Here is a 45,962-nt window from a genome sequence, read left to right as displayed (position 1 = left end):
GCGCGGCTGATCCTGCTCGATCCCGCCCTGGTCATCCTCGACGAGGCGACCGCCGACGCGGGCAGCGCGGGCGCCGACGAACTCGAGGCGTCGGCCGAGCACGCGCTGCGGGGACGTTCGGCGCTGATCGTCGCGCACCGGCTCAGTCAGGCCGCGAAAGCCGACCGGATCGTGCTGATGGACGACGGGCGCATCGTCGAACAGGGCAGCCACGACGAACTCGTGCGGCGCGGTGGGCGGTACGCGCGACTGTGGGCGGCGTGGTCGTCGGGGCGGGGGCCGCGGTCAGGCCAGTAGCGCCGCGACCACACCGAGTGCGGGGATCGAGGCGAGGGTCGTGACGAGCGCGGAGTCGCGGGCGAGGACGGTGCCGCGCCCGTACGCGCTGGCGTAGACGAACACGTTCTGCGCGGTGGGAAGGGTCGCGACGACCACCACGGCGAACAGTTCCGGCCCGTCGAGGCCCAGCAGGAAGCGGCCCATGGCGTAGGCGAGCAGCGGCTGGACGACGATCTTGAGCACCGCCGCGAGCGCGACGTCGCGTCGCGGGCTGGTGCCCTTCTCGAGCACCCGCACACCCTGCAGTGACAGCCCGAACGCGAGCAGTGCGCCCGGCACCGACGCGCCGCCGAGCAGGTGGAAGGGCTGCAGCAGCGCGTCGGGCATCGTCCACCCGCTGATCGCGACGGCCAGACCGGCGGCGCCCGCGAGGACGATCGGGTTCCGGAACGGCGCGGTGAGGGTGTCGAGGCGGGAGGCGCCCGGTCGCATCGTCGACAGGTCCAGCATCGTCAGGGCGAGCGGGGAGAGCACGACGATCTGGAACAACAGCAGCGGTGCGACGAACGACGCGTCGCCGAGCACGAACACCGCGATCGGGATGCCGAGGTTGGCGGAATTGACGTAGCCGGCGCACAGCGCGCCGATCGTCAGTTCGGGAACCCGGCGTCGCAGCCACAGTTTCGCGATCACGAAGTACGCGATGGCCACGGCGAACGCGGTGGCGGCGGCGACGTAGAGGTTCGCGGAGAAGATGACCGAGAGATCGGATGTCGCGAGGACGTCGAACAGCAGCGCGGGGGTCGCGACGAAGAACACCAGGCGGCTGAGCACGAACTGCGCCTCGGTGCCGAGGGTGCCGCGGCGGCCGAGGACGAACCCGATCGCGATGATCACGAAGATGACGCTGAACCCCGCGAACACGCCCGACATGATTGCTCACTCTAACGAGCCGCCGAGTGCCTGGACCGGTGCGTCCTTCACGCTCGCACGTTTGCCGTCCGCTACGGCTGTGGTCGAAGCGCGAAGCAAGCACGGTAGCGAGGAGCCCGGAGATGACAACGTCCCTCCCGCCCGGAGGCAGAAGGGACGTCGAATGCGTTCGGCTTATCCGGTGCCGACGCCTACTTGCTGCTCACGTAGGGGAGCAGGGCCATCTCGCGGGCGTTCTTCACCGCGATGGCGACCTGACGCTGCTGCTGCGGGGTCAGGCCGGTGACGCGACGGCTGCGGATCTTGCCGCGGTCGGAGATGAACGTGCGGAGCAGGTTCACGTCCTTGTAGTCGACGTACTCGATCTTTGCCGCGAAGAGCGGATTCTTCTTGGGCTTGCGGCCCTCGACAGCACGCGACTTCTTCGACGGGGCTCTCTTGACTGCCATGGTTCGCTCCTCACCAGCTCGACTTGTGGACGCCCGGTAACTCCCCGCGGTGCGCGAGTTCGCGCACACGAATGCGCGAGAGCCCGAATTTCCGAAGGTGGCCGCGGGGGCGGCCGTCCGCAGCGTCTCGATTGCGCAATCGTACCGGACTGGCGTCGCGCGGCAGACGCTGCAGGGCGGCCGCGGCTGCGCGGCGTTCGTCGTCGGTGCTCGACGGGCGGCGGATGACCTCCTTCAGTCCGGCGCGACGCTCGGCGTAGCGGGCGACCACGAGGCGGCGCTGTTCGTTGCGGGCGATCTTCGACTTCTTGGCCACGGGTCTACTTCTCTTCGCGAAAGTCGATGTGCCGGCGCAGGATCGGGTCGTATTTGCGCAGGACGAGGCGGTCGGGGTCGTTGCGCCGGTTCTTGCGGGTGACGTACGTGTAGCCGGTACCGGCGGTGGAGCGGAGTTTGACGATCGGGCGGATCTCGTTGCGCGAGGCCATCAGAGTTTCACTCCCCGGGCGCGGAGTCGTGCGACGACGGCGTCGATGCCGTCGCGGTCGATCGTCTTGATGCCTTTCGCCGAGAGGGTGAGGGTGACGCGCCGTTTCTCGGAGGGCACGTAATAGGTCTTGCGCTGGATGTTCGGATCCCAGCGCCGGTTGGTGCGGACGTGGGAATGGGAGACGGATTTCCCGAAGCCGGGAGTGCGTCCGGTGACCTGGCAGTGCGCCGACACGGTGCGGTCCTTCCTGTCGCGAGGCCCCAATAGGCATAACGACAATCATTTTCGACAAATGGCGACGCCGACTGTACGCTTCCGAAAAGTTAATGACAACCATTATCGAAAGGAGGCGGGGTGGACACCAGGACACCGCTGATCGTCGTGTCCGGCCGGCACGGACCGACCTCGGACACCGCCCACGCGCTGCTGCGACCGGGCACCGTCGTCGTGCACCACGACCTCGACCCTGTCGGCGAGGGAGTCGGCCGGCGCACGGTGACGACCGTCGACGACGAGCGACTCGAAGTCCTCGAACTCGCGCACGGTTGTGTCTCCTGCACGCTGCGCGAAGACCTGCTGCCGCTGCTGCGCAGACTGCACACCTACAGCACGGTGGACCGGATCGTGCTTCATCTGGATCCGCAGCTCGAACCGGAAGCGTTGTGCTGGGCCGTCGAGCACGTCGTCGTCGCGGGGGTGGTCGGGCAGATCGACGGACCGGCCGTGCGCGACGTGCGCATCGACGGTGTCGTGACCTGCCTCGACGCCGCCACCTGGCTCGACGACGCCACCGGCGACGTGGACCTGCGGCCCGGCAGCGGCGACGATCGCACCGTCGCGCAGGTCGTCGTCGGCCAGGTCGAGTTCGCCGACGCCCTCGTCGTGCGGCCGGGGACGGACGGCTGGCAACAGGCACGCTTGCATGCGGTGCTCGCACGGCTGGCCCCGGGCGCCCCGATCGCGTGGGCCGCCGACGCTCCCATCGAGGACCTGCTGGGCCGGATACCGCCCACGGCGCGGCGCGGGGAGGTGTCCGACGCCTACTCACCGCTGCTGCGCGGCCGGCCCCCGCTCGACGAGGACTGCGGCGTGCAACTGATCGAGTTCAGCGCCCGGCGGCCGTTCCATCCGCAGCGGCTGCACGACGCCGTAGACGTCCTGCTCGACGGTGTCGTGCGGGCCCGCGGTCGCGCCTGGGTCGCGACCCAACCCGGCAACGCCCTGCTGCTCGAGTCGGCCGGGGGAGGGCTGCGGGTTGCGCAGGCAGGACCGTGGCTCGCGACCATGACCCCCGAACAGCAGGACCGGGTACCGGCGACGCGCCGCGCGATGGCGGCGCTGGGCTGGGACGACACCTACGGCGACCGCGATTCGTCCCTCGTCGTCCTCGCCCACGACGCCGACCCTCAGGAGATCCTGCGCGCGCTGGAGGAGGCGCTGCTCAGCGACGACGAGTGGGCGTCCCCCGACACGTGGCCGGACTGGGACGACCCGTTCGGCGACTACCACCACGACCCGTGCGAGGAGGTCCCGGCAGAGCGCACCTCCACCCGAAACGAAGGACACGCATGACCTCCCCGACAAACGAGAGGCAATTCCGTGGCAGTTCCCAAGCGCCGCATGTCCCGGTCCAACACCCGCAGCCGACGGGCGCAGTGGCACACGAAGGCTCCCGATCTGGTCGAGGTCACCGTGGCCGGCGTGACGCATCGTGTGCCGCGCCGGTTGGTCAAGGCCGTCCGGCTCGGTGTGCTCGACCCGCGCGACTTCTGAGCCGCACTCCCGCGACTACCCGGCGGCGGTGACCCGGCGGCGTTCTCAGGCACTTCTCAGCGGTCCGGTACACACTGTTGCCTATGCGCATCTTGGTGGTCGACGACGACCGGGCAGTGCGGGAGTCACTGCGCCGATCCCTCAGCTTCAACGGATACAACGTCGAATTGGCCACCGACGGACAGGACGCGCTCGACCGGCTTGCGGCAGCGCGACCGGACGCGATGGTCCTCGACGTCATGATGCCGCGCGTCGACGGTCTCGAGGTGTGCCGGCGACTGCGCAGCACCGGCGACGACCTGCCGATCCTGGTGCTGACGGCACGCGACTCCGTGTCGGAGCGGGTCGCCGGACTCGATGCCGGCGCCGACGACTACCTGCCCAAACCGTTCGCGCTCGAGGAACTGCTCGCCCGGCTCCGCGCGCTGCTGCGCCGAGCCGGCCCCGATCCGGACGGGCCGGCCGAGGAAACCCTCAGGTTCGAGGACCTCACACTGAACCCCGCCACCCGCGAGGTGATCCGGGGTGAGCGGCAGATCAGCCTCACGCGTACCGAGTTCGCGCTGATGGAAATGCTGATGGCGAACCCACGCCGAGTGCTCTCCCGCAGCCGCATCCTCGAGGAGGTGTGGGGTTACGACTTCCCGACCTCCGGCAACGCGCTCGAGGTGTATGTGGGATATCTGCGGCGCAAGACCGAAGCCGGCGGTGAGCCCCGGCTGATCCACACGGTGCGCGGCGTCGGGTACGTGCTGCGCGAGACCCCACCGTGAGTGGGTCGATGCGCCCACCGATGTTCCTGACCCGGGCGGTGCCGCTGCGTACCCGCGTGACGCTGCTCGCTGCCGGGGCTGTGGCCATCGCCGTCGCGGTGACCTCCATCGCCGCATATGCCGTCGTGGCACGCGCGCTGTACGCCGACGTCGACAAGCAGCTCCAGGCACGCGCGGCTGCCCTCGTCGAATCGAGCACGCTCATCACCTACGATCCCCGCTACATCGGCGGGGCCCAGCTCTACAGCTCCGAGATCAGCGTCGCGCTGATCTATCCCGACCTCGGCCGGTACGTGCCGCCGGGGTCGGCTGTTCCCATCGGCGACCCCGAACTCGCGGTCGCGGAAGGCGAACAGGAATCGTCGCTGCGCACCGTGGCGCAGCAGCGGGTGCTCGCGCAGCGCATCCCCGACGGCAGCACCATCGTCATCGCGCAGCGCCTGCGTCCCACCGTGGAGATTCTCAATCGGCTGGCGAGCGTGCTGTTCGTCGTCGGCGGTTGCGGCGTGGTGCTCGCCGGGGCGGCGGGTGCGACGGTGGGCCGGACCGGTCTGCGTCCCGTCGCGCGGCTGACGGCCGCCGCCGAACGTGTCGCGCGGACGGATGATCTGCGACCCATCCGGGTCACCGGGCACGACGAGCTGGCCCGGCTGACCGAGAGCTTCAACATGATGCTGCGGGCGCTCGCCGAATCCCGCGAACGACAGAGTCGCCTCGTCGCCGATGCCGGCCACGAGCTGCGGACCCCGCTGACATCGCTGCGCACCAACACGGAGCTGCTCATCGCCGCGAGCCGCCCGGGCGCCCCCACACTGCCCGCCGACGACATGGCGGAGCTGCGCGAAGACGTCGTCGGGCAGATCGAGGAATTGTCGACGCTCGTGGGCGACCTCGTCGATCTTGCACGTGAGGACGCCCCCGAAACCGCCTTCGAGACGGTCGATATCGCGGAGGTCGTCGACCGCAGCCTCGAACGCGCACGGCGGCGCCGCACCGAGATCGACTTCAACGCCACCACCGAGCAGTGGTTCGTGTTCGGTGACCACGCGGCGCTCACTCGCGCCGTCGTCAATGTGCTCGACAACGCCGCCAAGTGGAGCCCGGCAGGTGCGGAGGTGCTCGTCCGTATGCAGCCGATCGGCACCGGGTTGATGGAGCTGACGGTCGACGACGCCGGCCCCGGCATTCCGGAGGAAGAACGAGAGCTGGTGTTCGAGCGCTTCTATCGCGCCACGACGGCCCGGTCGATGCCCGGCTCCGGGCTCGGTCTCGCCATCGTGCGGCAGATCGTGATGAAACACGGCGGGACGATCGCCGTGGACCGGTCCGAACGCGGCGGCGCACTCATCCGCATCGTGCTGCCCGGCACGCCACAACTCGACAGCTGACGCCTCCGACCGGATTGCCAGGAAAATCGAGGTTCGACATTAAGCGGCTTCTCAGCCGGTGGGTACATCCTTGATACAGACGACGGCACCGCAAGGTGCTCGTGTAGACGAAGGCGGATGAGTAGATGAGCGAGGATCCCACCCGCGGTCCGGGAGTGCCGGACCCGCAGCAGCCCAACCCGTACGGTTACCAGCCGACGACGCCGTATCCATCCCACCAGCCGGTGACGCAGCCGCCGGCGCAGCAGTCCGGGCGGATGCCCGGACGCACTGCGCTCGTCGTCGGCGCGATTGCGCTGGCCGTGGTCAGTGGAGGTATCGGCGGCGCGGTGGGGGCGTGGTCCGTCCGTGATTCGGGTAGCGGTGTGCCCGTGACCAATGCCCTGGACGCACCCCGGCCGGCCACCGAGACCGTCGCCAGCGCACCGCCAGGGTCGGTGCAGGCCGTCGCCGAGCGGGTCGTGCCCAGCGTCGTCCGCATCGAGGTCCTCGGGCGCGTGGGTGCCGGTGAAGGTTCCGGTGTCGTGCTGTCGTCGGACGGATTGATCCTCACCAACAATCACGTGGTGGCCGGTGGTGGCCCGGGTGCCGATCTCACGGTGTACTTCTCGGACGGTTCTTCCGCACCGGCCACGGTGGTCGGTACCGATCCGGTATCCGACATTGCGGTGATCCGCGCCGAGGGACGCACCGACCTCACCCCGATCGAACTGGGTAGTTCCGACGACCTGCAGGTCGGACAGCCCGTGGTGGCGGTCGGATCACCGCTCGGGCTCGAGAGCACGGTCACCTCCGGCATCGTCTCGGCCCTGAATCGGCCGGTGTCGACGAGCGGTGAAGCCGGGAACCAGAACACCGTGATCGACGCGGTGCAGACGGACGCCGCCATCAACCCCGGCAACTCGGGTGGTGCGCTCGTGGATATGGACGGCAGACTCGTCGGAATCAATACCGCGATCGCTACGTCCGGCGGTCAGGCCGGGTCGATCGGGCTCGGCTTCGCGATCCCCGTCGAACAGGCACGCCGCATCGCGCAGGAACTCATCGACACCGGCACCGCGACGCACGCGATCATCGGCGTGCAGGTGCCGGTGCGCGACAACTCGAACGGCGCGACGGTTTCCCAGGTGGTTCCGGACGGTCCCGCTGCGGCGGCCGGCATTCCGGAGGGCGCGGTGATCACCCGCGTCGGCGACAGAGTCGTCACCGACGGCGACGCCCTGATCGCCGCGATCCGTTCGGTCCCCCCGGGGGACACGGTGAAGATCACCTACGAGGACGCGCGGGGTAACGAAACCACGGTTGACGTGCAAACTGCGTCGGACGCCGACAGCGGCGGTCGATGACGCGATCGACGAGGCAGACCCGAATGGATCAGGAGACGGACATGGTTCACATTCTCGGACATACAGCGCGCCTCGCGGGGGTGGGAACTACCGTGGAATCCATGGAACTCGAAGCCCCCAGAATCGGACGCGCCCTCGTAGTGATCGTCGACGACCGCGTGTCCCACGGTGACAGCCCCGACTCGGCAGGTCCGCTGGTCACCGAGTTGCTGGTGGAGGCCGGTTACGCCGTCGACGGGGTGGTCTCGGTGTCGGCCGACGAGGTGGAGATCCGCAACGCCCTCAACACGGCCGTGATCGGCGGGGTCGACCTGGTGATCTCCGTCGGCGGCACCGGCGTGACGCCGCGCGACGTCACCCCCGACGCGACCGAAGAGGTTCTCGATCACGAGATCCGGGGCATCGCCGAAGCGCTGCGGGCGTCCGGTCTCGCTTCCGGCGCGGTCGACGCAGGACTGTCACGTGGGTTGGTCGGGGTCTCGGGTTCGACACTCGTCGTCAATCTCGCGTCGTCGCGTGCTGCGATCCGCGACGGCATGGCGACCCTGCTGCCGTTGGCCACGCACGTCATCGAAGACTTGTCGCGGGTGGAGGAGTAGCGCCATTACCGACAGCAGCAAGAAGAAGGACTCCGACGACCGACTGTCGGACGACAAGCCCTCCGACGACACGGCCGGCGAGTCGACCGCGAAGTCGGAGGAGAAGAGCCGCGCCCGGGCAGACCGGGCGCGGCTCGCCCGCATCTTCGGCGATGTACTTCCCGAGACGACCCGCGACGAACGCGGTACCGGCGAGGCGTACTCGGGTGATTCGGACGAATGGCTTCGGAGCCAGGTGCCACCACACCACGGGAAAACGTGATCTACGTCACCATGATCGACGGGCTCGGCGCTTTTGTCGCCCGGTTATTGCCACAAGGAAACCTGACGGCAACCTGAGCGTTCCCTTCGCGCCACCTTCGAAGACCATGTTTCTTGTGTTGTCGCTCACATATTCGGGCGGATTTGTGCACTGATAATGCACACATTGGAGGAGTCCACCTGCGTCTATGCGCGAAAGCGCATACCGCTTGTATCCCAAAAAGGACAACTCTCGCCGATTGGGGTGAACCGTGGTTTCCGTTACCGCGTGTGTCACCCGAGCTTTATTTGCCTCCCGGCCACCTGGTCTGCTCACCGGCGTAGGCGTTGCCCTGGGATTGGTCACGGTCTAATCTCCTCTCAGGTTCGATGAGGTCAAGGCGAGGTCACGAAAGGCTTGGCCTTGGTCACGAACCGGTAACGCAATTACCGTGCGGACGTTGGACACACGCGAACACACCGGCGGCTGGTTCCGGCGGTGTGTTCTTTGTGAACACGCCTCGCGGGCGACAGGGCGACCAGCAGTTGTCGGACGCGGGTGCGCAACCCGGCACGCAGAGAACGGATGAGGCATTCATGAAGATTCAGACGCGACGCGGTTTCAGGACCGCCCGCAACGCCACGGTGGCGGCGGCCGCCGTGGCCGGTCTGGTTCTCGGATCGGCCGGAGCGGCTAGCGCCGAGGTCAACGATCAGAACCGGATCGTCTCCGACGGCCACGAGGTCATCGTCACCCAGGAAGACACCTTCATCCAGGGTGTTCCCCCGATCGGTGGCAGCCCGCTGAGCCGCGAGTGGTTCCACAACGGTCGCGGTCTGGCCAACATCGTCGGCCCCGAAGCAGCAGACTTCGAGGGCTCGACCTTCCAGTTCGGCTACCAGGTTGCGTGGTCGGCGTCGGTCGACGGTGCGATCGGCTTCAGCTGGACCAGCCCCGGCGTGGCTACTGATCTCAAGGCCACACGCCCCGCGCAATATAAAGAGGTCGAGGTTCCGAAGCGGGACGAAAACGACCAGCTGATTCCGGTAAAGGATGATGCTGGCAAGGAGGTCGAGGACGAAGAGGGCAATACGGTCTACGAAACCGAAACCCTCTACGAAAAGCTGGACGAGCCGGGAGATATCGAGCTCTCCGAGGTCACGACCAAGATCGACAATATTCTTCCGCAGGCCACCGCTGCTATCGAGCTGACCCCGGCTCCGGGCATCGAAGAGATCGTCGTGGCCGAGGGCGACTTCGACGGCGACTTCAAGGAAGTTCAGATCGCCAACGTCCACGGCGCCGCGACCGGTGTCATCGGCCCGGTCTCCCTGCGTCCGTTCGTCCGCGTCATCACCGACAACGGCGACAACGTCACCACCTACGGCCAGGTCTGGACTCTCTAGTCCTGCTCCGCCCGTTCCCGCAAGAAATCCCCACCACCACAAACGGAGTAATCATGGGAATCAAGTCGCGTGGCTTCAAGGCCGCTCGTAACGCCACCGTCGCCGGTGCCGCCGTGCTCGGCCTGGTCCTCGGTGCCTCGGGTGCCGCATCGGCCGAGGTCAACGACCAGAACCGCATCGTCTCCGACGGCCTCGAGGTTGTCGTGACCCAGGAAGACACCAACATCCACGGCGTCGCGGCTCTCGGCGGCAGCCCGTTCAACCGCGAGTTCTTCCACAACGGCCGCGGCACCGTCAACCTTCTCGGTGAGAAGGCTGCCGACACCGAGGGCACCACCATGCAGTTCGGCTACCAGTTCGCATGGGCCGGCAGCATCGACGGCGCCATCGGCGTCACCTACTCGACCCCGACGCTCGGCGCCGACCTCAAGCTCAAGCCCGAGGCCGACGCAGGCGGCCTCAGCCTCGGCGAGGCGAATGTCAAGATCGGTAACGTTCTCCCGCAGGCCTACGCCGAGCTCGAGCTGACCCCGGCTCCGGGCATCGAGGAGCTCGTCGTCGCCGAGGGCGAGTTCGACGGTGACTTCAAGACCGTTCAGTTCGCCAACGTCCACGGCACTGCCTCCGGCGTCCTCGGCGCTGTCCAGGTCCGTCCGTTCGTCCGCGCGATCACCGCGAACGGCGACAACGTCACCACCTACGGACAGGCCTGGACCGTCTAAGTAGACGTCCGGCAACTGCCGAACCGCACCACCGGCTGGGCCCACTCGGATTCCGAGTGGGCCCAGTCTTTTTCGTGGGCGGGGGCTACAGCTGGTCGGGCGCGGGCTTGGCGTGCGCGCCGCCCTGACCGGCCTGTGCGGCCTGTGATTCGAGGATGTCGCGGATCTGGATGAGCAGGTCTTCTGCGCTGGCCTGCTTGTCGGCCGGTTCGGTGGTGAACCTTTTCTTCGCGGCGTTGGCGGGGACGATGAGCACGAAGTACACGACCGCGGCGATGATGATGAAGTTGATGGCAGCAGAGATCACCGCGCCGATATTGATGAATGTCGCGGAGTTGTCGCCGACGATCTGGAATCCCCAGCCCATCTCGTTGTCGCCGCCGAGCGCGGCGATCAGCGGGTTGATGACGTACTCGGTGAAGGCGGTGACGATGGCCGTGAAGGCGGTGCCGATCACGACCGCAACGGCGAGATCGAGGACGTTGCCTCTCAGTAAGAAGTCTTTGAAGCCTTTCAGCATGCTGTTCTCCGCTCGGTAGGCCGCGCGTGCGGACTTGGCGCCTGTGGTGTGGATCCGTCTGTGGTGTGGATCACTGTCATGGGGGACGATAGCCCCAGCAGGCGCTGTGCGGAGTCAGTGCAGCGTTACCGTCAGTGCGTTCACGAGCGACGCCGCCGCCACCGCCGTCGCCTGTTCGGGTTCGAGGGCCACGAGGACGACGCGTTCACGCTGCTCGCGGCCGGTCGTCGAATGCTCGGCGAGTACCACGACGGCGCCTCGGGCCAGCACATGCGCATCGGGCATCGCCGTCGTCGATTCGCCGGCGACCGTGAGGACGTCGACGCGGTCGCCTTCGCGCAGCAGGTCGCCGACACCGGCGTCGGCGAGCCGGATGGGCACGACCCGGGCGTCGGGCAGTCCGGTGGCAGCCGCAGCCAGTCGCGGACCGAGGATCCTCGTGTCGACGAGTCCTTCTCCGGCGGGTACCGGACCGGCGAGGGTATGACCCACGGCGTCGGACACGTTCGTGAGCGTGCCGGCGGGCACCGTTGCCGCTTCGCGGTCGGCCACGACCACGTCGTCGGCGGTGAGGGCGTGTCCGGGGCTCAGATCGCGTACGGCGACGACGACGGAGGCCCGCTCGGCGCCGGGATCGTCGCGGATGGCGAGAACGACGGCGAGGACGACGAGCGCGCCTGCTGCGGCTCGTCGCGCCGCTACTGTGCGGGCCCAGCCCGGACGCATGAACTCGACCGCGCGGTCGGCGAGACTGGGGTGCAGGTTTGCGGAGGCGGACCGGGCACCGCGAGGAGCGGGCGGGCGCAGGCGCAGAAATGACGACGGGCCGACGGGCATGGTCCGAACCTAAGTGGTCGAACCGGCCCGTCGGCCCGTCGAAGCGTCTTTACGGGCGACCTGGGGATGAACCCGGCGCCTGGGGACAACTCCGGGTCAGCTGGCTGCAGCGGCCGGAGCGGAAGCGGTGCTGGTCGACGACGTCGAGGCCGCGGCCGGCGCCGAGTCGGACTTGGTCTCGCTCTTGCCGGAGTCGCTCTTCGCGGATTCGCTCGCGGTGCTGCCGCTGCGCGAATCGGTGCGGTAGAAGCCGCTGCCCTTGAACACGATGCCGACCGAGTTGAACAGCTTGCGCAGCTTGCCGCTGCACTCGGGGCACTCGGTCAACGAGTCGTCGCTGAACGACTGGACAATGTCGAAACGGTTGTCGCAGGTCGTGCAGGCGTATGAATAGGTGGGCACCGGTAATTCCTCCGCGAATTGAGTCGGACCGCAGCGTTAGCCTCTACAGCCAGCGTTAGCACTCTACAATCGACAGTGCCAACAACGCCAGGGACTGTGTTATTTCGCACGGTCGGCCGAACCCAGCCGGACCAGCCCTTTCCCCGGGGTGAGTGCCCAGCCCATCCGGATGTCGTGAGGATCTTCGGGCAGCAGATCGACCAGTTCGTCGTCACGCACCACCGCGATCAGCGCCGCATCGGGCGAGGCGAGATGCAGCGTGCGGTCGTAGAACCCGGCGCCACGGCCCAGCCGGACGCCCCGGATATCGACCGCCAGCGCCGGCACCAGCACCGCGTGGGCGCCGGTGACCGCCTCCGGCTCCAAGACCCCGCCGGTCGGTTCACGAAGTCCGTAACCTGCGGCGATGAGCGTGTCCGCGCCGGTGTAACGGGCCCACGAGAGCGCATTGCCAGGCGTCGTCACGGGGACGAGCACCTCGACGCCGGCATCGACGAGCGCATCGAGCAGCGACAGCGAGCCGGGCTCCGTCCCCACCGGGACGTACGCGCACACGATCGATCCGGCGGGGGCGAGGGAGGTGACGGCGCTCGCGAGCGCGGCGTCCTCCCGCGTGCGCCGCTCGTCGTCGAGCGCCCGCCGCGCAGCGATTATCCGCGTCCGCCAGACTGACTTGGCAGGGGTGGTCATGTGAGTCACCTTAGGATCGATGCGTCATCACTTTCGATGGCGAAAGTTAGGGTGGGAGTCTATGACGAACAATTCGACGGAAGTCACGCGGCGTTTCAGGACCGCAGTCGTTCCTGCAGCCGGAATGGGGACACGCTTCCTGCCCGCGACCAAGACGGTTCCCAAGGAGCTGCTCCCGGTCGTGGACACGCCGGGTATCGAGCTTGTTGCGGGGGAGGCCGCCGAGTCCGGGGCCGAGCGTCTGCTCATCGTCACCTCGCCCGGCAAGGACGGCGTCGTCGCGCACTTCGTCGAGGACCTCGTGCTCGAATCGAAGCTCGAGGAGCGCGGCAAGTACGAACTGCTCGCCAAGGTGCGTAAGTCGTCCGGCCTGCTCGAGGTCGATTCCGTCATCCAGGAGCAGCCGCTGGGCCTCGGCCACGCCGTCGCCTGCGCCGAACCGGCGCTCGACGCCGACGAGGATGCGATTGCGGTGTTGCTCCCCGACGACCTGGTGCTGCCCGTCGGCGTCCTCGAAACCATGCAGAGGGTGCGCAGCAAGCGCGGTGGATCGGTGCTGTGCGCGATCGACGTTCCCAAGGACCAGGTCTCCGCGTACGGCGTGTTCGACGTCGAGACCGTGCCCGATGCCTCCAACCCCGACGTCCTCAAGGTTCTCGGGATGGTGGAGAAGCCGGCCGTCGAGGACGCCCCGTCGACGTTCGCCGCCGCCGGACGGTATCTGCTCGATCGCGCGATCTTCGACGCCCTGCGCCGCATCGAGCCGGGAGCGGGCGGCGAACTTCAGCTGACCGACGCGATCGCACTGTTGATCGAAGAGGGTCATCCGGTCCATGTGGTGGTGCACCGGGGTACTCGACACGATCTCGGAAATCCCGGAGGCTACCTCCGCGCTGCGGTTGACTCTGCGTTGAACACCGAGGAATACGGTCCCTCGTTGCGCGAATGGCTGGTCGAACGCCTGGAGCGCTGACGATCGACCGGCGGGTCATGGCTCTGGAGGACGAGAAGCGGTATGCGGTCGGTTGAGGATCAACAGGCCCGGGTGACAGCGGCAGCAGTCGCGCCCCGGCCGGTCCGAGTGGCGATTTCCGAGGCACAGGGGTTGCTGTGCGCCGAGGAGGTGGTCACCGAACGGCCTCTGCCGGGGTTCGATCAGGCCGCGATCGACGGTTACGCGGTGCGCAGCGTCGATATTCAGGACGCGGGCAGGAGCCGCGGCCCGGAATCCTCGGACGGCGACGCCGGCGAGGTAACGCTCCCCGTCGTCGGCGAAGTACGCGCCGGATCCCGCCAGCCGATCAGGCTGCAGCCGCGACAAGCGGTGCGGGTCGACACCGGTGCGCCGCTGCCCACCCTCGCCGACGCGGTCCTGCCGCTCGAGAGCACCGACGGCGGCAGCGCCCGCATCAAGGTGCTCCAACCGGTGCGGTCGGGTGATTACGTGCGTCGTACCGGCGACGACGTCCAGCCCGGCGATGTCGCGGTGCGGGCCGGCACGATCATCGGCGCAGCGCAGGTGGGTCTGCTTGCGGCGGTGGGCCGCGACAAGGTGCTGGTGCATCCGCGCCCGCGACTGTCGGTGATCTCCGTGGGCGGCGAACTCGTCGACGTCGACCGCACCCCCGGCCCGGGGCAGGTGTACGACGTGAACTCGTACGCCCTGGCCGCCGCGGCGCGCGATGCCGGTGCCGACGTCAACCGGGTGGGTATTGCGAGCACCGATCCGAAGCGCCTGCGCGAAGTGGTCGAGGGACAGCTGATCCGCGCCGAGATCGTGGTGATCGCCGGGGCCGTCGGTGGAGGCGCGCTCGACGATGTGCGCGAAGCCCTGAGCGACCTGGGCAACCTCGAGGTCCAGCGCGTGGCGATGCACCCCGGGTCGGTGCAGGGCTTCGGGCAGCTCGGCCGCGACGAAGTCCCCACCTTTCTGCTTCCGGCCAATCCGGTGAGTGCGCTCGTGGTGTTCGAGGTGATGGTCCGCCCGCTCATCCGTATCGCGCTCGGTCGCCGGCAGCCGATGCGCCGGATCGTGGCCGCACGCACCGTCGCTCCGATCACCTCGATCCCGGGCCGCAAGGGTTTTCTGCGCGGCCAGTTGATGCGCGACGAGACGACCGGCGACTATCTCGTGCAGGCCCTCGGGGGTGCCGCCGGGGCGTCGTCGCATCTGTTGGCGACGTTGGCCGAGGCCAATTGCCTGGTGCTGGTGGAACCGGACGTTTCCGAGGTCCGAACGGGGGATCCTGTCGACGTGGCGTTTCTCGGGCAGCGCGGTTGATGACCCGTCACCCCGGATGGCCGGCCGAGCTCGGGCCGCTGCGGGTCGCGGGCGGTCTCGTCTCGCTCCGCTCGCTACGTCTGCGCGATGCCGCGGCGTGGAGCCGTCTGCGGCTGCAGAATCGCGAGCATCTCGAGCCGTGGGAGCCGACCGGCGAGTCGCCGTGGGAGATGCGTCATCACATCTCGGTGTGGCCGGGCGTGTACAGCTCCCTGCGGGCGGAGGCCCGAAAGGGGCACATGGTGCCGATGGCGATCGAGCTGGACGGGCGGTTCTGCGGGCAGCTCACCGTCGGGAACATCGTGCGCGGTGCCCTGCGGTCGGCGTGGATCGGCTACTGGGTGGCCAAGGACGTCAACGGGCTCGGCGTGGCGACCGCCGCGGTTGCGCTCGGTCTCGACCACTGCTTCGGTCCGGTCGGATTGCATCGCGTGGAAGCGACGGTGCGTCCCGAGAATGTCGCGAGCCGCGCGGTCCTGAGCAACGTGGGTTTCCGCGAAGAAGGACTGCTGAAGCGGTATCTCGACGTGCACGGCCGTTTCCGTGACCACATGCTGGTCGCGATGACTATCGAGGAGGTTCCGGGATCGGTCTCGGACCGCCTGGTGAGAAGCGGTCGCGCGAGCTGGGTGTGATCGACACCGAGCCACTTCGTGTAACGAGGGTTACGTTGAACATGAGTAACAATCCCCTCCCTCATGAAGATCAATGTGACTAGAGTGAAGAAAGTGTCGCGTGGTTTTGCGTGACCGCTGTGACAACTGTAGTCATCTGAGTCGGCGTTTCTGTCCCGGTGACGGCGTGGCTGCCGTTAACCTCAGAGAGGTCAGTGACGTCGACGGGCTGGTACGCGACGACTGGGAGGGAGGGCCGCCGGAATGCCGAACTCACTCCTGTGGATCGGGCTCGTAGCCGTGTGGTTGTTCGTTCTGGTGCCGATGCTGGTCACGAAGCGTCCTCGTATCCGACAGACGACCGACGCCGCACTCGCGACTCGGGTTCTGCATCGCGGCGACGACGATCCGATCACTCCCCGTGGTCCGGCGGCCGGTCATCGCAGCGACCCGAATTGGCGTCCGAGTCGTGATCGCCCACACCGCCACCCAGCGGAGGACCGCATGAAGACTCAGATCGACGACCGGCTCGACCCCGCCCTCGACACCGAACTCGACGAGTACCCTGCCGAACGCGCCCCAGTTCGCGAATTCGTCCCCGAACGCCGCGGTCGTGGCGGTTTCGACCCCCACGCCGACGCCGTCGCACGCGCCGCCCGCTACGAATTCCGCCAGCGGACCGTGCTCGGCCTGCTCATCGCGGCGATCATGACGGCGGCGCTCGCCCTGATCGTCTCGTCCGCGTTGTGGGCCCTGTGCGCCGCGGTGTGCACGGCACTTCTGGGTTACCTGTTCTATCTGCGTCGTCAGGTGAATCTCGAGCAGGAGATCAGGCGGCGTCGCATGGCGCGACTCCACCGGTCGCGGCTCGGTGTCGAATCGCACAGCGACGACGAACTCAGCCTGGTGCCGGCGCGTCTGCGCCGACCCGGCGCGGTGGTTCTCGAAATCGACGACGAAGACCCCGAGTTCGATCACCTCGACGGTTTCCACGACGAAGGCGCCGACTACGCCGAGCCCGAGTATGTCGACGAGTCCGACGAGTACGTCGTGCCCCGGGCGGCAGGGCAGTAGCCGCACCCACGCAGTAGCCACAACCCACGAAACCCTGCAGGAGGCCCGCACCGTGGTGCGGGCCTTTTGCGGTCCGACTTGCCCGCTGACCTGCGCCTATACCCGGATTTCGTGTTGGCCGCGATGATTTGCTAAGGTTTCCGAGTCGGCTCCACATGGGGCTGCGGGGCTGTGGCGCAGTTGGTAGCGCGCTTCGTTCGCATCGAAGAGGTCAGGGGTTCGATTCCCCTCAGCTCCACCATTACTCGAAGAATCCCTGCCGAGATCCTCGGCAGGGATTCTTCCGTTGCGGTGGCTCAGTTGCGGTGCAGCAGCACAACCACGTCCGACAGCACCGCGTGCGTGCCGTCCGGTCCGGTCGCGTCCCGCTCCCGCGTCTCGGCGACCAGGACGTCCCAGCGGCCCGGGTCGAGGGCGAGCGCTTCGATCTCTTCGGCCGGAGTCAGGAAGCGGTGCTCGTGATGGGCCTCGCCGTGTTCCTCGGCGTTCCGGTCGCCGGCACCCGCCCACGGCGGAAAGTCGGCGTGGGAGAGGATCAGCAGGTGTCCGCCCGGAGCCACGAGTTCGGCGGCGCGGCGAAGCACCTCGGTGCGCGGGAAGTCCACGGGAGAGTGCAGAAACGACGCGGCGACGAGATCGTAGGAGTCGTCGCTCTCCCAGGTGGCGAGGTCGGCGGCAACGAACCGGACGCGGTCGTCCGGGATTCCGGCGGATCGGGCGGTCTCGGCCGCACGGCGAACGGCGGTGGGCGAGATGTCGATTCCCGTCGCGGTCCATCCCCGATCGGCCAGCCAGATCGTGTCGCCGCCCTCCCCGCATCCCAGGTCCAGCGCCGTACCCGGTGGCAGATCCGACACGGCCGCGACGAACGTGGGGTTGGCATTGCCCGACCAGAGTCCGCCGCTGTCGGTGTAGCGGGCTTCCCAGAATTCTGCGGGCGTCACATCGGACATCTCGGATTCCTCCTGATAATCGACTCTGCTTCCCCTGTGATGATGCGGCTTCGGGTCCACCCGAAGCCAGCCGTCCGGGACTTGGACGCTTGACCGATGGCGAGGTCCGGCAGAACCGGTCAGACTGTGAGTCATGGACCACAGGATGAGTGACGAAGAGCTTCGTCGCGCGATTCGGGTGCTGCGCGACCGCGCCGACCTCGCACGCAACGAGGGCCGCGACGAAGACGCCGACATGATCGAGCGGACGATTCACGAATACCAGGAGGAAATGGCGCAGCGACTCTGAGAGCGCTGCGCAACACGGGCCTCATCGATCGCTGCGCTCACAACAGCCACGGCCGTTAGGGTGTCGCCATGGCGATCAAGGATCTGCGCGGCATCAAGTTTCTCGTCACGGGCGCGGCCAGCGGAATCGGGCGAGCTCTCGCGCTCGCAGCCGCCGGTGAAGGTGCCGAACTGATCCTCACGGATCTGTCCGCGGGTGGTCTCGACGACGTTGCGCGCACCGTCCGGGAACGCGGTGGCGTGGTGCTGCACACTGCGGCATTCGACATCTCCGATTACGACGCCGTCACCGCCTTCGCGAACGACGTGCACGAGCGCTGCGGCAGCCTCGACATCGTCGCCAACGTCGCGGGGGTGTCGGTGTGGGGCACGGTCGACCGTCTCGAACATCGGCATTGGAAACTGATGGTCGACGTCAACCTCATGGGGCCCATCCACGTCATCGAGAACTTCGTGCCACCCATGATCGAGGCCGGTCGCGGCGGGCACCTCGTCAACGTTTCCTCCGCGGCGGGCCTGCTCGCACTGCCGTGGCACTCCGCCTACAGCGCCGGCAAGTTCGGGTTGCGCGGTGTCTCCGAAGTACTGCGCTTCGACCTGAAACGGGAGCGCATCGGAGTGTCGCTCGTCGTGCCCGGCGCGGTGCGCACACCGCTCGTCGACACCGTGGAGATCGTCGGTGTCGACCGCAACAGTCCCGAGGTACGCAAACTGACCGAGCGTTTCGTCAAGCACGCCGCGTCGCCGGAGAAGGTCGCGCAGGCCATCCTCACCGGCATCAAGAAGAACCGCTTCATGGTGTACACCTCGTTCGACACCCGGTTCGGTTTCTGGTGGGCCCGGAAGTTCGCGCCGCCGTACAACGTGGTGATGCAGGCGGGCAACGACTACTTCCGCCGTGTGCTGCGCAGCAGCGCTACGAAGAAGGAGCGGCGCGCGCAGTGATCGTCCTGGAGTGAGAGTCGGCTATTTCTCGCGGCGCAACTGCGCGTGCAGGTGGTGGGTGAGCGGAGTTTCGGCGTGCGCCATCCACAGGTCGTATTCGAGGGTGTCGCCGTCGAGCACGAACCTGCGCCGCAATTCGTGGACCGGTTTCGCCTCCGGAGACCGTTCGAGTACCACGGTCTCGAAGTCCAGTACACCGTCGGTGAGGCGGCTGCGCTGGATCTCGACGAATCCCGTCGGCTGCGACACGAGCAGTTCCACCGCGTCGCCGGCGCGACGCAGATAGCCGTTCTCGGTATGCAGGGGACGGCCTTCGGTGCTGTGCCGGGTCCGGCTGACATACATCAGGAAGGGCTTACCCGGCATCGAGGCGAACTCGATCGTTTCGTCGTACGCGAAATCGTCGATCGTGGGGTAGTGGCCGTCGCCGCCTCCCACCCAGCGTCCCGCGAACGGTGCCAGAACTCCGAGCGGATCGTCGTCGGTCATGTGAACTCCTCGTCTTTTGCCAGCGCGTGCCCTCGATATCCTCGCTAACGTTGACACATGAGCCGTACGTGGGGTGTCGATTCCGAAGTCGGTGCGTTGACTGCCGTGATGTTGCACCGGCCCGGCGCCGAACTCGAACGGCTCACGCCTCGCAACAGCGACCAGTTGCTGTTCGACGCGCTCCCCTGGGTTGCGCGGGCACAGGAGGAACACGATGCCTTCGCCGAGGTGCTGCGCGGTCGCGGTGTCGCGGTGCTTCTGCTTGCCGACCTGCTCACCGAAACGCTCGAGACGAGCGGCGCGGCGCGCGTCCAGAGCATTACGTCGGCCGTCGACGCCCGGCGTCTCGGCCATGCACTCGCGGAGGAACTCGCGGGACACCGGCGCACGGTGCCCGCCCCGGATCTGGCCCGAATCCTCATCGCGGGAATGACCTTCGACGAACTGCCCGAAACCGGTCTCGGGGCCGCACCCTCGCTGGTGCGGCTGATGCATCACGGCGCCGACTTCGTGATCGATCCACTGCCCAACCTGTTGTTCACACGGGATTCGTCGTTCTGGATCGGTCCGCGCATCGCGATCCCGACGCTGGCGTTGCCGGCGCGCCGCCGCGAAACCAACCTCACCGACCTCATCTACGCATTCCATCCCGGTTTCCTCGGTGTGCGACGCGCCTACGAGTCGCACACCGCGCCCGTCGAGGGTGGGGACGTGCTGTTGCTCGCGCCGGGGGTCGTTGCCGTCGGGGTGGGGGAGCGCACGAGTCCGGCCGGAGCAGAAGCGCTGGCCCGCAGCGTATTCGAGGACGATCTCGCGCACACCGTGCTGGCCGTGCCCATCGAGCAGCAGCGTGCGTCCATGCACCTGGACACCGTCTGCACCATGGTCGATGTCGACGCCGTCGTGATGTATCCGGCAATCCGGGACACATTGCAGGCCTTCACTATTCGTCGTGACGACGGCGGTGCGCGGATCGGCGGTCCCCGTCCGTTCCTCGAGGCCGCGGCCGATGCGATGGGAATCGAAAAGCTCCGCGTCATCGACACGGGTCTCGATTCCGTTGTGGCAGAGCGGGAACAGTGGGACGACGGCAACAACACGCTTGCCGTGTCGCCGGGGGTGGTGGTTGCCTACGAGCGCAACGTCGAGACGAACACCCGGCTGGAGGACGCCGGCATCGAGGTGCTGCGGATCGCCGGGTCGGAGCTGGGCTCCGGCCGCGGCGGTCCGCGCTGCATGTCGTGCCCGCTCGCGCGTGGAGCCTTGACGTAAGGGCTCGAGCGGGGCGGAGAATGGCGTCAGAGAATGTCGCGGACCCTGTCGACGGGGCGGGCGAGAACGGTGCCCTTGTCGGTCACGACCAGGGGACGTTCGATGAGAATCGGGTTGTCCACCATCGCGACCAGCAACTCTTCTTCCGAAGCGTCGGCAAGGTTCAGTTCCTTGTAGAGATCCTCCTTCTTGCGGATGGCCTCGCTCGGCTTCAGTCCGGCATCATCGAGTAACTTGCGCAGCGCATCCCGCGACGGAGGGGTCTCGAGGTACTTGACGATCGTCGGTTCGAGCCCCGCCTCCTGCAGCACCTTCAAGGTGTTGCGAGACGTGCTGCAGCGGGGATTGTGATAGATGGTCGCAGTCTTTGCCATGGTGTGATTCTGCCCTTCTCTCCGGCCGCCGGAAATGTCCCTGTTGAAGCGTATGGCCCGCAACTTTAAGCTTTCGAGGGCGTTTCAACCGAATGCCTACAGGAATGAAAGGCATGCGGGACTAATGTTCAACGGATTCAAAGATTTTCTGCTGCGTGGAAACGTCATCGAACTCGCGGTCGCGGTCGTCGTCGGCGCCGCGTTCACCGCGATCGTCACCGCGTTCACCGATCACATCGTCAACCCGCTCGTCGCCGCCGTGGGCGGCGACAACGAGATGGGCTTCGGCTTCCGCCTCATCGCCTCCAACGACGCCACGTTCATCAACCTCGGCGCCGTCATCTCCGCGGCCATCAATTTCCTCATCATCGCGGCGGTCGTCTACTTCGTGCTCATTCTGCCGGTCAACGCCGCCAAGGCCCGGTTCGCGCCGGACAAGGAACCCGAGGACGAGCCGTTGAGCGAGACGGACCTTCTCATCCAGATCCGCGACCTGCTCGAGACGGGTTCGTACAACACCGCCGCGGACAAGACCGTGTCGGACGACACCGCTGCCGACGACGACCGGCTTCGTGGCGACAAGGTCCGCGTCTGACCGTCCGCATCGATCGATGACGGCTGTTCGCACTGATAACCTGCGAAGATGCTCGACATCGTCATCGACCCCGATTCGGCTCTCCCGCCGTTCGAGCAACTGCGGCGACGGATCGTCGAACTCGTGCGCCGGGACGAGCTGATCGCGGGTACCAAACTTCCCACCGTCCGCGGCATGGCCGAAGCCTTGGGGATCGCCCCCAACACCGTCGCCAAGACGTACCGGGAACTCGAGAAACTCGGGCTCCTCGAGACGCGCGGGCGGGCCGGGACGTTCGTCGCCGACACCGGCGACCCCGCCCGCACCCTCGCCCAGCACGCGACGAGTGAGTACGTCGCGTCGGTGCGCGCACTGGGGACGACCGACGACGAGATCATCGAATTCGTCGTCGCGGCGCTTCGCGCGCACTGAGTTGTCCGGCCCGATCCGGGCATCGCTGCCGGATTCGACCGATCGAGTTTCCCGGAAGCGGTTGCAGAGTCCACGGATGTGGACCACGTTTAACCCATGACAGTGCCTGTTGATCGGACCGGTTCCGACCGTGGACCCGACCTCGCCGGTTCGAACGGCGCACCCGGCGTGGATCCGCGCCCGCCGCGCACCGACTTCGTGGTCTTCGGAGTTGCGGCGGCACTCGTCGTCGCGATCGTGGTGTGGGGCCTGGCCGCGCGCGACAATTTCACCACCGTCACCGGCAATGTCCTGAACTGGATCGTCGTCGAACTCGGCTGGCTGTTCGTGCTCACCGCAAGCGGTTTCGTGTTCTTCGTGCTGTGGCTGGCGCTGAGCAGATACGGACGGATCCCGCTCGGCAAGGACGACGAGCGACCGGAGTTCCGGACGATCAGCTGGATCGCAATGATGTTCAGCGCCGGGATGGGCATCGGCTTGATGTTCTTCGGTGTGGCCGAGCCCCTCTCGCATTTCGTGACCCCGCCACCGGGAACCGACGGGGGCACCAGCGTGGCCATGGCCACCACCATGTTTCATTGGAGCCTGCATCCCTGGGCGATCTACGCGGTGGTGGGCCTGGCCATCGCCTACGGAACGTTCCGCAAGGGACGCAAGCAACTCATCAGCTCCGCGTTCATTCCGCTGCTCGGTCGCCGCGCCGAAGGACCGATCGGCAAGTTCATCGACGTCCTCGCGCTGTACGCCACACTGTTCGGCACCGCCGCGTCGCTCGGGCTCGGCGCACTGCAGGTCGGGTCGGGATTCGAAGTCACCGGCTGGCTCGAAACAGCCGGTGTCCTGCTGCTGGTCACGATCGTCGCGGTACTCACCCTCGCATTCGTGGCCTCCGCCGTGTCGGGGGTGGCCAAAGGCATCCAATGGCTCTCGAACATCAACATGGTGCTCGCCGCGGCGCTCGCACTGTTCGTGTTCGTGCTCGGACCCACCGTGCTGATTCTGAACCTGATCCCCACCACGCTCGGTGCCTACGCCGCCGAAATGGCCCGGATGGCTTCGCGCACCGCCGCGTCGGGCGCCGAGTCGGGGGAGTGGCTGTCCTCCTGGACGATCTTCTACTGGGCGTGGTGGGTGTCGTGGGCACCCTTCGTCGGCATGTTCCTGGCCCGCATCAGCCGCGGTCGCACCATCCGCGAGTTCGTCGTCGGCGTCATGATCGTTCCGAGCGTGGTCAGCCTCGTCTGGTTCGCGGTGTTCGGCGGCGCCGCGCTCGGCCAGCAGCAGGACGGACTCGACGTCGCGGAGGCCGGCACCGTCGAGGCCCAGTTGTTCGGGATGCTCGGCAATCTGCCTCTCGTGGGGATCTCGACCGTCGTCGTCATGGTGCTGGTCTCGATCTTCTTCGTCTCCGGCGCGGACGCCGCGTCCATGGTGATGGGGAGTCTCACCCAGCGGGGCACCCTCCAACCGAAACGGTGGATCGTCGTGTTCTGGGGCGGTCTCACCGGTGGAGTCGCGGCGCTGCTGCTCTGGACGGGTGGTTCGGAAGCACTGAACGCGCTGCAGACCATGACGATCATCGCTGCGGCGCCGTTCGTGATCGTCATGATCGGGTTGTGCGTGTCGCTGTACCGCGACCTCCGGCACGATCCGCTCATCACGGCCACGCGGCGGCGAACCCTCCAGCAGCTCGGATGACGGACACGATTCCGGCGCGGCTCGCCTTCGTGATCGCAGCGATGAACCCGCAGCCGGGCTCGTTCGCGCTCGAGATCGGAAGCGGGATCGCGGCGGATCTGGTCGCCGCCCGCGTCGGACCGGTCGGCACCGTGCGGGTCGCCGAGACCCCGCACAGCGTCACCGGCGCCTTCGACCTCGTGTACTGCATCGACGTGCCCCTCTTCCGCGACGACGGCACCGCCGCCCCCGCCGCGGTCGCTTCCCTGTTGCGCCCCGGAGGGCAATTGTGGGTCTTCGACGAACCGCCGTCCGGAATCTCGACGGGACCGCTGTCGATGAACATCAGCGCGGCACTGGCACGCAGCGGTTTCGTGATCGTGGACATGATCGAGGAAGGCCGGACGATCGGGCTGTGCGCGACGGTGAGTGGGTGACGGACAGAACATCGTCCGGCCGCACGGTCCGGTGAGGTGCGCACGGCGGCCGGTCACGAGTGGCGCGGCGCCCCGCGCGCCTGAACCGAGTTGTCGGTCCGCCGCGTTAGCGTGACGCTGCCCGCGGTGCTCTTCGAAAGGAGATGCGCATGACCGACAACGATCGCTTCGACGACGCGGTAGAACAAGCTTGGGGCCGTTTCCGCACGCGTCTGGCCGGCAGAATCGTCGCGCTGTGGGGAAGCGACGGCATCGAAATCGGCGTCCACACCGCGACCGGTCCGGCGCCCTGCGTGCGGATCTCCACATCGGACGACAACAGGGTCTGCGTGGCAGTGGCCGGCGGCGAGACGTTCATCCGCCCGGTCGGGCGTGCCGAAGAACTCGCACATCACGTCGTGACGGTGCTGCGCGAGGGCCACGGTGTGCCCCACCCGACGTTTCTCCACGACGACGACACCGTCGCCTACGGCGTTCTGCGCGACCAGGTCGCCGACACGCTCGCCCGGATGATGGGCCGCCCGGTCCCGACCGACGCCGACGGCGATTTCGTGGTGGTCGTCGAGTCCCAGGTGGTGTTCGTGGTCGTCGACCGCACCGCGTCGAAGGTGCAGTTGTGGGCGCCGCTGCTGCACGAGATCACCGGCCGCGCCAATGCCGCCGATCAGTTGGTCGAACTCAACCGTCACTGGCCGCACATCAAGATCGTGCTCGTCGAGGACCGGCTCGTCGCGACCGCCGACGTGGTGACCGAGCCGTTCGTGCCGCGTCACCTCATAGGTCTGCTCAATACGTTGCGGGTCTTCCTCTGCACCGTCGACGAACGGTTCGCGCAGCGATTCGACGGCGTGCGCTACAGCGGCGACACCGAATCCGACGTCGACAACGAGGAAAGCCTGTTCGACGAACCGAACTGACGGTCGCTCACCGCCAGCTGGGCAGCCACAGCTGGTTGTGCCAGTGCTCCACGCTGATCGGCACAGCGGTGAGAATCGGCCACAACCACACGAAGTTGGCCACCACCAGGCCCACATACAGGCAGGTGACGACGAGTCCGGTGGTCCGCCGTTCCTGTGAGGCACGGGCCGAACCCAGGACATCGCCGAGTACCAGGGCGATGCCCATCACGAGGAACGGCGCCATCGGCACCGCGTAGAAGTAGTACATCTGCCGGTCCAGCGTCGCGAACCACGGCAGCAGACCCGCACCGTACCCGGTCAGGACCGCCGCCCAACGCCAGTCGCGGCGCACCAGCAGCTGCCACAGCCCCCATGCGAGCATCGGCAGCGACACCCACCACAGCGCCGGAGTTCCGATGAGCATCACGGCCTTGACGCACTGCTCGGCGCCGCAGCCGTCGATCTGCTCGCCGTCGGCGAAGTAGTAGAGCATGGGACGCAGTCCCATCGGCCACGTCCACGGCTTGGACTCCCACGGATGCTGGTTGCCCGCCGAATTCGTCAGCCCCGAATGGAAGTCGAGGACGTTCGCGCTGTAGTACCAGAGCGACCGCAGGGCGTCGGGCACGAACGAGAACACCCCGTCGTGACCGATCTGCTTTCCCACCGCATGCCGGTCGACCCCCGTTTCGCTCGCGAACCAGGCCCAGTAGGTGGACACGTAGACGCCGACGGGAATCACCACCAGCGCGTAGAGCGCGGGACCGATGTCGCGCAGCGCGGCGCCGAACCACGGGCGTTCCACCTTGTAGGCGCGGCGCGCGGCGACGTCGAACGCGACCGACATCAGCCCGAAGAACGCGATGAAGTACAAGCCCGACCACTTGGTGCCCACCGCCAGGCCAAGGAGAACACCGGCGCCGAAGCGCCACCACCGCACGCCGAGCCGAGGACCCCACACACTGTCGGCGACGCGGCCCTCCGCGTACACCCGCGCCATGCGTTCCCGCACGTCGTCGTGGTCGACGATCAGGCACCCGAACGCGGCGACGACGAACACCGCCTGGAAGATGTCGAGCATCCCCAGTCGTGACGAGACGAACGTGACGCCGTCCACCACCAACAGCAGTCCGGCGAGCCCGCCGAGCAACGTCGAGCGGGTCATGCGCCGCACGATCCGGACGACGAGCAGCACCAGGATCACACCCGAGACCGCGGCCGAGAATCGCCAGCCCCACCCGTTGTAGCCGAACAGAGCCTCACCGAGCGCGATCAGTTGCTTGCCGACCGGAGGATGCACCACCAGTCCGTAACCGGGGTTGTCCTCGATCCAGTTGCCGGTGAGCACCTGCCAGCCCTGCGGCGCGTAGTGCTTCTCGTCGAACACCGGCGTCTTCGCGTCGGTCGGATAGTGCAGCATCGTGAAGCGGGTGATCGCCGCGAGCGCGGTGACGAAGGCGGTGACGATCCAGCCGCGAGCCCTGTCCGCAGGGCCGAAATCCGCAGGCGGTGTCACCGGGCCGGGGCTCAGGAGGCGACGATCCGGGGCCTGATGAGGGCTCTGGTCCGTCAGGGTCACGTCCCGATCGTAGGCTGAACCGCATGCAGGCAGAGAATCCGGGACAGGGCCGGCTGGTGCTGGCCGCCACACCGATGGGCGATATCGGTGACGCGTCCAGGAGGCTCTGCGATGCGCTGGCCACCGCGGACGTCGTCGCCGCGGAGGACACCCGTCGCACCCGGTCGCTGGCGTCCGCGCTCGGAGTCACCATCACCGGCCGGGTGGTCAGCTTCTACGACCAGGTGGAGGTGTCGCGGGCACCGGCACTGATCGCCGATATCGAGGCCGGGAAGACGGTACTGCTGGTAACCGACGCCGGCATGCCGTCCGTCAGCGATCCCGGCTACCGGCTCGTCTCGGCGTGCGTCGCGGCGGACCTGCCGGTCACGTGCCTGCCCGGGCCGTCGGCGGTGACCACTGCGCTCGCGCTGTCGGGGTTGCCGGTCGAGCGGTTCTGTTTCGACGGGTTCCCGCCGAGAAAGGGCGGTCAGCGCCGCGCCTGGCTGCAGACCTTGGCGGCCGAACCGCGCGCCGTGGTGTTTTTCGAGGCGCCGCACCGGTTGGCGGCGTGCCTGGCCGACGCCGTCGAGGTGCTCGGGGGAGAACGTCGCGCTGCGGTATGCCGGGAACTCACCAAGACCTACGAGGAAGTGCGCCGCGGCACACTCGCCGAACTCGCGCAGTGGGCGGCCGACGGGGTGCGTGGCGAGATCACCGTCGTGCTCGAAGGCGCGACGTCGCAGGCCGTCGAGCCGTCCGCTCTGGTCGAGGTGGTGGAGGAACTCGTCGGCAAGGGCATGAGACTCAAGGACGCGTGCGCGCATGCCGCGACCGCCGGCGTGTCCAAACGCGAACTCTACGATGCGGTTCTCGAGGCGCGCCGCGACTGACAACCCCGGCACCGCGTGCGGGAGTCGTACACTCTCCGGGTCGATCGACCCCGGGAGGCGCGAATGGACACGGTGAACAACTTTCTGATGAAGACCGCAGAGGTGGTGTGGGGTCCCTTCCTGCTGATACCCCTGCTGCTCGGCACCGGTCTGATCCTGACCGTCCGGTTGCAGGGCCTGCAGTTCCGGAAGTTGTGGCCGGCGCTGCGTCTCGGTCTGATCATCCGGAACGACCCCGACGCTTCCGAAGGGGACATCTCCCAGTACCAGGCACTGACCACGGCGCTGGCCGCGACGGTCGGTGTCGGCAACATCGCGGGCGTCGCCACGGCCATCTACTTCGGTGGCCCGGGCGCACTGTTCTGGATGTGGGTGACGGGGCTGGTCGGCATGGCCAGCAAGTACTCGGAAGCCTTCCTCGGCGTCAAGTACCGCACGAGAGACGCCAAGGGTGAGCAGAGCGGCGGCCCGCAGTACTACCTGGCGCGCGCGATCCCCAACAGGTTCGGTCTGGTCCTGAGTCTGATGTTCGCGGTCTTCGCGGTGCTCGCGAGCTTCGGTATCGGCAACATGACCCAGGCGAACACCGTCGCCACCCAGCTCGACGGCACGTTCGGCATTCCCACCTGGCTCAGCGGCGCGGTCATGACCGTGCTCGCCGCCGCGGTGCTGCTCGGCGGCATCAAGTCGATCGGGAAGGTCACCGCCGGGTTCGTGCCCGCGATGATCGTGCTGTACGTCGGCGCCGGCCTGTTCGTCCTGGCCGTCAATATCGGCGACGTGCCCGCGGCGTTGGCGCTCGTGTTCACCGACGCGTTCACCGGCACCGCTGCCACCGGCGGATTCATCGGCTCCGTGTTCATGATCACGATGCGGTACGGCGTCGCCCGGGGCATCTTCTCGAACGAGTCCGGCATGGGCAGCGCCGCAATCGCGGCGGCCGCGGCCCGCACCACACACCCGGTGCGGCAGGGCCTCGTGTCGATGACGCAGACGTTCATCGACACCATCATCGTCGTCACCTTCACCGGCCTGGTCATCATCACCACCGGCGCATGGACGTCGGGGGAGCAGGGCGCGTCGATGACGTCGCTGGCGTTCGCGGACGGTCTCGGCGGGGAATGGGGAAGCTGGATCGTCGCGATCTCCGTCGTGTTCTTCGCGTTCTCGACCATCCTCGGCTGGTCGTACTACGGCGAACGGTGCGTCGAACGGCTCGTGGGCCGCGGCGGTGTGGTGCCCTACCGGGCGGTGTTCGTGCTCGTGGTGTTCGTCGGTGCCACCACCGAACTCGAGGTGGTCTGGAACTTCTCCGACGTGATGAACGGCCTCATGGCTCTGCCGAACCTCGTCGGCCTGATCCTGCTGTCCGGGATGATCGCGCGGGAGACGAAGCAGTATCTCGACCGCGATCCGTATCTGCTGGGGGAGTCACTGCTCGGAGAACCGGAGCAGGGGAAGAATCCCGGCGCTGCCCGATAGGCGCGCTTCGGGTTGTTCGGCGTTCCCCCACGCCGACCGGAACTACCCCTCGTCAGTTCCTGTCGGCGTGGAGAACGCCCGCTGCAAGGCATCCCTTGCATGACTTCCAGTTTCCGGTCGTAATGCGGGCCGGCCAACCACCCGCGACCGAGGTACCGGTATCATCCCAGCTCAGCACGGGTGAGGAATTTTTCCGCAGCGGATGTTTCGAAGCTCGGAGACCCGCGGAAGCGGATCGGAAAGGATGCGGAACGGATGGCGGACGACGCCCGGCGAGCGGATGCTGCCCAGCGACAGTTCTTCGCCGACCAACTCCGGATGCTCTTCGCCGCAGCGGGACGTCCCGCGCTCAAGAAGGTCGTCTCCGACGCGTCCGCGGCGGCCCGCGCCATGGGCAGCGACCGCACGGTATCGGTGCAGCGCATCAGCGACTGGCGCAGCGGCAACAGGCTGCCCGCGAGCTTCGAATCGGTGCACCCGGTGCTGATCGTGCTCATCCGTGCCGCGCGGGCCCTCGACAACGAACCCCCGGCCGCGGGCCTCTACTCCCTCAAGCAGTGGGAGAGCTGGTGGAAGAACGCGCGCGGCCGGGCCGGAGCAGCCCGATCACCCGACAGAACACCTCCCGTGCCCGACGGAATGCGCCCCTACAAGGGCCTGTCCGCGTACCGGGACACCGATGCCCGCCTGTTCTTCGGCCGTGCCCAGAGCGTCCGCACCCTCGCCGATATCGTCGCCGCCGCACACGGGCAGGGCCCGGTCATCGTCACCGGGGCGTCGGGTGTCGGGAAGTCCTCGCTCGTGCAGGCCGGACTCGTCCCGCAGATCTGCGGGGGCGGCGACATCCGGCCCGTCGTGATCACCCCGGGTCGTCATCCCGTCGCGCGCTTTGTCGAGGCATTACCCGAACTCGATGCGATCGACGACCGCGCCGACCCGCACGCCCTGCACGCGGCGTTGCGGGCCGAGGCGGGCCGCACCTCCGCATCGGCCCTGCTGATCATCGTCGACCAGATCGAAGAGCTGTTCACCCAGGGCGTCGATGCCGACGAGTGCAGCGAGTTCCTGCAGTTGATCGAACTTGCCGCCACCGGGAACGACGGAGACGCGCCCGCGCTCGTCGTGGCCACGATGCGGTCGGATTTCTACGACCGTGCCGTCGGAAACCCGGTGCTCGCCCGTGCCCTCGAGCGCCGCAGCAAGACGGTGCAACCCCTCGACCGCGACGACCTCGTCGAAGTGATCACGGTGCCTGCCAAGCTCATGGGAGTGCGGCTCGAAGCCGGCCTCGTGGATCTGATCTTCCACGACCTCGGTGTCGTTGCTCCCGGAGACATCACCGGCACGGAGCTGCCGCTGCTGTCGCATCTGCTCGACACCATGTGGGACAACCGGCACTCGGGTGTCCTCACCGTCGCCGGTTACCGGGCGACCGGAGGGGTGCGCGGTTCGATCGCGGCGAGCGCCGAACGCGCCTGGGAACGTCTCGAGGAACGCGACCGGAAACTCGCCCGGTCGATGATGGTGCACCTCGTATACGTCACCGATACCGGCACGGACGTCATCATCGGGCGTCCGCTCTCGCGGTTGCTCGACGCCGCCGGGGGCGACCGGGCCGCCGCGAGCCGGGTCATCGATCATTTCGTGTCCGCGCGGGTTCTCGTCGTCGATGCGGGCAGTGTCGAGCTGATCCACGCCGCGGTGATCGATGCGTGGCCTCGCCTCAAGTCCTGGATCCAGGAAGATCGCGCGTCCGCCGCGCTGCGCCAGCGGATCGAAGCGGATGCTGTGAGCTGGATCGAGAGCGGATGCAACAGCAGCCTGCTCTACCAGCGTGGACGCATGGATCTGGTCACCGAGCAGGATCCTCGGACCGCCGTGACAGGCACCAGGCCGTCATCCGATGTCACGGTCGCTCTCAGCCCCGTCGCAGTGGACTTCCTCGCCGCGTCACAGCGACAGATCACCCGTTCTCTGTGGCGTCGCCGTGCCGCGGTCGCGGCGCTGGCACTGTCGACGATTGTCGCTCTGATCATGGGCGGCGTGGCCCTGGTGGCGAAGAACCGGGCCGAGGCAGAACGCAGCACCGCGCAGTTTCAGCAGGTGGTGGCGTTGTCCGACGCCATGCGCGACGACGATCCCACCACCTCCGCTCATTTGGCGCTGGCGGCGGCGCACCTGCGGCCCGACAGCGACATTGCGTACTCGCGGCTGATCGCGACGCAGGGGGTGCCGCTCGCGCGCACACTCTCCGGGCACACCGGGCCCGTCTACGGAGTGGCGGTCTCCCCGGACGGGTCGATCCTCGCGTCCGCGAGTGACGACGGCACGGTGCGCCTGTGGGATCTGGCCGCCGAGTCCGGTCCGGCACTCCTCGGCGAGCCCCTCGCGCAGGCGTCGATGTACATGGCGTCGGTGTCGTTCAGTCCCGACGGCCGGTATCTGGCCGGGGGCAGCGGCGGCGGCGGGGTGTGGATCTGGGATCTGTCCGACCCCGCAGCACCGCGCACGATTCTCGACAACCGGGTCTTGGCGACGGGGGCGGTACACAACGTCCGGTTCGGTCCGGCGGGTGACGTCCTCGCGGTGCCGTACGACGACAGCACCGTGGCCCTCGTCGACACCTCCGCGCCCGAGACCGGACGGTTTCCGGCCGCGCCGCTCCTCGGGCACGAAGGCGGAGTCCGGACGGTCTCGTTCCGCACCGACGGCAGCGTCCTGGCCACCTCCAGCGACGATCGCACCGTCCGGCTGTGGGATGTCACCGACCCTGCGGCGCCGCGCAGTATCGGGGCCCCGCTGACCGGCTTCGACGACGTGGCGCATTCGGTGAGCTTCAGCGGCGACGGACGCACACTGGCTGCCAGCAGCGACGACGGGGTGCTACGCCTGTTCGATACGACCGACCCGCGCGCGGTGGCGCCGCTCGGGAGCCCGGTGCGCGCCCACACCGGCGGGGTGTGGAGCATCTCCTTCCTGCCCGACGGGCACACACTCGCGAGCGCATCCTGGGACGGCACCGCGAAATTGTGGTCGGTCGATTTCGACGAACGCACCCTCGACGAGGTCACTCCCGCGTTCACCGGCCACGGCGGGGGTGTGCCGACGCTGACGGTCACCCCGGACGGCGGCAACATCATCACCGGCGGGCAGGACGCCAACGTGCGGATCTGGACGATGCCGCGCAGCCTGGTGTCGGTCGCGGACGCCGCACTGACCCGGCCGTCCAGCGACCGCTCCGGCACTCTCGTCGCAACCTGCAGTTACGGTCCCGCCGTCCGGTTGTGGCGGGTCGACGCGGACGGCGGCTGGAATCGGGCCGGAAGCGCCCTGCTCCCGCGCCCGCTCGGCGGGGCCTACATGTGCGCGCTGTCGCCGTCGGGTGCGATTCTGGCGACCGCGCCCACCGTCGGCGGCAGCATGCAACTGTGGAACGTGCGAGACCCGGCACGTCCGACGCCGATCGGCAATCCGCTGACTTTGGGCACGCGTTTCACGTCCCCGCTGGCGTTCTCTCCCGACGGCACCACGTTGGTCACCGGCGCCGACGATTTTTCCGTGCAACTGTGGAACCTGTCGGACCCGGCGGCACCCGTGCGGTGGGGGGAGCCGCTCACCGGTCCGAAGAATCTCGTGCGCAGCGCCGTGATCAGCCCGGACGGCAGCAGCCTGGTGGTGGCGAGCGCCGACGGGGAGATCTACGCGTGGGACATCAACGATCCAGAGAAACCCCGTGCGTCCGAGGTGTCGGGTGGCCACGACGCCGGCGTCAACGGCGTCGCGTTCAGCGCCGACGGTGCCGTTCTGGCCAGTGGCGGCGACGACCAGCAGGTTGTGCTGTGGGACCGCGACGGTGACGGAAACTTCCGGGCGAGACCGGCGCCGCTGCTCGGGCACAGCGGAACCGTGTACTCGGTGTCCGTGTCGCCGGACGGCCGCCGGGTGGTCAGTGGCAGCGACGACGGCACCGTGCGGTTGTGGGACGTATCCGATCCGGAGGCGATGCGGGCGATCGGCGGTCCCATCACCGATACCGGTGTCGGCCGCTGGCAGGTGGTCTTCCAGCCGGACGGCACCGTGGTCGCTGCCGGCGGCGACGGGGTGGTGCGCACGTGGGACCTCGATCCGGAGAAGGTCACCGAGCGGCTCTGTTCGTCCTCCTCGGGGCGCCTCAGGGAACTGCTACCGCAATACGATCTGCCGGCTCCCGGCCGCGAGGTGTGCTGAGAGCAAGGATGCTGGCGGCTTTGTCGAGGCACTCCTGCCATTCGGTGCCGGGATCGGAGTCGATGGTGATACCGCCGCCCACTCCGAGCGCGCAGGTCCCGTCGGCGCCGAATTCGACGGTACGGATCGCGACGTTCAACTCGAGCCCGGCGAGTGGGCTGGCCATGCCGACGGTGCCGCAGTAGACGCCCCTGGTCTGGGGTTCCCAATGCTGCAGCAGGTCGCGGGCGCGAAGTTTGGGACATCCGGTGACCGACGCGGGCGGGAACATCGCCTCGAGCAGTTCGGGCGTCGACACGTCGGCGCGGCTTCTCGCCGCGACACTCGAGACGAGATGCCACACCCCCGGCGCGGGCCGCACCGCGAGGAGTTCGGTGACCGTGACGCTGCCGGTCGCGGCGATCCGTGCGAGATCGTTGCGGACCAGATCGACGATCATCACGTTCTCGGCAACGTCCTTGACGGAGGCACGCAGCTCGGCGGGATCCCCGGAGCGGGGCAGCGTCCCTTTGATCGGGCTCGACAGCAGCGCGTCGCCGTGACGGGAGACGAACAGTTCGGGGGACAGCGACGCGACCGCACCCCATGAACCCTGAAGGAAGGCGGCGCGCGCGGGACGGGTGCGTGCGATCGCGGTAGTGAAGAACGCGAGCGGATCTCCGGTCCACCGGCCGCTGAACCGGGTGCACACACATGCCTGGTAGACCTCACCGGCGCGGATCGCGGCGAGACATTGTTCGATGCCGTGCCGGTGGACGTCGCGGTCGGGTCCGGTCCAGTCGATGTGCCATTCCGCCTGGGAATGGCCGGGTTCGGTGACGGCCGCGGCCACGTCGGCCGGGCAGGGGGCATCGGTGAGCGATTCGTACCACCAGCACTCGTCGTCGTCGAGTCGCAGCACAGTGTCGGTCCAGCCGCCCGCCGCGACCGGGAGCGCCGGAGGCGGTGCGGTCGGGTCGGCGGTCTCGTCGGGATAGGCGAGGTATCCGATCCAGCCGCCGCCGATGCGTGGCCCGTCCTCTCGCGACGGGATCTGCGGGCAGTCGAACGCCTCGGCGGGCGGCACGGATGCGGTTGTGAGGGACGGTGCGATGACCGCGGCGCAGCCGAACCACCGGCCCGTCACCGCAGCCGGGGGCGGAAGTCCGAGTCGCCGGCTGCGGTCGGAGAGATTGGTGAGCACCCGAGCGGGGGTTCCGCCGCGGCCGAGCCGTTCCATCCCCATGGGTGCCAGTTTTTCACGGGCCGGTGCCGGGGCGACTTCCGAGGTGGGCGAGCTTGTCGGGATTCCGCACGGCATATACCCCGGTGATCCGGCCTCGGTCGATCTCGAACTGGAACACGAGATCGAGAACGTCGGCGGAGTACACGAGCACTCCCGGAGCACCGTTGACGACCGCGGTGTCGACGCGCATGTCCGGCAGCGGCCTGCGGACGAACCCCGCGAACAATCGTGCGACCGGTCGGGCGCCGGTGACGGGGACGCGCGCGGCGCTGACCTTGCCCCCACCGTCCGCGATGTAGACGACATCGGGTGCGAGCAACGACAGCAGTGTGTCGACATCGCCCGTGACCGTCGCGGTGAGGAATTCGGCGATCACCCGGTCCGTCTCGTCGCCGGGAGGAGCGAAGCGTCGCCTGCGTGCCTGGACGTGATTGCGGGCACGGTGCGCGATCTGCCGTACCGCCTGCTCGGACCGCTCGACGGTGTCGGCGATGTGCGGGTAGTCGAATCCGAAGACCTCCCGCATCACGAACACGGCCCGCTCCACGGGACTCAGCGTTTCGAGCACCAGCAGCATCGCCATCGACACCGATTCGGCGAGTTCCACCTCGTCGGCGGCATCGGGGGCGGTGAGTACCGGTTCGGGCAGCCACGGCCCGACGTATTCCTCGCGCCGGCGCTGCGCGGCGCGCAGCGAGTTCAGGGCCTGCCGGGTGACGATCTGCGCCGCATACGCTCTCGGGTTGTCGACGGTGTCGTGGTCGGTGCCGGCCCAGCGCAGGTAGCTGTCCTGCAGGGATGTCCTCACTGTCGGCGACGCTGCCGGTGATTTCGTACGCGATGGAGAACAGCAGCCCACGGTGCGCCGTGAAGACATCCTGCGGTGCGGTGTCGTCCGGGTTCACGGCGCGTTCACCGTCTCGGGGATCCGGCCGATCCCGGAACCACCGCGGAGGCGGAAAGCGCGGCTGCGGGCCTCTCTCGGCATGGCCCAGATGGTGCCACGAACAATGGTCTCCTTGGCGAACGCGCCGAGCCGGCCACGGACCGCGACGTTGCGTGGCGTGTCGTCCGGGTGGGTGAACTGGAGTGCGCCACGGCTTCTGCCCAGCGAGATGCACTGCGCGACGAATCCCAGCGACAACGGCGCGGGCGTGCGTCCCTGCAGTAGCGCCGACACGGTGTCGGCGCCGTGCTTGCCGAGGGGCATCGCGGCCTGGCAGCTCATGCGGATGTGATCCTGACCGGCGACGGTGACGGCGTCGCCGATCCCGACGACGGCGCGGCCGTCGACCGAGCGCAGCGTGTCGTCGACGCGCAGCCGTCCCGTGTCGTCGACGGGGAGTCCACTGCCGCGTGCCAGGTCGGGTACCGAGAACCCGCCCGCCCACACCACGAGATCGGTGCGTGCTTCGGTGCCGTCGTCGAATTGCACGCTGTCGGCGGTGATCCGGGTGACGACACCCGGGCGGACTTCTACCCCGAGTTCGGCCAGGGTCCGGCGCAGGTACCGGCGGGTGCCTTCGGGCAGTGCCCGGCCCGGATCACCCACGAGGGTGTATGCCGGTCCGGGGTGCGCTTCGGCGAGTTCGGATGCGACTTCGATTCCGGTGAGCCCGGCGCCGACGACGGTGACCGCGGCGCCGGCAGGAAGCCCGGAGAGCGCGGTGCGCAGCGCGGTCGCCGATTCGAGGTCGGACACCGCGTACGCCCGCTCTCCACCGGGGACGGCCGGGCGGCCCGGCCCACTTCCGACCGCGTACACCGCGACGTCGTACGGCAGCACCGTCCCGTCGTCGAGGAGCACGGCGTCGTCGTCGATCCGGGCGGCAGTGCCGACGTGTAGTTCTGCGCGGGGGTGCAGCAGTGTCGTCAGGTCGTGTGTCGCCGTACCGGTGCCGGCGGCGACCTGGTGCAGGCGCACCCGCTCGACGAACACCGGCCGCCGATTGACCACGGTCACGGCGAGGTCGGGATGGGTGGCTAGCAGCCGGTTCGTGGCCATGACTCCGGCATACCCGGCGCCGACGACTACTACCTGAGTGCGGGCGTTGCTCATTGTTCTCGCCTCGATGTCTCTCGTACGGATGGGTCGCTGATGAGACACCGCTCGGACGGTGGATGTGACATGTCGGCGAATGCGGGGTGCGCCGGCGCCGGGACTCAGCGTCCCAACGGTTCCTGTCCGGCCGCCAGCGACGCGGATTCGGCGGCATCACGGCCCGCGTGGAATCCGTCGGCGTCGATCCCGCGGCTGCGCGAGGAGCGGGTGGTGGGGAACAGCCGACGGAACTCGACATCGACGGATTCCGAGCGTCGCGCGAGGATGGGCGCGAGGTCGGTGACGGGTATCCGGGCATCGGCCGCTGCGTCGGCGGTGGCGCGGACGTCGGCTTCACGCAGGCGTTCGCCGATACGGTGCGCAAAACCGGTGAGGAATGCCCGCCGGAAGGACGTCGCGCCGCCGCCGCGGCGTCCCGCGGTGTCCGTCGCGCCCATCGCGCGGGTGGCCTGCACGAGCAGTGACGTGAACAGCATCTCGACCTGCTGGAGGTCGACGACCGTACCGACGATCGTGGCGATCTGTACGCGGGTGAACCACACGGTGCGGACCCGGTTGGCGTCGCCGATGGCCGTGAGGAGCAGCACCTTCTCCTTGGCGTAGGGGCTGTCGAGGTGCAGTCGCCGTCCCCGCACCGGATCGGAGGACACGCCGGTGTCCGCGAGCAGTGCCGCGCCGACCGCGTAGCGCGTCATCAACTCCTGGGCCTTCGCGGTCAGGGCTTCGGCCTCGTCGGGGAAGTCGGTGGATTCGGCTTTGGTGAGCAGTCCGCGGATCCGGTCGAGCACCCGGCGGTCGGGGGTGGTGGGTGCGGTGCCGTCCGGGGTGGCGCGAATCGGGGGCCACTGCGACGGCGGCGCGGTGAGCCGAGTGAATGCGGGCAGGTACTTCCAGGTGAAGGCGACGCCGTCGACCTGGAACCGTGAGACGGTGGGCAACGCGCGCCGCAGGCCGGCGCCGAACGCCACGTCGCGGTCGGTGATCCGCGTGAGGTGCGGGTGCCGAGCGGCGATGGCGCGCAGTTGATGCACCCAGTCGGTGGGTGCCCGGTGCAGGGCGCGGGTGTGCTGGGCGTCGAACAGCACCGCGGCGGCGGCGAGCGGTACGTCCGTGGTGTCGCCCGACCGTGCCGTCACGTGCAGAACGTCGGCGGGCTGCCAGCCGCGCTCGTAGACGCCGCTCAACTCGTCGAGCAGTTGTTGCGCGTCGAGTTCATCTCTTCGAATGTATGTTCCATCGATCCGCATGGCCGGAGTGTGACGGAAGGCACCGACAGGTTTGTTTCGGTGCCCTGCAACCACACCCCGACCTGTGCCGATCGGGTGGCTACGCGTCCTCGTCGACGTAGCGCGGGAACACCGGAGCCGGAGCCGGGAGTGCGGTTCCGGGCGCCAGCCGGTCCGCGACGGCGGTGAACTGCCGCGCGTCCGGATCCTGGCCGAGCAGGTCGAGGATCCTGCCGCCCGCGCCGGGCATCACCGGCTGGACCAGGATGCCGACGATCCGCACCACTTCGAGCGTGACGTACAGAACGGTCGCCATCCGCGCCGGATCGGTCTTGCGGAGCACCCACGGTTGCTGCGCCGAGAAGTAGCGATTGGTTTCTCCGAGCACGTGCCAGATCGCCTCGAGACCGAGGTGGATCGCCTGCACGTCGAACTCTGCGCGCACCTTCTCGAGCAGCGCGTCCGCCTGCGCGAGCATCGCCTCGTCCTCGGTGGTGAACTCACCGGGAGCGGGCACCGTCCCCTCGAGGTTCTTCGCGACCATCGTCAGCGATCGCTGTGCGAGGTTGCCGAGATCGTTGGCGAGGTCGGCGTTGACTCGCGTGACGATCGCCTCGTGGCTGTAGCTGCCGTCCTGTCCGTACGAGATCTCGCGCAGCAGGAAGAAGCGCAACTGGTCGAGTCCGTAGCGCTCGACCATCTCGAGCGGGTCGACGACGTTGCCGACCGACTTCGACATCTTCTCGCCCTTGTTGAACAGGAAGCCGTGCACGAACACCCGCTTGGGCAGCTCGAGCCCCGCCGACATGAGGAACGCCGGCCAGTACACGGTGTGGAACCGCGTGATGTCCTTGCCGATGATGTGCAGATCGGCCGGCCAGAACCGCCGGTAGGACTCGGATCCGGTGTCGGGGAAGCCGGCTCCGGTCAGGTAGTTGGTGAGTGCGTCGACCCACACGTACATCACGTGGTCGGGATGGCCCGGCACCGGCACACCCCAGTCGAAGGTGGTGCGGGAGATCGACAGGTCCTTCAACCCGCCCGAGACGAAGCTGACGATCTCGTTGCGCCGGGTGGCGGGAGCGATGAAGTCCGGCTGCTCCTCGTAGAGCTTCAGCAGCTTGTCCTGGTACGCGGACAACCGGAAGAAGTAGGTCGATTCCTCGGTCCACTCCACCGGCGTGCCGGTGTCGGTGGAGATCCGCGACCCGTCGTCCTGCACCGTGGTCTCGGCGTCGGTGTAGAACGCCTCGTCGCGCACCGAGTACCAGCCCGCGTAGGTGTCGAGGTAGATGTCACCCGCATCCACCATCCGTTCCCAGATCACCCGGCTCGCCTCGAGGTGATCCTCGTCGGTGGTGCGGATGAACCGGTCGTACGAGATGCCGAGCGCCTTGTCCATCGCCTCGAACACGTCGGAGTTGCGGGCCGCCAGCTCGGTGACCGGGATGCCTTCCTTCTCCGCGGTCTGCTGCATCTTCAGTCCGTGCTCGTCGGTGCCGGTGAGGAACCGGACGTCGAAGCCGTCGAGACGCTTGAACCGGGCGAGCGCATCGGTGGAGATGTACTCGTAGGCGTGCCCGATGTGGGGAGCGCCGTTCGGATACGCGATCGCGGTAGTGACGTAGAACGGCGGGCGAGAGTCGGAGGCCGCTGGGCGGGCGGGTTCAGGCGCAGTCATGGTGCGGCTAGTTTATAGGGCGTGAGCAAAGACCGTCCCGCGCCCGAACCGCCGCAGCCGCTCTCGCCTCTCGTCGATGCCCACACCCATCTGGATGCGTGCGGCGCGACCGACTCCGCGACGACGACCGCGATCGTGGATCGGGCCGCCGCGGTGGGGGTCGGGCGGATCGTCACCGTCGCCGATGATCTCGAGGCGGCGCGCTTCGCGGTGCAGGCCGCGCACTGGGACGAGCGGGTCTTCGCGGCCGTGGCGATTCATCCCACCCGGGCGAACAGCCTGGACGACGCCACCCGGGCCGAGGTCGAGAAGCTCGCCGCGGATCCGCGCTGTGTCGCGGTGGGGGAGACCGGCCTCGACCTGTACTGGCCGGGCAAGCTCGACGGCTGCGCCGAACCCGCCGAGCAGGAAGAAGCGTTCCGCTGGCACATCGACCTGGCGAAACGGCTCGGCAAGACCCTCATGATCCACAACCGCGAGGCGGACGCCGAACTCTTGCGGGTGCTGCACGACGAGGGCCCGCCCGAGACGGTGATCTTCCACTGCTTCTCCTCCGACGCGGCGATGGCCCGCGCGTGTGTCGACGCCGGATATGTGCTGAGTTTCTCGGGCACGGTCAGTTTCAAGAACGCGAAGGCCCTGCGGGAGGCGGCACCGCTGGTGCCGCGCGAGCTGGTGCTGGTCGAGACGGACGCACCGTTCCTCACCCCGCATCCGTTCCGGGGTGCTCCGAACGAGTCGTACTGCCTGCCGTACACGGTGCGGGCGCTGGCCGCGGTGCGTGGTGAGGACGCCGAGGAGCTCGCCGCGGCGACCACTGCGAATGCCGAACGGGTATACGGACTTTCGTAAACAACCCCCGCACCCCTGTGCCGCTCGTGAGAATGTGGGCGCATGCACAACTTCGTCTACACGGCACATCCGGCCCGCGTGATCTTCGGTGCGGGCACCGCTTCGAACGTCGCCGACGAGGTGCGCCGTCTCGGCCGGTCCCGCGTACTGCTGCTCGGCGGGGAGCATGTGCTCTCGCAGGCCGAACTGGTCGAGCGTGTTCTGGGCACCCTGCAGGTCGCCCGGTTCGACGGCGCGGTGATGCACACCCCGGTGGCGGTGACCGAGCAGGCACTGCGTCATGTCACCGAGAACGACGTGGATGCGATCGTCGCGGTGGGCGGTGGCTCCACGACCGGCCTGGCGAAGGCATTGGCCGTGCGAACCGGGGTGGATCAGGTGATTCTGCCCACCACCTATGCCGGGTCCGAGGTCACGCCGGTGCTCGGGGAAACCGCGGACGGGGTCAAGTCGACTCGTTCGTCCCCCGACATCCTGCCGGAAACGGTGATCTACGACGTCGAATTCACCGCCACGATGCCCATCCCCATGGCGGTGACGAGCGCCGTGAACGCGCTGGCGCACGCGGTCGAAGCCCTCTACGCCGTGCATGCGAACCCGATCGTCGACGCGCTCGCACTCGAGGCGATCGCCGCAATCGGACGGGGAATTCCTGCCCTCGGCGCGGACGGTGTCGACCTGGAAGGCCGCTCGGACCTGTTGCTCGCGGCGTGGCTGTCGGGCACATGCCTCGCCTCGGTCGGAATGGGGCTGCACCACAAGCTCTGTCATGTCCTCGGCGGCTCGTTCGATCTTCCCCACGCGGCGACGCACACCGTGGTGCTCCCGCACGTCATGGCGTACAACGCGGCGTCGGTGCCGGGGGTGATGACGCGCATCGCGGCTGCGCTCGAGACCGACTCCGCGCCGACCGGTGTCTACGACCTGATCGCCGCGGCCGGGGTTCCGACGTCGCTGGAGGAACTCGGGCTCGGTGAGGCGGATCTCGACGAGGTCGCCCTGCTCGCCACGGAGAAGACGTATCCGAACCCCCGTGAGGTCACTCGTGTCGGCGTGCGCAGGTTGCTGAGCGAGGCGTTCGCCGGTGCGCGCCCCGCATGAGCCGTGCTGCCCGTGGCCGACTCGGCACCCCGAAAGGTTGAACCTACAACTAGAGCCTGCTACTTTAGTTGTCGCTTCAACTAATCGAGGTCGTTCGGCCTCACAACCGGAAGGCCTTTCATGAACAACCCCCTCATCCGCGACATCGGTCTGCTGATCGCCCGCGTCGGTCTCGGGCTCGTCTTCCTGGTCCACGGGCTGCAGAAGCTCGTCACCTGGGGCCAGGCAGGCACCACCGCCGGATTCGAGGGCATGGGCGTGCCCGCACCCTCCGTGAGCGCATTCGTCGCGACGTGGATCGAGGTGCTCGGTGGCGCCGCCCTGATCCTCGGTCTGCTGGTGCCGATCTTCGGTGTCCTGCTGTTCCTCCAGATGCTGGCCGCGTTCTTCCTCGTCCATGTCGGCAACGGCGTCTACGTGACCGACGGCGGGTACGAGCTCGTCACCGCGTTGGGTCTCGGTGCGCTGCTGCTCGCGGTCGTGGGCGCCGGCTCCTTCAGTATCGACCGGTTCCTGGCCCCGAAGGTGAGTTTCGTCCGCGCTGCGTAATCGGCCGGAACGGGGCGCCCCGCCTGTGATCGACGGTGATCACAGGCGGGGCGCCTTTTTGTCTGCGCGCGCTAATTCCACCGGTGTAATTCAAGGGCGTCAACCCTCGTGTTCCGGACATTTTCCACCGATGCGCGAGATCTGATTCGGCCCGTTTCGAGGACCGTCCAAGCCGTTCGAAGATTACGAATTGTCACCGAATACAAATCGGCATTTCTGCACGTCAACGCGGTCTAGTTGCCATATCAATGCGGTTTCGTTACCGTGCCGTGATCACCGTTGTCGTCTGTCTGGAAATTGTCGTGTCACCTTTTAACAAGATCAACCGAGTCAAATCGCCGGTGTTCTTCGTCCTGGTCGCCGCATTGTTCGTGACGCTGGTCACCGGTGGAATCACCGCCCTCGTCAAGCACAAGGAGCTGACCCTCGATGTGGACGGTGAGCAGCGCGCCTTCGGCACCATGAGCTCGACCGTCGGCGACATCCTGGCCGACGCCGGCTACGCGGTCGACGAGCACGATGTCGTCGCTCCCGCGGTGGACGCGTCGGTCTCCGACGGCGACACCATCGTGTTGCGTCAGGCCCGCGAGGTCGCGCTCACCGTCGACGGCGAAGAGCGCACCGTGTGGACCACCGCGCTCACCGTCGACGAGGCGCTCGACCAGTTCCGGATGGGAGACGACGTGTACGTCTCGGCGTCGCGCTCGCACCGGTTGCCGCTGGACGGCACCGAACTCGAGGTCGTGAGCCCCAAGACCGTGCATCTCGTCGACGGCGGTGCCCCCGCTGTTCCCGTGCGCCTGGCCGCTCCCTCCGTCGAAGACTTCCTGCGGGCCCACAACGTGTCGCTCGAACAGGCCGACTCGGTGAGCCCCGCCGCCGACGCCCCCGTCGTCGACGGCATGGAGGTCCGCGTCACGCGCGACCGCGTCGAGACCCGCATCGAGAACCTGCCGATCGCTCCGCCGGAACGCCGCGTCGACGATCCGAACATGCCCCTGGGCGAGACTGCCGTCGACAATCCGGGCGCGCCCGGTGAGCGCTCCGTCACCTTCGAGGTGCATACCGTCGACGGCAAGGAGGTCGGCCGCACCGAGAAGGCGTCGACCGTTCTGGCCGAACCGCAGCCTGTGGTCGTGCGCTCCGGCACCAAGCCCAAGCCCGCGGCGCCTGCAGTGCCCGCGTCGGGCCGTGCCTCCACGTGGGACTCCATCGCACAGTGCGAGGCGACGGGCAACTGGGCCATCAACACAGGTAACGGCTTCTACGGCGGTCTCCAGTTCACGCAGCAGACGTGGGCCGGATTCGGCGGCACGCAGTACGCGCCGCGCGCCGACATGGCCACCCGCGAACAGCAGATCGCGGTCGCCGAGAAGGTTCAGGCGGCGCAGGGCTGGGGTGCCTGGCCCGCATGCACCAGCAAGCTCGGCCTCCGCTGATGCAGGCGTGATGCGCGACCTGACGCCCGTTCGGGTGCGCTAGGTTCGGCTCGTGCCAGCAGACAATCCAGACGCCACCCCGGCTTCTCCGCGCGGCCTCGCCGCCTTGCTCGGACCCGCAGAGGTTCGTGCGCTCGCGGAGGAGTTCGGGGTGCGGCCGACCAAGCAGCTCGGGCAGAACTTCGTGCACGACGCCAACACGGTGCGCCGCATCGTATCGGTCGCGGGCGTGGACCGCGGCGACGTGGTTCTCGAGGTCGGACCGGGGCTCGGGTCGCTGACCCTGGCGCTGCTCGACGTCGTCGATCGCGTGGTGGCCGTGGAGATCGATCCGAAACTCGCGGCGCGTCTGCCCGAGACGGTGGCCCAGCGCGCACCCGAACTCGCTGCTCGGCTCGACGTCGTGCCCATGGACGCGATGAGAGTGCGGCCGGACGATCTGCCGGCAGCGCCGACGGCGCTGGTCGCCAATCTCCCGTACAACGTGGCGGTTCCGGTCCTGCTGCATCTGTTCTCCGAATTGCCTTCACTGCGCACCGCTTTGGTGATGGTGCAGGCAGAAGTGGCCGACCGCCTGGCCGCCGCACCCGGAAGCAAGGTGTACGGGGTGCCCAGCGTCAAAGCGCGGTTCTTCGGTGACGTCCGGCGGGCCGGCGCGGTCGGGCGGGCCGTGTTCTGGCCGGTGCCGCAGGTCGAATCGGGTCTGGTGCGCGTCGATCGCTACGTGGATCCGCCGTGGCCTACCGACGCCGCGCATCGGGTCGCGGTGTTCCGGGTTGTCGATGCCGCGTTTGCCCAGCGCCGCAAGACTTTGCGGGCCGCACTCGGCAGTTGGGCCGGCTCGCCGGCGGAGGCCGAGCGACGGCTGGTCGCCGCCGGAATCGATCCGTCGATGCGCGGTGAAACGCTCGATGCCGCTGCGTACGTGCGTCTCGCTGCCGTGGAGTGACGCACGTCACTGCCGAGGATTCTTGGCGGCGGGGCGGATGTGTGATCTACTGGCACTTGGTCGTTAGGTAGTGTGTTTGTGGTTAGCCCTCGCACATTTCTAGTTGCGAGCGGATGCGATAGCCACCACGGAATCGTTCTCAGCCGTTTAGTGACAGACCCGGGAGGCACACAGTCTCCCGACGAGACAGGACAGTCTTGGCGCGTCCTGCCTGCTTAAGGATACAAAATGGTTGAAGGTACCGTGAAGTGGTTCAACGGCGAAAAGGGCTTCGGCTTCATCGCTCCGGCCGACGGTTCGGNTGACGTGTTCGTGCACTTCTCCGAGATCCAGGGCCGCGGCTTCCGCACCCTCGAGGAGAACCAGCGCGTGAGCTTCGAGATCGGACAGGGCCAGAAGGGCCCGCAGGCCACCGGCGTCAACGTCATCGGCTGATACCGAACTTTCCGGCAGGGCCGGCACCCCATCGGGGTGCCGGCCCTGCCGCTGTTTGCGGTGTCTCTCAAGCGTTCTCGTAGCGCTCTGCCAGAAGTGCATGGCGCTCACCGGCTTTCCGGCATGCGGTGCGCAGTTCCGGTGGATCCAGCACGGTGAAGTCGACATCGAACGCGGCAAGCCACCGAGCGATCGACTCGAGCGAGGAACCGCCGAGTACCACCGCGCAGTGCCCGGCGTCCACGGGCTCGAGGGTGCCCCAGAACTCGTCGACCATAGGTGCGATCGTCCCCGAGGGGGCGTGCAGGAGCACTCGGGCCGGCACCGCAGTGGCTCCGCGCGCAATCCCGCGCGAGACGAACTCGGCGGCGCCACCGACGGGAAGTTCACGCGGCGTGAAACGCGGTCCGGTGGGGATCTTCGGTTCCATCCGGTCCACGCGAAACGACCGCCAGTCCTCGCGGGCCGGATCCCACGCCACCAGATACCAGCGCAGGCCCGAACGCACGACGCGGTACGGCTCCACCTCGCGCCGCGATACGACGCCGTCGTGGGTGCGGTAGTCGAACCGCAGGCGCTCGTGGGCGTGACACACCGCGGTCACGTCCGCGAGCAGGCCCGCGTCGACCGCAGACGGCGCCGGTCGATCGACCACGTCGACCTGCAGCGCCTCGAGCCGGTGCCGCAGCCGGGACGGCATCACCTGCCGCAACTTGGCGAGGGCGCGGTTCGCGGCGTCGCCGATACCGGTGACGGACGCCGTCGCACCGGAACGCAGGGCCAGCGCGACCGCCACGACCTCCTCGTCGTCGAGCAGCAGCGGCGGCATCTCCGCGCCCGCCCCCAGCCGGTACCCGCCGCCCACGCCGACCGTCGCGTCGACGGGATAACCCAGCTCGCGCAACTTCTCGACGTCGCGGCGCACCGTGCGGGGGGTGATCTTCAATCGGTCGGCGAGATCGGCGCCGGACCAATCGCGCCGCATCTGCAGCAGAGACAGCAGGCGGAGCAAGCGTGCCGAGGTTTCGAGCATGATCCGAGACTGCCACGGATCGAGGACCGAAGATGTCCTCGATCGAGATCTTCTCGGGGCGGACGGTTCAGTCGAGGTGCTCGACGGGCTGAC

The 45,962-nt window shown here is 68.0% G+C and carries 47 protein-coding genes, 1 tRNA gene and 2 pseudogenes; 31 read left to right on the top strand and 19 right to left on the bottom strand.

What is annotated here, in order from left to right; translation table 11 throughout:
• Nucleotides 1-297 (top strand): annotated as a pseudogene (locus Q8814_RS05680) (ABC transporter ATP-binding protein); the annotation flags it as partial.
• Here Q8814_RS05680 and Q8814_RS05675 read toward each other — a convergent pair.
• The 5 genes from Q8814_RS05675 to rpmB all read right to left on the bottom strand — a co-directional run bounded on the left by Q8814_RS05675 (nucleotide 286) and on the right by rpmB (nucleotide 2,385).
• A complete protein-coding gene (locus Q8814_RS05675; protein WP_330151045.1) occupies nucleotides 286-1,212 on the bottom strand; it encodes an AEC family transporter in 927 nt (308 codons plus the stop codon). The pseudogene Q8814_RS05680 and the gene Q8814_RS05675 sit on opposite strands and share 12 nt — an antisense overlap.
• Before the next feature lie 191 nt (nucleotides 1,213-1,403).
• Nucleotides 1,404-1,661 carry a 30S ribosomal protein S18 gene (gene rpsR / locus Q8814_RS05670; protein ID WP_330151044.1) on the bottom strand — a complete coding sequence of 86 codons (258 nt, stop codon included), beginning with the start codon at nucleotides 1,659-1,661 and terminating at the stop codon, nucleotides 1,404-1,406.
• Nucleotides 1,662-1,671: 10 nt separating this feature from the next.
• Nucleotides 1,672-1,977, bottom strand: a complete 306-nt coding sequence (gene rpsN, locus Q8814_RS05665; RefSeq protein WP_330151043.1) for a 30S ribosomal protein S14 — start codon at nucleotides 1,975-1,977, stop codon at nucleotides 1,672-1,674.
• 4 nt (nucleotides 1,978-1,981) lie between these two features.
• Nucleotides 1,982-2,149: a 50S ribosomal protein L33 gene (rpmG, locus tag Q8814_RS05660; protein WP_330151042.1), complete on the bottom strand. Its 168-nt coding sequence runs from the start codon at nucleotides 2,147-2,149 to the stop codon at nucleotides 1,982-1,984.
• A complete protein-coding gene (gene rpmB, locus Q8814_RS05655; RefSeq protein WP_330151041.1) occupies nucleotides 2,149-2,385 on the bottom strand; it encodes a 50S ribosomal protein L28 in 237 nt (78 codons plus the stop codon). The genes rpmG and rpmB overlap by 1 nt, the downstream gene beginning before the upstream one ends.
• Before the next feature lie 120 nt (nucleotides 2,386-2,505).
• On the opposite strand from rpmB, the gene mrf reads away from it, so the two are divergent.
• From mrf to Q8814_RS05610, 8 genes are all read left to right on the top strand, one after another.
• The gene (mrf, locus tag Q8814_RS05650; RefSeq protein ID WP_330151040.1) at nucleotides 2,506-3,723 is read left to right on the top strand and encodes a ribosome hibernation factor-recruiting GTPase MRF; all 1,218 of its coding nucleotides are present in this window, start codon (nucleotides 2,506-2,508) and stop codon (nucleotides 3,721-3,723) included.
• A gap of 27 nt (nucleotides 3,724-3,750) precedes the next feature.
• On the top strand, nucleotides 3,751-3,924 hold the full coding sequence (gene rpmF / locus Q8814_RS05645) for a 50S ribosomal protein L32 (RefSeq protein ID WP_330151039.1): 174 nt from the start codon (nucleotides 3,751-3,753) through the stop codon (nucleotides 3,922-3,924).
• Nucleotides 3,925-4,007: 83 nt separating this feature from the next.
• Nucleotides 4,008-4,697 carry a response regulator transcription factor gene (locus Q8814_RS05640; protein WP_330151038.1) on the top strand — a complete coding sequence of 230 codons (690 nt, stop codon included), beginning with the start codon at nucleotides 4,008-4,010 and terminating at the stop codon, nucleotides 4,695-4,697.
• Nucleotides 4,698-4,705: 8 nt separating this feature from the next.
• Complete coding sequence (locus Q8814_RS05635; RefSeq protein WP_330151037.1) at nucleotides 4,706-6,085, top strand: HAMP domain-containing sensor histidine kinase; 1,380 nt, start codon at nucleotides 4,706-4,708, stop codon at nucleotides 6,083-6,085.
• A gap of 125 nt (nucleotides 6,086-6,210) precedes the next feature.
• A complete protein-coding gene (locus Q8814_RS05630) occupies nucleotides 6,211-7,431 on the top strand; it encodes a S1C family serine protease (protein ID WP_330151036.1) in 1,221 nt (406 codons plus the stop codon).
• Between the two features lie 101 nt (nucleotides 7,432-7,532).
• Nucleotides 7,533-8,030, top strand: a complete 498-nt coding sequence (locus tag Q8814_RS05625; RefSeq protein WP_330151035.1) for a MogA/MoaB family molybdenum cofactor biosynthesis protein — start codon at nucleotides 7,533-7,535, stop codon at nucleotides 8,028-8,030.
• A gap of 837 nt (nucleotides 8,031-8,867) precedes the next feature.
• Nucleotides 8,868-9,677, top strand: a complete 810-nt coding sequence (locus tag Q8814_RS05615) for an MspA family porin (protein ID WP_330151034.1) — start codon at nucleotides 8,868-8,870, stop codon at nucleotides 9,675-9,677.
• Nucleotides 9,678-9,730: 53 nt separating this feature from the next.
• Nucleotides 9,731-10,399: an MspA family porin gene (locus Q8814_RS05610; protein WP_330151033.1), complete on the top strand. Its 669-nt coding sequence runs from the start codon at nucleotides 9,731-9,733 to the stop codon at nucleotides 10,397-10,399.
• Nucleotides 10,400-10,484: 85 nt separating this feature from the next.
• Here Q8814_RS05610 and mscL (Q8814_RS05605) read toward each other — a convergent pair whose 3' ends face one another.
• From mscL (Q8814_RS05605) to Q8814_RS05590, 4 genes are all read right to left on the bottom strand, one after another.
• Nucleotides 10,485-10,919 carry a large-conductance mechanosensitive channel protein MscL gene (mscL, locus tag Q8814_RS05605; RefSeq protein ID WP_330151032.1) on the bottom strand — a complete coding sequence of 145 codons (435 nt, stop codon included), beginning with the start codon at nucleotides 10,917-10,919 and terminating at the stop codon, nucleotides 10,485-10,487.
• A gap of 114 nt (nucleotides 10,920-11,033) precedes the next feature.
• Nucleotides 11,034-11,756, bottom strand: a complete 723-nt coding sequence (locus Q8814_RS05600; protein WP_330151031.1) for an SAF domain-containing protein — start codon at nucleotides 11,754-11,756, stop codon at nucleotides 11,034-11,036.
• A 96-nt stretch (nucleotides 11,757-11,852) separates the two neighbouring features.
• Nucleotides 11,853-12,158 (bottom strand): FmdB family zinc ribbon protein, encoded by a 306-nt coding sequence (locus Q8814_RS05595; RefSeq protein WP_330151030.1) that lies wholly within the window; start codon nucleotides 12,156-12,158, stop codon nucleotides 11,853-11,855.
• Between the two features lie 99 nt (nucleotides 12,159-12,257).
• On the bottom strand, nucleotides 12,258-12,848 hold the full coding sequence (locus Q8814_RS05590) for a 5-formyltetrahydrofolate cyclo-ligase (RefSeq protein WP_330151029.1): 591 nt from the start codon (nucleotides 12,846-12,848) through the stop codon (nucleotides 12,258-12,260).
• Between the two features lie 61 nt (nucleotides 12,849-12,909).
• On the opposite strand from Q8814_RS05590, the gene Q8814_RS05585 reads away from it, so the two are divergent.
• From Q8814_RS05585 to Q8814_RS05565, 5 genes are all read left to right on the top strand, one after another.
• Nucleotides 12,910-13,821, top strand: a complete 912-nt coding sequence (locus tag Q8814_RS05585) for a UTP--glucose-1-phosphate uridylyltransferase (protein ID WP_330151028.1) — start codon at nucleotides 12,910-12,912, stop codon at nucleotides 13,819-13,821.
• Between the two features lie 42 nt (nucleotides 13,822-13,863).
• Entirely contained in the window at nucleotides 13,864-15,129 is a 1,266-nt protein-coding gene (glp, locus tag Q8814_RS05580) for a molybdotransferase-like divisome protein Glp (protein ID WP_330151027.1), read from the top strand.
• A complete protein-coding gene (locus tag Q8814_RS05575) occupies nucleotides 15,129-15,764 on the top strand; it encodes a GNAT family N-acetyltransferase (protein WP_330151026.1) in 636 nt (211 codons plus the stop codon). The genes glp and Q8814_RS05575 overlap by 1 nt, the downstream gene beginning before the upstream one ends.
• 243 nt (nucleotides 15,765-16,007) lie before the next feature.
• The gene (sepX, locus tag Q8814_RS05570) at nucleotides 16,008-16,817 is read left to right on the top strand and encodes a divisome protein SepX/GlpR (RefSeq protein WP_330151025.1); all 810 of its coding nucleotides are present in this window, start codon (nucleotides 16,008-16,010) and stop codon (nucleotides 16,815-16,817) included.
• Between the two features lie 165 nt (nucleotides 16,818-16,982).
• Nucleotides 16,983-17,058: transfer RNA gene (locus Q8814_RS05565), tRNA-Ala, on the top strand.
• 55 nt (nucleotides 17,059-17,113) lie between these two features.
• Here the strand turns inward: Q8814_RS05565 and Q8814_RS05560 are convergent.
• Entirely contained in the window at nucleotides 17,114-17,770 is a 657-nt protein-coding gene (locus tag Q8814_RS05560; RefSeq protein ID WP_330151024.1) for a class I SAM-dependent methyltransferase, read from the bottom strand.
• 145 nt (nucleotides 17,771-17,915) lie between these two features.
• Between Q8814_RS05560 and Q8814_RS05555 the strand changes: the two genes are divergently transcribed.
• Both Q8814_RS05555 and Q8814_RS05550 read left to right on the top strand, forming a co-directional pair.
• Nucleotides 17,916-18,059 carry a hypothetical protein gene (locus Q8814_RS05555; RefSeq protein WP_330151023.1) on the top strand — a complete coding sequence of 48 codons (144 nt, stop codon included), beginning with the start codon at nucleotides 17,916-17,918 and terminating at the stop codon, nucleotides 18,057-18,059.
• Between the two features lie 68 nt (nucleotides 18,060-18,127).
• Nucleotides 18,128-19,003: an SDR family oxidoreductase gene (locus Q8814_RS05550; RefSeq protein ID WP_330151022.1), complete on the top strand. Its 876-nt coding sequence runs from the start codon at nucleotides 18,128-18,130 to the stop codon at nucleotides 19,001-19,003.
• A 21-nt stretch (nucleotides 19,004-19,024) separates the two neighbouring features.
• On the opposite strand, the gene Q8814_RS05545 is transcribed toward Q8814_RS05550, so the two are convergent.
• The gene (locus tag Q8814_RS05545; protein WP_330151021.1) at nucleotides 19,025-19,492 is read right to left on the bottom strand and encodes an FABP family protein; all 468 of its coding nucleotides are present in this window, start codon (nucleotides 19,490-19,492) and stop codon (nucleotides 19,025-19,027) included.
• 57 nt (nucleotides 19,493-19,549) lie between these two features.
• Here Q8814_RS05545 and Q8814_RS05540 point away from each other — a divergent pair, with 57 nt between their 5' ends.
• A complete protein-coding gene (locus Q8814_RS05540; RefSeq protein WP_330151020.1) occupies nucleotides 19,550-20,764 on the top strand; it encodes an arginine deiminase in 1,215 nt (404 codons plus the stop codon).
• Between the two features lie 26 nt (nucleotides 20,765-20,790).
• Here Q8814_RS05540 and arsC read toward each other — a convergent pair whose 3' ends face one another.
• Nucleotides 20,791-21,138, bottom strand: a complete 348-nt coding sequence (gene arsC / locus Q8814_RS05535; RefSeq protein ID WP_330151019.1) for an arsenate reductase (glutaredoxin) — start codon at nucleotides 21,136-21,138, stop codon at nucleotides 20,791-20,793.
• Nucleotides 21,139-21,262: 124 nt separating this feature from the next.
• On the opposite strand from arsC, the gene mscL (Q8814_RS05530) reads away from it, so the two are divergent.
• The 5 genes from mscL (Q8814_RS05530) (at nucleotide 21,263) to Q8814_RS05510 (ending at nucleotide 25,175) form a co-directional block, all read left to right on the top strand.
• Nucleotides 21,263-21,733, top strand: a complete 471-nt coding sequence (gene mscL / locus Q8814_RS05530) for a large conductance mechanosensitive channel protein MscL (RefSeq protein ID WP_330151018.1) — start codon at nucleotides 21,263-21,265, stop codon at nucleotides 21,731-21,733.
• A 48-nt stretch (nucleotides 21,734-21,781) separates the two neighbouring features.
• Nucleotides 21,782-22,144 (top strand): GntR family transcriptional regulator, encoded by a 363-nt coding sequence (locus tag Q8814_RS05525; protein ID WP_330151017.1) that lies wholly within the window; start codon nucleotides 21,782-21,784, stop codon nucleotides 22,142-22,144.
• 96 nt (nucleotides 22,145-22,240) lie between these two features.
• Nucleotides 22,241-23,842 carry a BCCT family transporter gene (locus Q8814_RS05520; RefSeq protein ID WP_330151016.1) on the top strand — a complete coding sequence of 534 codons (1,602 nt, stop codon included), beginning with the start codon at nucleotides 22,241-22,243 and terminating at the stop codon, nucleotides 23,840-23,842.
• Nucleotides 23,839-24,258 carry a class I SAM-dependent methyltransferase gene (locus Q8814_RS05515; protein ID WP_330151015.1) on the top strand — a complete coding sequence of 140 codons (420 nt, stop codon included), beginning with the start codon at nucleotides 23,839-23,841 and terminating at the stop codon, nucleotides 24,256-24,258. The genes Q8814_RS05520 and Q8814_RS05515 overlap by 4 nt, the downstream gene beginning before the upstream one ends.
• 149 nt (nucleotides 24,259-24,407) lie before the next feature.
• Nucleotides 24,408-25,175 carry a T3SS (YopN, CesT) and YbjN peptide-binding chaperone 1 gene (locus tag Q8814_RS05510; RefSeq protein ID WP_330151014.1) on the top strand — a complete coding sequence of 256 codons (768 nt, stop codon included), beginning with the start codon at nucleotides 24,408-24,410 and terminating at the stop codon, nucleotides 25,173-25,175.
• Between the two features lie 7 nt (nucleotides 25,176-25,182).
• Here Q8814_RS05510 and Q8814_RS05505 read toward each other — a convergent pair whose 3' ends face one another.
• A complete protein-coding gene (locus Q8814_RS05505; protein WP_330151013.1) occupies nucleotides 25,183-26,736 on the bottom strand; it encodes a dolichyl-phosphate-mannose--protein mannosyltransferase in 1,554 nt (517 codons plus the stop codon).
• 23 nt (nucleotides 26,737-26,759) lie between these two features.
• On the opposite strand from Q8814_RS05505, the gene rsmI reads away from it, so the two are divergent.
• The 3 genes from rsmI to Q8814_RS05490 all read left to right on the top strand — a co-directional run bounded on the left by rsmI (nucleotide 26,760) and on the right by Q8814_RS05490 (nucleotide 33,317).
• A complete protein-coding gene (gene rsmI, locus Q8814_RS05500) occupies nucleotides 26,760-27,608 on the top strand; it encodes a 16S rRNA (cytidine(1402)-2'-O)-methyltransferase (protein WP_330151012.1) in 849 nt (282 codons plus the stop codon).
• Nucleotides 27,609-27,671: 63 nt separating this feature from the next.
• Nucleotides 27,672-29,090 carry an alanine/glycine:cation symporter family protein gene (locus tag Q8814_RS05495; protein ID WP_330151011.1) on the top strand — a complete coding sequence of 473 codons (1,419 nt, stop codon included), beginning with the start codon at nucleotides 27,672-27,674 and terminating at the stop codon, nucleotides 29,088-29,090.
• 255 nt (nucleotides 29,091-29,345) lie between these two features.
• Nucleotides 29,346-33,317: an nSTAND1 domain-containing NTPase gene (locus Q8814_RS05490; RefSeq protein ID WP_330151010.1), complete on the top strand. Its 3,972-nt coding sequence runs from the start codon at nucleotides 29,346-29,348 to the stop codon at nucleotides 33,315-33,317.
• On the opposite strand, the gene Q8814_RS05485 is transcribed toward Q8814_RS05490, so the two are convergent.
• From Q8814_RS05485 to metG, 5 genes and pseudogenes are all read right to left on the bottom strand, one after another.
• Entirely contained in the window at nucleotides 33,262-34,542 is a 1,281-nt protein-coding gene (locus Q8814_RS05485; protein WP_330151009.1) for an aminodeoxychorismate synthase component I, read from the bottom strand. The genes Q8814_RS05490 and Q8814_RS05485 overlap by 56 nt on opposite strands.
• A gap of 13 nt (nucleotides 34,543-34,555) precedes the next feature.
• Nucleotides 34,556-35,447: pseudogene (locus Q8814_RS05480) on the bottom strand (RNA polymerase sigma-70 factor).
• Entirely contained in the window at nucleotides 35,444-36,601 is a 1,158-nt protein-coding gene (locus tag Q8814_RS05475) for an NAD(P)/FAD-dependent oxidoreductase (RefSeq protein WP_330151008.1), read from the bottom strand. Before Q8814_RS05475 ends, Q8814_RS05480 begins: the two are co-directional and overlap by 4 nt.
• 104 nt (nucleotides 36,602-36,705) lie before the next feature.
• Nucleotides 36,706-37,851, bottom strand: coding sequence for a DUF2786 domain-containing protein (locus Q8814_RS05470; protein ID WP_330151007.1), 1,146 nt, complete (start codon nucleotides 37,849-37,851; stop codon nucleotides 36,706-36,708).
• A 79-nt stretch (nucleotides 37,852-37,930) separates the two neighbouring features.
• Nucleotides 37,931-39,511, bottom strand: a complete 1,581-nt coding sequence (metG, locus tag Q8814_RS05465; protein WP_330151006.1) for a methionine--tRNA ligase — start codon at nucleotides 39,509-39,511, stop codon at nucleotides 37,931-37,933.
• A 21-nt stretch (nucleotides 39,512-39,532) separates the two neighbouring features.
• On the opposite strand from metG, the gene Q8814_RS05460 reads away from it, so the two are divergent.
• The 6 genes from Q8814_RS05460 (at nucleotide 39,533) to Q8814_RS05435 (ending at nucleotide 44,836) form a co-directional block, all read left to right on the top strand.
• Nucleotides 39,533-40,363: a TatD family hydrolase gene (locus tag Q8814_RS05460; protein ID WP_330151005.1), complete on the top strand. Its 831-nt coding sequence runs from the start codon at nucleotides 39,533-39,535 to the stop codon at nucleotides 40,361-40,363.
• Between the two features lie 42 nt (nucleotides 40,364-40,405).
• A complete protein-coding gene (locus tag Q8814_RS05455; protein WP_330151004.1) occupies nucleotides 40,406-41,464 on the top strand; it encodes a maleylacetate reductase in 1,059 nt (352 codons plus the stop codon).
• A gap of 120 nt (nucleotides 41,465-41,584) precedes the next feature.
• Entirely contained in the window at nucleotides 41,585-42,013 is a 429-nt protein-coding gene (locus Q8814_RS05450) for a DoxX family protein (protein ID WP_330151003.1), read from the top strand.
• Between the two features lie 302 nt (nucleotides 42,014-42,315).
• Entirely contained in the window at nucleotides 42,316-43,452 is a 1,137-nt protein-coding gene (locus Q8814_RS05445; RefSeq protein WP_330151046.1) for a transglycosylase family protein, read from the top strand.
• Between the two features lie 52 nt (nucleotides 43,453-43,504).
• Nucleotides 43,505-44,401 carry a 16S rRNA (adenine(1518)-N(6)/adenine(1519)-N(6))-dimethyltransferase RsmA gene (gene rsmA / locus Q8814_RS05440; RefSeq protein WP_330151002.1) on the top strand — a complete coding sequence of 299 codons (897 nt, stop codon included), beginning with the start codon at nucleotides 43,505-43,507 and terminating at the stop codon, nucleotides 44,399-44,401.
• Nucleotides 44,402-44,629: 228 nt separating this feature from the next.
• Nucleotides 44,630-44,836 (top strand): cold-shock protein, encoded by a 207-nt coding sequence (locus tag Q8814_RS05435; protein ID WP_330151001.1) that lies wholly within the window; start codon nucleotides 44,630-44,632, stop codon nucleotides 44,834-44,836.
• 67 nt (nucleotides 44,837-44,903) lie between these two features.
• On the opposite strand, the gene Q8814_RS05430 is transcribed toward Q8814_RS05435, so the two are convergent.
• Nucleotides 44,904-45,869 carry a helix-turn-helix transcriptional regulator gene (locus Q8814_RS05430; protein WP_330151000.1) on the bottom strand — a complete coding sequence of 322 codons (966 nt, stop codon included), beginning with the start codon at nucleotides 45,867-45,869 and terminating at the stop codon, nucleotides 44,904-44,906.
• Between the last annotated feature and the right edge of the window lie 93 nt (nucleotides 45,870-45,962).

It is taken from the genome of Rhodococcus chondri, from assembly GCF_036327435.1.
GTDB lineage: Bacteria > Actinomycetota > Actinomycetes > Mycobacteriales > Mycobacteriaceae > Rhodococcus > Rhodococcus chondri.
This window is presented reverse-complemented; position numbering and strand designations above follow the sequence as displayed.

Excerpts from the sequence above, each read along its gene's own strand:
- Q8814_RS05490 (WP_330151010.1), top strand. The coding sequence starts at position 29,346 with ATGGCGGACGACGCCCGGCGAGCGGATGCTGCCCAGCGACAGTTCTTC.
- Q8814_RS05510 (WP_330151014.1), top strand. The coding sequence starts at position 24,408 with ATGACCGACAACGATCGCTTCGACGACGCGGTAGAACAAGCTTGGGGC.
- Q8814_RS05555 (WP_330151023.1), top strand. The coding sequence starts at position 17,916 with ATGAGTGACGAAGAGCTTCGTCGCGCGATTCGGGTGCTGCGCGACCGC.
- Q8814_RS05600 (WP_330151031.1), bottom strand. The coding sequence starts at position 11,756 with ATGCCCGTCGGCCCGTCGTCATTTCTGCGCCTGCGCCCGCCCGCTCCT.
- rpmG (WP_330151042.1), bottom strand. The coding sequence starts at position 2,149 with ATGGCCTCGCGCAACGAGATCCGCCCGATCGTCAAACTCCGCTCCACC.
- Q8814_RS05545 (WP_330151021.1), bottom strand. The coding sequence starts at position 19,492 with ATGACCGACGACGATCCGCTCGGAGTTCTGGCACCGTTCGCGGGACGC.
- Q8814_RS05495 (WP_330151011.1), top strand. The coding sequence starts at position 27,672 with ATGGACACGGTGAACAACTTTCTGATGAAGACCGCAGAGGTGGTGTGG.
- Q8814_RS05475 (WP_330151008.1), bottom strand. The coding sequence starts at position 36,601 with ATGAGCAACGCCCGCACTCAGGTAGTAGTCGTCGGCGCCGGGTATGCC.
- glp (WP_330151027.1), top strand. The coding sequence starts at position 13,864 with ATGCGGTCGGTTGAGGATCAACAGGCCCGGGTGACAGCGGCAGCAGTC.
- Q8814_RS05640 (WP_330151038.1), top strand. The coding sequence starts at position 4,008 with ATGCGCATCTTGGTGGTCGACGACGACCGGGCAGTGCGGGAGTCACTG.
- Q8814_RS05575 (WP_330151026.1), top strand. The coding sequence starts at position 15,129 with ATGACCCGTCACCCCGGATGGCCGGCCGAGCTCGGGCCGCTGCGGGTC.
- Q8814_RS05610 (WP_330151033.1), top strand. The coding sequence starts at position 9,731 with ATGGGAATCAAGTCGCGTGGCTTCAAGGCCGCTCGTAACGCCACCGTC.
- Q8814_RS05540 (WP_330151020.1), top strand. The coding sequence starts at position 19,550 with ATGAGCCGTACGTGGGGTGTCGATTCCGAAGTCGGTGCGTTGACTGCC.
- sepX (WP_330151025.1), top strand. The coding sequence starts at position 16,008 with ATGCCGAACTCACTCCTGTGGATCGGGCTCGTAGCCGTGTGGTTGTTC.
- Q8814_RS05615 (WP_330151034.1), top strand. The coding sequence starts at position 8,868 with ATGAAGATTCAGACGCGACGCGGTTTCAGGACCGCCCGCAACGCCACG.
- rsmI (WP_330151012.1), top strand. The coding sequence starts at position 26,760 with ATGCAGGCAGAGAATCCGGGACAGGGCCGGCTGGTGCTGGCCGCCACA.
- Q8814_RS05455 (WP_330151004.1), top strand. The coding sequence starts at position 40,406 with ATGCACAACTTCGTCTACACGGCACATCCGGCCCGCGTGATCTTCGGT.
- arsC (WP_330151019.1), bottom strand. The coding sequence starts at position 21,138 with ATGGCAAAGACTGCGACCATCTATCACAATCCCCGCTGCAGCACGTCT.
- Q8814_RS05675 (WP_330151045.1), bottom strand. The coding sequence starts at position 1,212 with ATGTCGGGCGTGTTCGCGGGGTTCAGCGTCATCTTCGTGATCATCGCG.
- Q8814_RS05585 (WP_330151028.1), top strand. The coding sequence starts at position 12,910 with ATGACGAACAATTCGACGGAAGTCACGCGGCGTTTCAGGACCGCAGTC.
- Q8814_RS05590 (WP_330151029.1), bottom strand. The coding sequence starts at position 12,848 with ATGACCACCCCTGCCAAGTCAGTCTGGCGGACGCGGATAATCGCTGCG.
- Q8814_RS05520 (WP_330151016.1), top strand. The coding sequence starts at position 22,241 with ATGACAGTGCCTGTTGATCGGACCGGTTCCGACCGTGGACCCGACCTC.
- Q8814_RS05625 (WP_330151035.1), top strand. The coding sequence starts at position 7,533 with ATGGAACTCGAAGCCCCCAGAATCGGACGCGCCCTCGTAGTGATCGTC.
- Q8814_RS05635 (WP_330151037.1), top strand. The coding sequence starts at position 4,706 with ATGCGCCCACCGATGTTCCTGACCCGGGCGGTGCCGCTGCGTACCCGC.
- Q8814_RS05430 (WP_330151000.1), bottom strand. The coding sequence starts at position 45,869 with ATGCTCGAAACCTCGGCACGCTTGCTCCGCCTGCTGTCTCTGCTGCAG.
- Q8814_RS05550 (WP_330151022.1), top strand. The coding sequence starts at position 18,128 with ATGGCGATCAAGGATCTGCGCGGCATCAAGTTTCTCGTCACGGGCGCG.
- metG (WP_330151006.1), bottom strand. The coding sequence starts at position 39,511 with ATGACTGCGCCTGAACCCGCCCGCCCAGCGGCCTCCGACTCTCGCCCG.
- Q8814_RS05525 (WP_330151017.1), top strand. The coding sequence starts at position 21,782 with ATGCTCGACATCGTCATCGACCCCGATTCGGCTCTCCCGCCGTTCGAG.
- mscL (WP_330151032.1), bottom strand. The coding sequence starts at position 10,919 with ATGCTGAAAGGCTTCAAAGACTTCTTACTGAGAGGCAACGTCCTCGAT.
- mscL (WP_330151018.1), top strand. The coding sequence starts at position 21,263 with ATGTTCAACGGATTCAAAGATTTTCTGCTGCGTGGAAACGTCATCGAA.
- Q8814_RS05560 (WP_330151024.1), bottom strand. The coding sequence starts at position 17,770 with ATGTCCGATGTGACGCCCGCAGAATTCTGGGAAGCCCGCTACACCGAC.
- Q8814_RS05470 (WP_330151007.1), bottom strand. The coding sequence starts at position 37,851 with ATGCGGATCGATGGAACATACATTCGAAGAGATGAACTCGACGCGCAA.
- Q8814_RS05515 (WP_330151015.1), top strand. The coding sequence starts at position 23,839 with ATGACGGACACGATTCCGGCGCGGCTCGCCTTCGTGATCGCAGCGATG.
- rpsR (WP_330151044.1), bottom strand. The coding sequence starts at position 1,661 with ATGGCAGTCAAGAGAGCCCCGTCGAAGAAGTCGCGTGCTGTCGAGGGC.
- Q8814_RS05630 (WP_330151036.1), top strand. The coding sequence starts at position 6,211 with ATGAGCGAGGATCCCACCCGCGGTCCGGGAGTGCCGGACCCGCAGCAG.
- Q8814_RS05485 (WP_330151009.1), bottom strand. The coding sequence starts at position 34,542 with ATGGGGATGGAACGGCTCGGCCGCGGCGGAACCCCCGCTCGGGTGCTC.
- Q8814_RS05450 (WP_330151003.1), top strand. The coding sequence starts at position 41,585 with ATGAACAACCCCCTCATCCGCGACATCGGTCTGCTGATCGCCCGCGTC.